The sequence below is a fragment of the Clostridium sediminicola genome (genome assembly GCF_050402865.1).
Lineage (GTDB): Bacteria > Bacillota > Clostridia > Clostridiales > Clostridiaceae > Clostridium_AF > Clostridium_AF sediminicola.
The window spans coordinates 1-47,000 of the sequence record NZ_BAABMF010000027.1 but is presented as its reverse complement, the minus strand read 5'-3'; the positions used below and the strand labels follow the sequence as shown (position 1 = coordinate 47,000).

The 47,000-nt window shown below is 30.4% G+C and carries 36 protein-coding genes, 3 tRNA genes, 1 riboswitch and 1 other annotated feature; of the genes, 1 reads left to right on the top strand and 38 read right to left on the bottom strand.

Annotated elements, in window-relative coordinates:
• Positions 1–484: 484 nt before the first annotated feature.
• The 7 genes from ilvB to ACQ3F0_RS24395 form a co-directional block, all read right to left on the bottom strand.
• The gene (ilvB, locus tag ACQ3F0_RS24425; protein WP_428868410.1) at positions 485–2,179 is read right to left on the bottom strand and encodes a biosynthetic-type acetolactate synthase large subunit; all 1,695 of its coding nucleotides are present in this window, start codon (positions 2,177–2,179) and stop codon (positions 485–487) included.
• Positions 2,180–2,694: 515 nt separating this feature from the next.
• Complete coding sequence (ilvC, locus tag ACQ3F0_RS24420) at positions 2,695–3,687, bottom strand: ketol-acid reductoisomerase (RefSeq protein WP_428868409.1); 993 nt, start codon at positions 3,685–3,687, stop codon at positions 2,695–2,697.
• A 2-nt stretch (positions 3,688–3,689) separates the two neighbouring features.
• A complete protein-coding gene (locus tag ACQ3F0_RS24415) occupies positions 3,690–3,839 on the bottom strand; it encodes a hypothetical protein (RefSeq protein WP_428868408.1) in 150 nt (49 codons plus the stop codon).
• Positions 3,836–4,053 (bottom strand) — a binding site (T-box leader). Its footprint overlaps the gene before it by 4 nt.
• A gap of 455 nt (positions 4,054–4,508) precedes the next feature.
• Complete coding sequence (locus ACQ3F0_RS24410) at positions 4,509–5,396, bottom strand: ROK family protein (protein WP_428868407.1); 888 nt, start codon at positions 5,394–5,396, stop codon at positions 4,509–4,511.
• Positions 5,397–5,447: 51 nt separating this feature from the next.
• Entirely contained in the window at positions 5,448–7,097 is a 1,650-nt protein-coding gene (locus tag ACQ3F0_RS24405; protein ID WP_428868406.1) for a DUF5050 domain-containing protein, read from the bottom strand.
• A gap of 578 nt (positions 7,098–7,675) precedes the next feature.
• On the bottom strand, positions 7,676–9,247 hold the full coding sequence (locus ACQ3F0_RS24400; RefSeq protein WP_428868405.1) for a putative ABC exporter domain-containing protein: 1,572 nt from the start codon (positions 9,245–9,247) through the stop codon (positions 7,676–7,678).
• 2 nt (positions 9,248–9,249) lie between these two features.
• Complete coding sequence (locus ACQ3F0_RS24395) at positions 9,250–9,954, bottom strand: ABC transporter ATP-binding protein (protein WP_428868404.1); 705 nt, start codon at positions 9,952–9,954, stop codon at positions 9,250–9,252.
• Positions 9,955–10,283: 329 nt separating this feature from the next.
• Positions 10,284–10,391, top strand: a riboswitch (TPP riboswitch).
• 339 nt (positions 10,392–10,730) lie between these two features.
• Here ACQ3F0_RS24395 and thiC point away from each other — a divergent pair.
• Positions 10,731–12,041: a phosphomethylpyrimidine synthase ThiC gene (gene thiC, locus ACQ3F0_RS24390; protein WP_428868403.1), complete on the top strand. Its 1,311-nt coding sequence runs from the start codon at positions 10,731–10,733 to the stop codon at positions 12,039–12,041.
• Positions 12,042–12,149: 108 nt separating this feature from the next.
• Here the strand turns inward: thiC and clpB are convergent, their stop codons facing one another.
• From clpB to ACQ3F0_RS24235, 31 genes are all read right to left on the bottom strand, one after another.
• Positions 12,150–14,750 (bottom strand): ATP-dependent chaperone ClpB, encoded by a 2,601-nt coding sequence (clpB, locus tag ACQ3F0_RS24385; protein WP_428868402.1) that lies wholly within the window; start codon positions 14,748–14,750, stop codon positions 12,150–12,152.
• A gap of 349 nt (positions 14,751–15,099) precedes the next feature.
• On the bottom strand, positions 15,100–16,797 hold the full coding sequence (locus ACQ3F0_RS24380; RefSeq protein ID WP_428868401.1) for a methyl-accepting chemotaxis protein: 1,698 nt from the start codon (positions 16,795–16,797) through the stop codon (positions 15,100–15,102).
• A 206-nt stretch (positions 16,798–17,003) separates the two neighbouring features.
• Positions 17,004–17,666 carry a GntR family transcriptional regulator gene (locus tag ACQ3F0_RS24375; protein WP_428868400.1) on the bottom strand — a complete coding sequence of 221 codons (663 nt, stop codon included), beginning with the start codon at positions 17,664–17,666 and terminating at the stop codon, positions 17,004–17,006.
• A 32-nt stretch (positions 17,667–17,698) separates the two neighbouring features.
• Positions 17,699–18,538 (bottom strand): carbohydrate ABC transporter permease, encoded by an 840-nt coding sequence (locus tag ACQ3F0_RS24370; protein ID WP_428868399.1) that lies wholly within the window; start codon positions 18,536–18,538, stop codon positions 17,699–17,701.
• 13 nt (positions 18,539–18,551) lie between these two features.
• Positions 18,552–19,427 (bottom strand): carbohydrate ABC transporter permease, encoded by an 876-nt coding sequence (locus ACQ3F0_RS24365; protein WP_428868398.1) that lies wholly within the window; start codon positions 19,425–19,427, stop codon positions 18,552–18,554.
• An 87-nt stretch (positions 19,428–19,514) separates the two neighbouring features.
• Positions 19,515–20,906: an ABC transporter substrate-binding protein gene (locus tag ACQ3F0_RS24360; RefSeq protein WP_428868397.1), complete on the bottom strand. Its 1,392-nt coding sequence runs from the start codon at positions 20,904–20,906 to the stop codon at positions 19,515–19,517.
• A 21-nt stretch (positions 20,907–20,927) separates the two neighbouring features.
• On the bottom strand, positions 20,928–21,881 hold the full coding sequence (locus tag ACQ3F0_RS24355) for a uroporphyrinogen decarboxylase family protein (protein WP_428868396.1): 954 nt from the start codon (positions 21,879–21,881) through the stop codon (positions 20,928–20,930).
• 232 nt (positions 21,882–22,113) lie between these two features.
• Positions 22,114–23,013, bottom strand: coding sequence for an LCP family protein (locus ACQ3F0_RS24350; protein ID WP_428868395.1), 900 nt, complete (start codon positions 23,011–23,013; stop codon positions 22,114–22,116).
• 178 nt (positions 23,014–23,191) lie between these two features.
• A complete protein-coding gene (locus tag ACQ3F0_RS24345; protein ID WP_428868394.1) occupies positions 23,192–23,587 on the bottom strand; it encodes a CAP domain-containing protein in 396 nt (131 codons plus the stop codon).
• Positions 23,588–23,841: 254 nt separating this feature from the next.
• On the bottom strand, positions 23,842–24,867 hold the full coding sequence (locus ACQ3F0_RS24340) for a GDP-mannose 4,6-dehydratase (protein ID WP_428868393.1): 1,026 nt from the start codon (positions 24,865–24,867) through the stop codon (positions 23,842–23,844).
• Between the two features lie 40 nt (positions 24,868–24,907).
• Positions 24,908–26,272: a UDP-glucose dehydrogenase family protein gene (locus tag ACQ3F0_RS24335; protein WP_428868392.1), complete on the bottom strand. Its 1,365-nt coding sequence runs from the start codon at positions 26,270–26,272 to the stop codon at positions 24,908–24,910.
• Positions 26,273–26,481: 209 nt separating this feature from the next.
• Entirely contained in the window at positions 26,482–27,582 is a 1,101-nt protein-coding gene (gene wecB / locus ACQ3F0_RS24330; protein ID WP_428868391.1) for a non-hydrolyzing UDP-N-acetylglucosamine 2-epimerase, read from the bottom strand.
• Positions 27,583–27,741: 159 nt separating this feature from the next.
• Positions 27,742–29,121 (bottom strand): mannose-1-phosphate guanylyltransferase/mannose-6-phosphate isomerase, encoded by a 1,380-nt coding sequence (locus ACQ3F0_RS24325; protein WP_428868390.1) that lies wholly within the window; start codon positions 29,119–29,121, stop codon positions 27,742–27,744.
• A 157-nt stretch (positions 29,122–29,278) separates the two neighbouring features.
• Positions 29,279–30,715 (bottom strand): O-unit flippase-like protein, encoded by a 1,437-nt coding sequence (gene wzx, locus ACQ3F0_RS24320; protein WP_428868389.1) that lies wholly within the window; start codon positions 30,713–30,715, stop codon positions 29,279–29,281.
• Positions 30,696–31,760 carry a glycosyltransferase family protein gene (locus tag ACQ3F0_RS24315; protein WP_428868388.1) on the bottom strand — a complete coding sequence of 355 codons (1,065 nt, stop codon included), beginning with the start codon at positions 31,758–31,760 and terminating at the stop codon, positions 30,696–30,698. Before ACQ3F0_RS24315 ends, wzx begins: the two co-directional genes overlap by 20 nt.
• Before the next feature lie 18 nt (positions 31,761–31,778).
• Positions 31,779–33,293, bottom strand: a complete 1,515-nt coding sequence (locus ACQ3F0_RS24310) for a hypothetical protein (RefSeq protein ID WP_428868387.1) — start codon at positions 33,291–33,293, stop codon at positions 31,779–31,781.
• Between the two features lie 31 nt (positions 33,294–33,324).
• Positions 33,325–34,506, bottom strand: coding sequence for a glycosyltransferase (locus ACQ3F0_RS24305; RefSeq protein ID WP_428868386.1), 1,182 nt, complete (start codon positions 34,504–34,506; stop codon positions 33,325–33,327).
• A 282-nt stretch (positions 34,507–34,788) separates the two neighbouring features.
• Positions 34,789–35,337 (bottom strand): acyltransferase, encoded by a 549-nt coding sequence (locus tag ACQ3F0_RS24300; RefSeq protein ID WP_428868385.1) that lies wholly within the window; start codon positions 35,335–35,337, stop codon positions 34,789–34,791.
• A gap of 129 nt (positions 35,338–35,466) precedes the next feature.
• Positions 35,467–36,573, bottom strand: a complete 1,107-nt coding sequence (locus tag ACQ3F0_RS24295) for a glycosyltransferase family 4 protein (protein ID WP_428868384.1) — start codon at positions 36,571–36,573, stop codon at positions 35,467–35,469.
• A gap of 34 nt (positions 36,574–36,607) precedes the next feature.
• Positions 36,608–37,510, bottom strand: coding sequence for an NAD(P)-dependent oxidoreductase (locus ACQ3F0_RS24290; RefSeq protein ID WP_428868383.1), 903 nt, complete (start codon positions 37,508–37,510; stop codon positions 36,608–36,610).
• Positions 37,507–38,352 carry an aldolase/citrate lyase family protein gene (locus ACQ3F0_RS24285; protein ID WP_428868382.1) on the bottom strand — a complete coding sequence of 282 codons (846 nt, stop codon included), beginning with the start codon at positions 38,350–38,352 and terminating at the stop codon, positions 37,507–37,509. The genes ACQ3F0_RS24290 and ACQ3F0_RS24285 overlap by 4 nt, the downstream gene beginning before the upstream one ends.
• 57 nt (positions 38,353–38,409) lie before the next feature.
• Complete coding sequence (locus ACQ3F0_RS24280; protein ID WP_428868381.1) at positions 38,410–39,036, bottom strand: sugar transferase; 627 nt, start codon at positions 39,034–39,036, stop codon at positions 38,410–38,412.
• 413 nt (positions 39,037–39,449) lie between these two features.
• Positions 39,450–39,800: a four helix bundle protein gene (locus ACQ3F0_RS24275; protein WP_428868380.1), complete on the bottom strand. Its 351-nt coding sequence runs from the start codon at positions 39,798–39,800 to the stop codon at positions 39,450–39,452.
• 80 nt (positions 39,801–39,880) lie between these two features.
• The gene (locus ACQ3F0_RS24270; protein ID WP_428868411.1) at positions 39,881–41,779 is read right to left on the bottom strand and encodes a polysaccharide biosynthesis protein; all 1,899 of its coding nucleotides are present in this window, start codon (positions 41,777–41,779) and stop codon (positions 39,881–39,883) included.
• 256 nt (positions 41,780–42,035) lie between these two features.
• Positions 42,036–42,803 carry a tyrosine-protein phosphatase gene (locus tag ACQ3F0_RS24265; RefSeq protein WP_428868379.1) on the bottom strand — a complete coding sequence of 256 codons (768 nt, stop codon included), beginning with the start codon at positions 42,801–42,803 and terminating at the stop codon, positions 42,036–42,038.
• A 553-nt stretch (positions 42,804–43,356) separates the two neighbouring features.
• Positions 43,357–44,082 carry a CpsD/CapB family tyrosine-protein kinase gene (locus ACQ3F0_RS24260; RefSeq protein WP_428868378.1) on the bottom strand — a complete coding sequence of 242 codons (726 nt, stop codon included), beginning with the start codon at positions 44,080–44,082 and terminating at the stop codon, positions 43,357–43,359.
• A 95-nt stretch (positions 44,083–44,177) separates the two neighbouring features.
• Entirely contained in the window at positions 44,178–44,864 is a 687-nt protein-coding gene (locus tag ACQ3F0_RS24255) for a YveK family protein (protein WP_428868377.1), read from the bottom strand.
• A 334-nt stretch (positions 44,865–45,198) separates the two neighbouring features.
• On the bottom strand, positions 45,199–46,257 hold the full coding sequence (locus ACQ3F0_RS24250; protein ID WP_428868376.1) for a mannose-1-phosphate guanylyltransferase: 1,059 nt from the start codon (positions 46,255–46,257) through the stop codon (positions 45,199–45,201).
• A 133-nt stretch (positions 46,258–46,390) separates the two neighbouring features.
• Positions 46,391–46,466 (bottom strand) — tRNA-Ala (locus tag ACQ3F0_RS24245).
• 5 nt (positions 46,467–46,471) lie between these two features.
• Positions 46,472–46,548: transfer RNA gene (locus ACQ3F0_RS24240), tRNA-Ile, on the bottom strand.
• Positions 46,549–46,891: 343 nt separating this feature from the next.
• Positions 46,892–46,966, bottom strand: a tRNA-Asn gene (locus ACQ3F0_RS24235).
• Positions 46,967–47,000 lie beyond the last annotated feature (34 nt).

Here is a 47,000-nt window from a genome sequence, read left to right as displayed (position 1 = left end):
ACGCCGCCAGCGTTCGTCCTGAGCCAGGATCAAACTCTCAATTTGAAAAGTTCAATCATTTACTCATTACTTAAATTCATTGACTGGCATTTATTATCATTCTCTGTTTAATTTTCAAAGATCAAATTTTTTATTTCGTGTGTCGCTCTTGACGACAGAATTTATTATATTACTATTTTTGATATTTGTCAACAACCTTTTTTGTTTTTTTTTATATTTTTTTATTTTATCTAATATTTCTATATATAAGCTACTCAGAACCTTTTACTATAATACATAATTTTCAATACATTATGCATACTTTTAGATACAATAAAAAGTTCATTCACACAATTATACGATACAAATGAACTTTTAATTTTAATAGACAATTTATTTATTAGTTTTCAGTTTACGATTGACAGTCAATAATAACACGTAATTACCATTAATCTAAATTTCAACTTAATTGTTAGCTAAAGTATAGATACAGTACATCTATATACTATCCTTCAATCATATTTTCTATGCCTTCTCCTGGTGGTACCATTGGATAAACTTTGTGTTCTGGTGGAATCAAACATTCAACTAGCACTGGACCATCAACAGCTAGAGCTTTATTTAATACTTCTTCTGTTTCTTCCTTATTAACTATTCTAAAATAAGGAATATTATAAGCTGCTGAAAGTTTTTCAAAACTTACATCATTTCCGAATTCCGTATAAGAATATCTTCCATCATAAAATAAATCTTGCCACTGATACACCATACCCAATACAGAATTATTCAATACTAATTGCACCATAGGGATTTTGTATCTAGATACTGTAGCTAATTCATGAGAATTCATCTTGAAACTTCCATCTCCTGCTACATTGATAATTTGCTTACTTGTATTTGTAAAATTAGCACCTATAGCTGCACCAAGTCCATATCCCATAGTTCCTATTCCACCTGAGGATATAAAACTCTTAGAATCATCATACTTATAAAATTGAGCTGCCCATACTTGATTTTGACCAACTTCTGTGCAAATCACAGCATCACCATTTGTAGCTTCATATAGCTTTTCAACTACATATTGACCTGATAAATCCCCATTATCAGTGTATTTCAACGGATGATTATTTTTCCAGTTTTCAATTTGTTGATTCCAACTAGATTCCTCTTTCTCATCCACCATTTTTATTAATTCTTGTAATACATTTTTTACATCTCCATTAAGAGGTATATCTGTTCCAACGTTTTTACCAAGTTCTTTTTCATCTATATCAATATGAATTATAGTTGCATCCTTTGCAAAAGCACTAGTCTTTCCAGTAACTCTATCTGAAAATCTTGATCCTACAGCAATAAGAACGTCACTCTTTGTAATCCCCATGTTAGATGCTTTAGAACCGTGCATACCTGCAAGTCCTGTGAAATATTTATGAGTTCCAGGGAAAGCACCTAACCCCATTAGTGAAAGCGTTACAGGAGATTTTATCTTTTCAGCAAATTCCAGCAATTCTTTTTCACCTTCTGATTTTATTACGCCGCCCCCAGCATAAATCATAGGTCTCTTTCCATTATTTATAGCCATAGCTGCCTTTTCTAATAATCCACCTAAATTAGTAAGACACTCTTTATTTTCATCTTTATCATTTTCAAATCTTTCGCTTCTCAATTCTTTAGCATATCCTTCTTTATATTCTGTCATTGTATTTTGAATATCTTTAGGGAAATCTATTAATACTGGACCTGGTCTTCCATCTTGAGCTAAGAAAAAAGCTTCTTCCATAATTTTCGGTATTTCATTTACATTATTAATCAAATAAGTTTTTTTCGTAATAGGTTCTGCTATTGCACAAATATCTATCTCTTGAAAAGCAGCTTTACCTATTAATGCTGTCGGCACCTGACCTGTCACCACTACTAATGGAACTGAATCACTATACGCTGTTGCAATCCCTGTTATAGTATTCGTGGCTCCCGGCCCTGAAGTTGTCAAAACAACACCAACTTCACCTGATACTCTAGCATATCCATCTGCTGCATGAGTAGCCCCCTGCTCATGAGCTGTCATTACATGTTTTATATCTTTTTCTTTATAAAAACAATCATATATTGGTAAAACTGCCCCTCCCGGATAACCAAAGATTGTATCCACTGCTAATTCTTTTAGACATTGTAAGAATAATTGCGCCCCACTTAGTTTCAAAATAAAGCCCCCTTTTTTTTAGTTTACTGTTGTCAGTTCTCAGTTTTCAGTTAATGTTGATTTTCTTTGAGAAAATCCTTCAATTAAGCCTCTACTATAGACTTTAACTGTAAACCTTACTCACCACTATTGTTTGAATATTTCGAATTATCTGATAATTCAAGTTGTAGCTGTTCCTTTTTTTATTGTTTTTTATCTTTACAAAAGTATTTTATAATTGCAATTTCAATTTTCTTTCTAATATAAATAATCTTTCTAACTTAACATACATAGTGAGCCCCATCACCATGTTAAATTCATATTTACAATGCACAATTGACAATTAAAATGTGTCAACAATTGTGAATTGCTAAAAGTCCCCTTTTTATTTTCCCAAAAGCCATTTTACAGGCTTTTGGGCTTTTTTAAAAACAATTTTGCTACCACGCTTTTTTAGTTGACAATTTTCAGTTGACAGTAACTGTTGACTGTCAATTGTAAACCGTCCACTGATAAAACTTGCTCAGCAAGTTCTATTACTTCTTGCTCCATGAGAACATTGATCTAAGTTCTTTACCTACTTTTTCAACTCCAGTTTCTGTACCAATTCTCTTCATGCTGTTGAAGTATGGTCTTCCAACTTGGTTCTCAGCTAACCAGTTTCTAGCAAATGTTCCTTCTTGGATTTCTTTAAGAATTTGTTTCATTTCTTTTTTAGTTTCATCAGTGATGATTCTGCTTCCTGTTACATAATCCCCATATTCAGCAGTGTCACTGATTGAGTATCTCATATATTCAAATCCGCCTTGGAAAATAAGGTCTACTATTAATTTCATCTCATGTACACACTCGAAGTATGCATTTTCTGGAGCGTATCCAGCTTCTACTAATGTATCGAATCCAGCTTGCATCAATGCAGTAACCCCACCACATAATACAGCTTGCTCTCCGAATAAATCAGTTTCTGTTTCATCTTTAAAAGTAGTTTCTAAAACTCCACCTCTAGTACCACCTACACCTTTAGCATAAGCAAGTGCCATGTCTTTAGCGTTTCCAGTGTAATCTTGCTCAATAGCTATTAAACAAGGTACTCCGTGTCCAATTTGAAATTGACTTCTTACTGTATGTCCTGGACCTTTTGGTGCTACCATGAATACATCAACAAATGCTGGTGGAACTATTTGTTTGTAAAGAATGTTAAATCCATGAGCAAATATAAGTGCATTTCCTTCTTCTAAATATGGTTTAATTTTTTCGTTATAAACTGAACCTTGTAATTCGTCTGGTATTAACATCATGATAATATCTGCTACTTTTGCAGCTTCTGAAGTTTCTAAAACAGTTAAACCTGCTTCTTCTGCAACTTTTTTTGATTTACTACCCTCATATAAACCAATTACTACTTCTACTCCACTTTCTTTTAAGTTAAGTGCATGTGCATGGCCTTGACTTCCGTAACCTATAATAGCTACTTTTTTCCCCTGTAATAAATTCAAATTTGCATCCTGATCATAATATACTTTTGCCATTTTTAAGCCCCCTTGGTTTCTGTGATGCTTTTCTTTCGAAAAGCTTTGATTTTTATATTTATTAGATTTTCTTTTAGAAAATCTTCCATAATTCTTAATTTTTTATTCTTTATCTCTCCATTTTTGGGTAAAAAAATAAGAACCCATGCCATGAGGCGATTCTCCGCGGTTCCACTCAATTTTATAACTTAATTAAATAACGGCTCATCACCGGCACAGCTTACTTTTAGCAGTTGACAATTTTCAACTATATTTCAGCTTGCAGCTCATGGGTGATTTTCATATGATAATTATCTGTGGGCTTTCACCTTACCCCACTCTCTGAAAGACATTTTTCACATTACTCTTCCCAATCTTTGCTTCAAATCAATATTCAGTATTTGATTAATAGAATACAATCATTTAGGAATTTTTGCAACTAAATATTTTGCCAATAATTATGAATATTTTGTTACTATTATTTTTTTTTGCAAAAATAGTATAATTCATATAGATGTAAAGCATTTCAGCCTCAATTATTTGCAGTTGCTTTTTATAATTTTTTTTATGTTGGAAAGTTTTTTTTTGAAATATAATAACTTTTTTTGACTTATAAGGTGTAAGTTGTAGGTTATAAGTTGAGGATACCTTTCACTATGTGAAAGCTTTTAATTATATAGATGATAAAAACTAAGCTCACATAAGTAAACTTAGTTTTATCATTTATTATATCTTTCCTTTTGCGTAGCAAAAGTACAATATTCCAGTTAGCCAAGCTAACAAAAGCTTAGTTCAATGGATTTTTCCAAAAAAAATCTTCATTAACTTACCACTTACAACTTTCAACTTACAACTGTTTCCCTATTGGCTTTAATTGCTAACGCTATCGCTCCACAAGTTCCCGCTGCTTGTCCTAGTTTTGGATAAACAATGTATTCATCTATACTTTTGGATATTTCATCTTTTTGAACATAGCCATTTAATAGTTCTATAACATATTTTCTGATTTTAGGGAAAAGTTGTTCTTGTTGCATTACTCCTCCACCCATTATAATTTTTTGTGGAGATAAAATTAGTATATAATTAACTAGCGCTTGCGCTAAATAGTAAGCTTCAAAATCCCAAGCTTTGTGATCATTTGGAAGTTCATGACCTTTGACTCCCCATCTCTCTTCAATAGCTGGTCCTGCCGCCATGCCTTCAAAACAATCTTTATGATAAGGGCATTTACCTTCATAATTATCATCTTTATGTCTTCTTATAAGTATATGTCCCATTTCAGGATGAAGTAAGCCGTGTACTAGATTATTTTCTACAACCGCTCCTGCACCTATACCTGTTCCTACCGTTATATATAGGCAAGAATGAAGACCTTTAGCAGCTCCCCAAGTAAGTTCACCTAAAGCAGCCCCATTAACATCAGTATCAAAAGACATTGGTACATCAAAGTGTCTCTTTAATTCATTAATGATATTATAGTTTGTCCATGCTACTTTTGGTGTTGTTGTTATAGCACCATAAGTTTTACTGTTCTCGTCTGGATCTATTGGTCCAAAAGATCCCACTCCCATTGCAACAAAGTCCTTACCTTCAAAAAAACCTATTACCTTTGCCATAGTTTCATCTGGAGTTGTAGTTGGAAAAGATTCTTTTTCTAGAATTTCACCTTTTTCATTTCCAATTGCACAAACAAATTTAGTACCTCCTGCTTCAATACCTGCAAATAACATAAAATACCCCCAATTCTTTTAGTTGTAAATTGTAACTTATAACTATCGTTTTTATCTAGCTCGATAGTTATAAACTTTCCATTCTTCATCAACTTTCCTTATCAAATAAGTCCATTGATAATCAATAATTTTCTCTTCTCCACGAGTAATTTTCTTTAATTTTTCATCCACATCTATTTCTGCACCATCGCCATCTATTCTTATATCAATGACTGAAATATCTAAAAACTCTTCTGTTATATTATTTCTATCAAATCTTGTAATATACCTAGTTACAGGACTTTGTGGCACGATATAATTCATTATATGTTCGTTTACTTCATTTACATAATCTTCCCAAGCTTTATCAAAATCATTAATCAAACTAATTAATTGTGTTTCATCAATATTTTTAATGGTTTCAACATTAATACTATTCAAATATAATGTGTCAACAAGTAAACTACCATAACATATGGCTCCTCTTATTCGCTGCAGTTGTGATACATTGTTTGCAATTTCCTTTACACTTCCTGTGCTAACATTATATCTACATAGAGTTCCATTCTTTAATATATAATAGACATATCCTATAGCAGCCTTCATCTCACTAATATATTCGTTTTGGTCTAGTAATATAAGTTGCTCTTCTCCAAGAATATTGGTTTCAATATCAAGATTGCTTTTATAAATTCCCCACTTAGACTCCTCATTTATTTTTATATAAAATATCTGACCCTCCACTACATCATAACTAACAACTTCATCATCTATTAACTTTGTTTTTCCATCAGTATAAGATACAAACAAGTTATTAATGGCACCTTCTGAACCATCTAAAACATAAACGAAATCATTCTCAACTGTAAACATTTTAATATCATAACCTGTAAAAACATTCTTTTTATCGCCTTTTTTATTCATCCTGATTAACCTACTTACACTATCCGTATTAATGTAATATACGTAATCACCATAAATTTTGAATATTTCTGACAAGTTTTTCGTTTCTTCTTTATAATGAGTTATTATTCTAAGATTTTCTCCAGTAGTATCCATAGTATAAACTAATAATTTATCCCCTTGAGTCGCACTAAAATAGAGTTTATCATTTTTTATATCAATAAGTTCCTTAACAATAAATTTATTTTCTTCAAGTAAGCTCTTTATTGTCCCTTTTGAAATACTCGCTATACGAATATCATTATCTTTTATATAACAAATATCATCATCATTAATAAGAATTTTATCTAAAAGTGATTCTTCTTCTGAAAGTTCGCTATTTATATTTTCAATAGATTTTTTTATATTCCCTCCATTTATATCAATAAAATAGAGTCTATTTACTGAATCTTCATTTACATAATAAAAAATTCTATCATTATTTATAGTAAAATCTTGAATCTTCTCATTAGACCTTAGAACCTTGTCCACTTTACCCGTGTCCTCGTTTATTTTGGAAATATGGTTTTCTTTGTCAATATAATATAAGTATTCATTATAGAGCTGCTCCTGATAATTATCTCTGTATGAATGTACTTTAGTAGCTTTTAATGTGGTACCAACCTTTTCTTCCTCAATTTTAGCGGAATCCTTTAAATCATTATCCATTTCTGCATGGCTAACTCCATTTTTATTTTCTATATTATAATCATTAGTTTTTTTTCCACAGCCTGATATTGCTAGCGCCAAAGTTATTAACAGTATTGCTGTTCTTTTCACAATAGTCCTCCTCTGTTAGTTCCAGTTACTCATATAAACAACCACTTTATGTTTACATCCTCTTCTATTTCTATTTTTCTATCTTCTCTTATTATATCATGATTAAGCCACAAATCTATCTTTCAACATAAGATAATAATTCAAAAGAATGAAATTTATAACTGATTCAATCAATAAAATATAACACAAAAATAAAACCTGAGCATATGCTCAGGTCTCATTTTTATATGTGATTAGAATAGAAGTTTCAAGTTTATACCTTTTTACTTCTAGGCTATCTTTGCCAAATAATTAAATCATATACTATATTCTATCCAATTCCCATTCATCTTAGTACCAACTGATAACTCATTCAAGAATATTATATCACTTTTTTTAATATTTATCATGTAAATTCCTAAACTTTTTACAATAAACACAATATTTTTTTAGTTTATTTTTCTACAAACTATTAAAAAAAACACATGGGAAGTTTGTCCCGAATACATTAACAACTTTTCTGCATTCGGGAAGTTTGTCCCACGCACTAAGAATATTTTACCACATTTCCATATTTTTTCAATTAACTATTTGTAAATTTACTTCATTTCTAGTTTTTCAAATACACTTCTTGAAACCATCAACAATACTCCTGAAAGTAAAATATTATATGCGATCATAGCAAGATATCCAAGGTATTTAGCTGTAGCTAAATCTCTTAAAAAAACTAAGATCAATATATTCGCAGCCAATCCTGGAATAGTTATGACTATTACAAGTAAGAATTTAAAAAATACTTCTAAATTTTTACTGTGTACAGAGCCAAAAATGCTTCTTGCCCAAACATCTCCATAAATAAACACTGACCCATAGGTTGTAAAAACTATTATACATAACAAAATAGTTATTGGATCCGCTCCTTTAATTATCCCCGCTACTAAAAATAATGCTATACCATCAATAAAGTGTTTTATATTATCAGCTAGTGTTGCATAGAAAACTTTACTAGCTGAGCTTGCAGGTATCAAAAAAATATACGGCTTAGTATTTTCATATATCCATTTTCCTTGGAATGAAAATATAAATAGCATGTATACAGAAAAATAAAGTATAGTGTCAATACCCTGAACACTTCTTAAAAAGAATGAATACACAATTGATGAAACCAAAAATACTATAGTACTTGTATCTATAAATAAAAATCCCGCTTTTCTATATTCAAGCATATGTCTTTGGAATATAGCTTTTGCGCCTGTACCTGTAAATTTAGAATTTACTTTTCTAAGCTTTTTATTCTTCATTCCAGCATACATGGACTTTCCTTCTTTTTTTAATTTTATAACTTCCTCATAGTTTTCAGTAGCACCTAACACATCTTCATAGTAATCTGTATTAACCATAACTAAAATAGCAACAACTACGGCATAAAATCCAATTAGTAAAACCATATTAATCCATACTGTAGCATTTCCAACTCCGATAGCACTTAGAAGTAGTGCTTTAATCCACCCAAAGAAAGGTAAATACATAAACAATTGTGAATTAAACAATACATTGGCTGCTGCAAACATGTCTCTTGTCTTGTAAAGGTAAAATAGATATGCTATTACAATAGCTGCTAATAATATATTAATACCTTTTTCAATAATGTACTTTGTCATTTTACTATTTGAACTTAATGAGTAAATTAATATTGATAAAACAGATGTAGTTAACAAATATATAAATACTGCAAATAATGCTATTAAAATACCTTCATTAGACAATGCAAAATTGTTCTTTATATTTGGGATTTGAAAAACAAATATAAACAAGAAAAATATTGTTCTATATAATTGTTTTATAAATCCATATATCAATACTTTTTTTTGAGACACAGGGGATGTAAACACTAAGTTAACATCAGACTGTCTAAAAAACGTTCCACCATTTTTCACAGCAGCCTTTATAAGTAATAATGTTCCTATTACTAAAAGACCTGTTACAATCATCCCAAAAATTTCAGGTGATGCCTTTGAGACTAAATTTGATGGCATGATAAAACTTATTACTATCATACCTATAAAAAAGGCAGCTCCTAAAATATATCCTATTAATGCCAATGGTTTTTTCTTTAAATCTAATAAATGATTTTTAAAACTTTTCCTCATTATATAAAACAAAGAAGACAATACTATCCCTCCTTACCTTCTGTCACTTCAAAAAATCTTTCTTCCAAAGATTCCCCTGATTTTTCAATTTCAAGTCTAGTTCTTGAAAGCACAATATTACCTTTATTCATTATTAATGCCTTATCCCAAATTTCCTCTATTGAATCTATGATATGCGTACTTATTAAAATAGAACATCCTTGTTCTCTAAGTTCCACAAAGACTTTCTTCAATTCTTTGATTGCTTTAGGGTCTAGTCCAATCATAGGTTCATCAAATAAAATAACTTTTGGCCTCACAATAAGTCCACAACATATACTCACCTTTTGTTGCATACCTTTAGAAAGCTCTTTTCCTAATTTTTTTCTTTTATCTGTTAAATCAAATCTCTCCAATAATTCTTCAGCATATTCTTTATATTCCCCAACTTTATAAGCATGGGCAATGTACTCCATATGTTCTTCCACAGTTAACATATCAAAAAGAGCAGGTGTCTCCGGAATATATGCAAATATTTTTTTTGCTTCTACTGTTTTATTTTCAAAATCACCTATCTTAATATTTCCATCATACTTCAAAAGTCCTGTAATGCACTTAATAGTTGTACTTTTACCTGCTCCATTAGGCCCAAGTAAAACTGCAATTTCTCCAGGATCGACTTCAAAACTTATATTATCAACAGCTGTAAAATCATCGTATTTTTTAGTTAAATCATTAACAAATAACAAATATAATCCCCCATTCCTTTTCAATTCACAATGCACAATTAATGTTGATTTTCTTGCAGAAAATCTTCAACTAAGCCTTTATCTGCTTCGCAGATTGGAAATCTGTACTTTTGCTATCGCAAAAGGAATCCTTAATTATGAATCATGCATTGATATAGATAAATCTACGCAGTAGTTTATCTATCATTATACACTATTCTATGTTAAAAAGGTTTCAAATTTGTTACAAATTAGAAATTGTTTATTAACAATTTGTCTATAAATTTGATATTATTTTCTTTATATGTTATAATTCTTCATGTAAATTAGATTTTATAAAATTGAATACAATTTGTTACTAGGGGAGCTTGTTTAACAAGCTGAGACTGAGATATTTTCTCTTACCCTCATAACCTGATTTAGATAATTCTAACGTAGGGAAGTAAAGTTCGTAATATATAGTTAGCAATGTACAGCACAGAATTAAATAAATATTCTTCATTTTTATGAATTATTTAATTAATTTGGGTGCAGTATTTCTACAAAAACTATAACGCGCAAACTTTAGTTTGGGTGTTTTTTTTATTTCATTGTAGACTATTTAGTTTACGTAAGAATTATCTATAGACAGACAACTACAACTATTAATTTGTGTAATGTTTGTCTCTGTATTATGAGGAAGCTGAAAATGCTTCCTCTTTTTTAATTACAAAAGCTTTAAATCAAAATCTTTCACGTTAGTGAAAGGTATCCACAATTGTGCATTACGCATTAGAAAAAAAGGGGGTTTTTTAATAATGAATTATTCAACACAAATGGATGCCGCTAAGAAGGGCATTATTACAAAGGAAATGGAAATTGTAGCAAAGAAAGAGAACATGGACATTGAAGTATTAAGAGAATTAATTGCAAAGGGACAAGTAGCAATACCTTCTAACAAAAATCATAAAAGCATAAAACCTGAGGGGGTAGGTAACGGACTCAAAACAAAAGTCAATGTAAATTTGGGTATCTCTAAAGATTGTTGTAACATTGATAAAGAACTTGAAAAGGTTGATAAAGCCATAGAAATGAAAGTTGAATCTATTATGGATTTGAGTTGCTATGGAAAAACTGAGGAATTTAGAAATAAATTAATCCAAAGATCCTCTGCAATGATTGGAACTGTTCCAATGTATGATGCTGTAGGCTTCTATGATAAAGAACTAAAAGATTTGACTGTAGATGAATTATTAAGAGTTATTGAAAAACATGCAGAAGATGGTGTTGATTTCATGACTATTCATGCAGGTATAACTCGTGAAACAGCTGCTGTTTTCAAAAGAAACAAGCGAAAACTAAATATTGTCTCTAGAGGAGGTTCTTTAATTTATGCATGGATGGAATTAAATAATAAAGAAAATCCTTTTTATGAACATTTTGATAAAATCCTAGATATATGTGAAAAATACGATGTTACCATCAGCCTAGGTGATGCTTGTCGTCCTGGTTGTATTGCTGATTCTACAGATGCTGCTCAAATAAAAGAGTTAATGGTTTTAGGTGAGCTTACTTTAAAAGCATGGGAAAGAAATGTCCAAATTATAATAGAAGGACCTGGTCACATGTCAATTGATGAAATCGCAGCAAATGTTGTTTTAGAAAAAAAATTATGCCATGGTGCTCCATTTTATGTTCTAGGGCCTTTAGTTACTGATGTTACTCCTGGATATGATCACATTACTAATGCAATTGGTGGTGCAGTTGCCGCTGCTGCTGGTGTAGATTTCCTTTGTTATGTAACTCCAGCAGAGCACTTAAGACTCCCAACATTAGATGATATGAAAGAAGGTATCGTTGCAACAAAAATTGCAGCACACGCTGGTGATATTGGAAAAGGCATAAAAGGTGCTAGAGATTGGGACAATAAAATGGCTGATGCTAGAAGAGATTTGGATTGGGAAAAAATGTTCGATCTTGCTCTTGAATCAGAAAGGCCAAGAAAATATAGAGAAGAATCTATACCTCATGATGAAAAAACCTGTACAATGTGCGGCAAAATGTGTGCCGTTAGAAATATGAATAAGGTTATTGATGGAGAGAATATTAATATTTTGAGAGAAGACTAGCAAAAAACTAAGTTTACTTTGTAAGCTTAGTTTTTTTATATTTTATTTAGTTTTAAGCTTTCACATAGTGAAAGGTATCAATAATTGTGCACTGTGCATGATTAAAGACTACTCTTCAACTTTATATACCAATTGTCCATTATTGTCCTGAACCACGATATTGCTCCCACTATAAACTTCACCTTTTATAATCATTTTAGCTATTGATGTTTCAAGGGCATTTTGGATATATCTTTTTAACGGTCTTGCTCCATAAACGGGGTCATACCCTTCTTTTGCCAATAGCACTTTTGCTTTTTCGGAGACGTTTAGGGAAATATCTCTTTCTGATAGTCTTTCTTTTATTTCTTCTAAGAAAATATCAATTATTTTTTCTATTTGTGTAATGGAGAGAGGTTTAAACATTATTATATCGTCAAGTCTATTAAGGAATTCTGGTTTGAACCTTCTTTTTAGCGTATCCATTACTTGTGATTTAATATTTTCTTCGATATCATTTTCTTCTTTGTTTTCTAATAAATAGGAAGAACCAATGTTAGAAGTCATTATGATTATAGTATTTTTGAAATCAACGGTTTTTCCTTTATTATCAGTTAACCTTCCATCATCTAGAATTTGTAAAAATATGTTGAATACATCATCGTGTGCTTTTTCTATTTCGTCAAATAGAATTACACTGTAAGGTTTTCTTCTTACTGCTTCTGTCAATTGACCACCTTCGTCGTAACCTACATACCCAGGAGGAGCTCCTATTAATCTTGAAACTGAGTATTTTTCCATGTATTCAGACATATCTACTCTGATGATATTCTCTTCACTATCAAATAATGTTCTTGCAAGGGTTTTTGCAAGTTCTGTTTTACCTACACCTGTTGGTCCTAAGAATATAAATGAACCTATTGGTCTTTTTATATCTTTAAGTCCTGCTCTTGCACGAATTACAGCATTGGCAGTTGAGATTACTGCTCCTTCTTGACCGATTACTCTTTTATGTAATTCATCTTCCAGTCTAAGGAGTTTATCTCTTTCGCCTTCTATTAATCTTGAAACAGGAATTCCAGTCCACTTAGAAACTATTTGAGAAATTTCATTTTCAGTTACTTCTTCTTTTAGTAATGAATTTTCTCCCTTTTCTTTTATTCTCTTTTCCTTTTGCTGAATTTCCTCTTCGATTTGTGGAATTACACCATACTTCAGTTCAGCGACCTTATTTAAGTCATATTCTCTTTCCGCCTTCTCAAGCTGACCTCTAGCTCTGTCTAATTCCTCTTTTGAATCTCTTATTCCAGTAATATCCCCTTTTTCATTTTCATATTTAGCAGTCATTTCATCATCTCTATTTCTTAGATCTGAAAGTTCCTGCAGCAGAGATATTAGTCTTTCTTTTGATGCCTTATCTTTCTCATGAGATAGAGCTTCATTTTCAATTTCTAATTGAAATATTCTTCGCCTTACCTCATCAAGCTCTGCAGGCAAGCTATCTATTTCAGTTCTAATCATTGCACCCGCTTCATCAATTAAGTCAATTGCCTTATCTGGTAGAAATCTATCATTTATATATCTATCAGACATTTTTGCTGCTGCGATTATAGCAGAGTCATGTATTCTAATTCCGTGATGAATTTCAAATCTTTCTTTTAGTCCTCTTAGTATAGAAATACTATCCTCTACTGATGGTTCATTGATTATAACTGGTTGGAACCTTCTCTCAAGGGCTTTATCTTTCTCAATATATTTCCTGTATTCATCAAATGTCGTCGCCCCAATACAGTGAAGTTCTCCTCTTGCAAGCATTGGCTTTATAAGATTTCCAGCATCCATAGCACCTTCTGTTTTTCCTGCACCAACAATAGTATGAATCTCGTCAATAAAGAGGATTATTTGACCTTCGCTGCTTTGAACTTCTTTGAGAACTGCCTTTAACCTTTCTTCAAATTCTCCTCTATATTTAGCACCAGCAATTAAAGCACCCATGTCTAGTGAAAAAATTGTTTTATTCTTCAAACCTTCAGGTATATCCCCTCGAACAATTCTTTCTGCTAGACCTTCAACAATAGCAGTTTTCCCAACACCTGGTTCCCCTATCAATACAGGGTTATTCTTTGTTCTTCTTGAAAGTATTCTAACGACCCTTCGGATTTCATCATCTCTTCCTATTACAGGATCAAGTTTATGCTTCTTAGCCTCAGCCACTAAATTTCTGCCGTATTTAGAAAGAGCTTCATAAGTACCTTCTGGGTCCTGGGTCTCAACTCTTTGATTACCTCTCACTGAGTGTAATGCACTTAAAAAATCATCCTTTTGTATATCAAATTTTTTCAGAATATTTCCTACAACACCTTTACTATCAACTTCCATCATTGATAATAAAATGTGTTCAACACTTACATATGAATCCTTGAATCTTGTAGAAATTTCATCTGCTCTTAGAAAAACTTCTTCTAGTCTTCTAGAGGCGTATACGCCAGAATTACCCGTTTCTCCTAAAATCTTTGGCATTTTATTTAGCTCATCTTTTGTCTCTTCTTTTATAGCCCTTACGTCTCTTCCCATTTTTTCAAAAATATTAGGAATTAGACCTTCATTATCTTCTATTAATGCTGCAAACCAGTGAATTATATCCAATTGTTGGTGGCTATATCTAATTGCAATGTCTTGAGCATCTGATAGTGATTTTTGTACTCTTTTTGTCATTCGATCAATATTCATTGATTAACCTCCATTTTGTAAATTTTCCATTGTGAAATTCTATAAACTATAATTATATTCTATAATTACAGTTATATACTCTGGTTATTCCATAAAAAGTAATTTAGTTGAACTTCAACCACAATATATAGCGTCAGAACGCGTCAATCTGCGGTAGATATTATGATTGATTTTAGTTCAACTTACTTTTTGTGGTTTAACCATACTCTAATTATAATAATTTTTTCAGTTATTTGCAAATATTTCTATTTTTTTATAACGTTTATTAAATTGAACTTAGTTTTGAAAATGAAAAACACCAGTTTTCACTGATGTTTTTGTTCTTTATTAAATAATTAAAATCATAGTTCTAATATTTATCAAATTCTAGATTACTCAATTCAATTTTTGGTTGCTGCATGCTCTCATTATTTTTACTTCCAAATTTCAGTGGAATATTATTATTTTTCTTTAACTTAAATGTACTAACTTGTTCTTTCAACATCACTGCTTGACTTGAAAGTTCTTCACTTGCAGAAGCTGTTTCTTCTGATGTGGCTGAAGTAGTTTGTACTACATTTGCTATTTGATTAATTCCTACGTTTACTTGACTAACACCAATGGCTTGTTCATTGGAAGCTACAGCAATCTCACCTACTAAATTTGCAGCTTTTGAAATACCTTCAACTATTTCACTTAGAGCATCTGCTGTATTATTTGCGATCTTAGTACCATCTTGGACTTTATTAATGGATCCTTCTATCAATGCTGTTGTTTCTTTTGCAGCGTTTGCAGAACGTGCTGCAAGATTCCTTACTTCCTCAGCAACTACTGCAAATCCTTTACCATGCTCTCCTGCTCTTGCTGCTTCAACTGCAGCATTTAGAGCCAATATATTTGTTTGGAATGCAATTTCATCAATAACTTTAATGATTTTAGAAATATTTTTTGAAGAATCATTAATTTCGGCCATTGATCCTAACATTTTTTCCATTTCTACATTACCTTTTGCTGCATTTAATTTAGCTTCTTCTGCTATTTCTTTTGCTTCGTTTGCATTTTGCGCATTGTGTTTTGTCTGTGATGCAATTTCTTCTATAGAAGCTGTTAATTGTTCTATTGAGCTTGCTTGTTCAGTAGCCCCTTGTGATAGTGCTATACTAGAATCAGATACTTGTCTAGAACCTGAAGCAACTTGTTCTGAAGCTTCATTAATATTAGACATTACTTCATTTATATTATTTGACATTCTTATAAATGCCGCTCCTAATGCACCAACTTCATCTGATGTATTTATATCCAATGATACATCCAAATTCCCATCAGCTATTGAATTAGCTGAATTTAAAAGTTTTTGAATTGGTTTACTTATGTGATTACTAAAGAACAATGAAACTAAATATCCTATACCAATAGAAATTGATAAGATTATTAGAAGTATAATAATTGTACCTCTGTATTGACCTCCAATTATAGCTTTTTCATTTTCAATATAAGTATCAATATCATCAGTATAATTGCCTGTTGCTATCATCCAATCAAAAGGTTCATATAGTTTTAGAAAAGCTCTTTTAGGAAGTGGTGTATCATCACCTGGTTTTGGATAATAAAAATCAGAGTATCCCTCACCGTTCTCTTCTAACAATTTGATAAAATTTTGCATAATTTTGTTTCCTTTTTTATCTATAAGGTCAATTCTATTTGTCCCTTCAAGATCCGTATTGACGGGAAGAACTACAGTATCAGCATCCATAGTATAAACAAAAAAATACCCATTTTCTCCATACTTTGCATTTCTAATAGTATTAGCAGCAATAACCTTTCCTTCTTCTTCTGTAATAGTTCCATTTTTTATATCATCATAAATTCCGTCCAGTTGGGATACAACGATTTCAACCTGCTCTTTGATTCTTGTATCATAATTTGACCTTAATTCTTTCTCAATTTGGGTTAATCTATATTCATTATTTTTATGTATTAAATATAATGAAGCTGAACCAATAAAAACAGAAATAAATAAAACGATTAAAATTACATTTAGTACTAATTTCCCTTTGATGCTTTTCATTTGTAAAACCCCCTCAGTAAATACCTAGGAAAACTTTATCATCTCATGTTTTTCTAAGAAATTGTTTACATTTAATAGTGTATTAAATTATATCAAAATTTTTATTTAATTTCAACGTACACAATTATTTAGTTGCATATAAAAGCGCCAGCCGTCGTAAAAATACGACAGCTGGTTCCTTGGAAATATTATATTCAATTAACATGCTATGTATAGTCTCTTTGTAGAAAAATATCTTTCATTGAAGATACATCCTCAGTTAATATTTGCTCACACAAAGTGTAATCTTTTGCCTTTATTGCTTTTAATAATTTGATATGCATTGCTGCATTAGCTCTATTCATGTCTTCACTCTTGTCCCAAGTGTCACAATAATATTGTATAGCTCCTCTTGAACAACATTTTAAAACAGATTCAAGTGTATTATACATCCATTGATTATTTGAAAAACTACACAATAAAAGATGAAATTCCATATTTTTTGTCCAATGTTCAATAACATCATGCTTATCAATCATCTGCATAGTCTGATTTATATGATCTTCCAACTTATTAATAATATCATCATTAATCCATTTTACAGTTTTCCTAAAAGCAGCCAATTCAATAACTAGTCTAAGTTCTAGAACATCATGGACCTCTTTAGGGGTAATCTGAACAACTTGATATCCTAAACGTGGAATACTATTTAGAATATTTTCTTTGCATAGCTCTACTAATGCCTCTCGTATTGGTGATTTACTTACTTGGTATTTTTCAATTAGCATTCTTTCACTAATTATTGTATTAACAGCATATTCACCTCTAATAATATCTTGAAAAATAAGTTCATATACTTTATCCTTAATACTCTTTAAATCTTTCGCCATATCAATTCACCCCCTTACTATTTTAATATTTGTTATCCTTTAACTGCACCAGTAGATAACCCAGCTTTTTGGAATCTCTGTAATACTAAATACAAAATTATAATTGGAATAACAGCAAAAGTTGTTCCTGCCATTATAACAGGCCACGGTGTGGATAACCCATCGCTTACTGGTAATAACGATATAGACACCATCAAAGTATATTTCTTCGCAGAACGCAAATATAATAATGGCCAGAAAAAATCGTTCCATCGAGCAATAATCGTTAAAACTCCCCACGAAGCCAATGCTGGTTTAATAATTGGTACAATTATTTTTGAATAGATAGCAAAATCTCCACATCCATCTATTCGTGCCGCTTCCATAATTTCCGTAGGAACATCTATAATATATTGACGCATATAAAATATTCCTACTGCAGTAGCAATCCTAGGAATGATTAATGACCATAAACTATTTATTAAGTTAAATTTACGCATTATGATAAATAATGGTACTGCGCCAACTTCTGGTGGAATAAGCATCGTTGCTATTACAAAATAGAATAAAAACTTTTTTCCCGGAAACTCGTACTTAGCAAATGCAAATCCTGCCAAAGAACAAAAAAATAGCGTTGTAATTGTTCCTAATAATGTTGTAAAAAAACTATTAAACAGATTGCGCCAAACTGGAATTACATTAAACACATTTTTAAAGTTTTGTAATGTTGGACTATTAACCCATAATGAATTAAATCCACTTATACTTTCGTTAGGTCCTTTTAAGGAGATAATAAACATCCAAATAATAGGAAATAAGCAGACAAATACAACTATGCCCAATATAATATATATTAATGCAGGAGCTAGGCTTTTTTTTAATTTGTATGTCATAATTTATACCCTCCTATAGATTCCCTTGTTTTCTCATAATACGAAATTGAATAAGAGATACAATTAGCAAAATTAAAGTTAGCATACATCCAATTGCAGATGCGTATCCCATTTTAAATATATTAAATCCTGAATCATACATATATTGAAAAAGAGACATATTAGATGTTCCTGGACCCTTTAAAATGTACGGTTCATTGAAAATTTTCCATGAATCTACTGTTAATGTAATAAAACAAAAGAATAATATATTATATAAACTAGGTAACGTAATTCTAAAAAATTGTTGGAATGCATTTGCACCATCTACCGTTGCAGCTTCATAATATTCACGTGGTATATTTAACAATCCAGATAGTACTATAATTGTAAACCATGGTGTATTACGCCAAATATTCAATACAACGACTGGAACTTTTGACATACTTGTACTCGTAAGCCATGGAACAGCATTGATGCCAAATAAACTTATAAACTCATTTATTAAACCAACATTTTCATCAAAAAGCATCCCAAAAATAATTCCCATTGCAATAGCAGCACAAACATTAGGTAAGAATGTTACACTTTTAAAGAAACTTCGTCCTCTAAGATGATTATAATTTAAAAACGTTGCAATTACTATAGACAATAATAGTATAAAAACTACGCCAGTTACCCAATAAATCGTTGTATTCTTTATCGCATCCCAAAACATATAATCATTAAATAATTGTTTGTAATTTTGCAAACCTACAAACTTAGGTTTCCCAATACCCTTCCATTTTGTAAAGCTAATACCAATAGTCCATAGGGTTGGTATTAATTGAAACACCAAAAACAATAGAAAAAATGGAAGAATAAACAAATATGGATACTTATGTTTTTTTAATGTTTTCATAATTGTCATCTTTTAACCCTACCAATCTACTTTAATTTTAGTTTAAGGATTTTAACTCTTAGTCAAAATCCTTAAACTCTTATAAATTAATAATATTTAATTAATCAATTCAGCTTTACCTATCTTATTTCTCAAATTTTCACCCATATTTTTGATTGCTTCGTCCATTGTTTGGTCACCAGCTACATATTTTTCTAGTTCTACGCTAATTATTTTATCAGCTTCTCCATCTTGCGGTGTAACAACTAAATTTGTTGCACCATTCTGTAATGCCGTTCCTTCCATTTCTCTAAATGATTGTCCACCATAGAACTCAGAAGGCTCTTTCCAGAAATCGTCAGCTAACAAATCTTTTGTTATTGGGTTTGCATAAGGCGCATTTTGTTCTTCCATTGCATTAACCCACTTTTCTCTAGCTTCTGCATCGAAGTGGAAGTCATGCCATAATTTCTGACAAAGTTCTGCGTATTCTCCATCTGGTTTATTCATAATTGCAAAATACCCTGAAACAGGAGCCCCTGCAACACCTACACTCTCAAATTTTGGTGCGCTTGCTACTTTCCAATCTCCAGATGTTTCAGTTACATTTTTTCTTAAAAACTCATCCCAGAAGGCTCCAATATAAAATGTTGCCACTTGACCATCTTTTACAGCATCATATAAAGCTGGTTCAAAAATAGCAGTTTTTAATAATAAACCTTCTGAATACATTGTATCAAGAGCATCAAATGCTAATTTTGCGCCTGGGTCTGTATCAATAACAACTTCACCATCATCACCCCAAATCTTTGCATTTGCTTGTGGCAGCAAACCTCTTCTACCATAATATCTCCAAGTCCTACTACCTGGATCAATATATGATAGATATACTTTGCCATTACTTTTTTCTTTCAATTCTCTACCTACTTCTATATAACCTTCAATTGTACTTAATCTTGATGGATCAATATCATACTCTTTAAATATTTTTTCATTATAAAAAACCACTTGAGGTCTTACTGATTCTGGTAAACCATATATTTTACCATCAACTGTTGCATCATTTGTAGCTCCATCGACAAGTTTGTCTTTTAAAGGCGCTATAAATTCTGTTACATCTTTCACCATATCACCTTGTGATAAATCTATTAAATTTACTGGATCAATAAAAAATGCATCTGGTAAATCTTCATAAGCACCTGCAGCATATGTCATTGTTATTTTTTCTCTTGAATCGGCTGCACCCTCTGTTTGAACAATCTCAATACTTACTTCTGGTGCTATATCTCTATTTCTTTCTAACCATGCATCAAAATATTGTTGAAGGTATTGTGGTTGTCCATAACCATAAATAACCATCTTGCCGGCTGGAAATACTTTTTTAGTCTCTTCCCCTTCTGTTGTATTAGTAGTTGTACTGTCTGTTTTTGAGCTATCATTTGCACATCCAGCAAATACTCCCATTAACAAAGTTACTACCATTAACACTGCAAAAATCTTTTTTTTCATTGCTTATCCCCCCATAATTTATTATTTAGTAGCCTCTACAGCTACATTTACACGTTTGTAAGAAATTTCTGTAGGCAATGTACAATCAGCACCTAAAATAAATTTTTCTTTTCCAAAAGAGTCAATTATAGATTTAACTTCCTGCTCTATTTCTTCATTTGTACCATCAACTAAAACGCCAGCTCTGTTTCTTAATCCACCCATTATTGTAATATCACCAAATAACTTTCTTCCTTCTTCTAAAGAAATGTTATCTTCATAAACGCCCCAGTTTACTACATCTGCTAAATCTATGTAAGATTTATATCTTTCTAGATTTAACTTGTCTTTACACATATGCAAAATATTATATCCATTATTTTGTTTAGATGCTTGTAATATCAATTTATCCAATGGTGCTATATGATTTTCAAACTCCTCATCAGTAAAATAATACTTTTCTCCACCTAATGCCGCATAGTACATACCATCTAATCCTATTTCAATATACTTTTCTGCTAATTGACACATACCTTCTGTTATACGTTTACAAGCATCCAATACAGGAGTTTTATTTTCTCTGATATGTGTACATAATAACTCTCTAACAGGTTCGTAACCATACATAGCTTCAATAGGATGTATGGCTGAAGCAACTATTCCATGTAGTGTTCCAACTTTAAAGGTATCTGCCTCACATTTATCCAAGATTCTTTCAACCATATCTATTTGAGATATCATAAAATCATCTTTAAGTGAAATATTTTTTATTTTATTCCAATCATCTGGTCTCTTTATATCTCCCATATAAGGGACAAGATTTTCATTCATTATTTTTATGATATCTGTATCTGTTTCTTTAAAAAATTCTAGATGAGAGTTAACACCTACTTGTCCAAATGCTTCATCTTTTGAAAAATGTAATGAAAAACAAGAAGGTACTCTATCTACTTCTTTACCCTTAATCGCTGCAATTACTCTTTCTTTCTTATTCATAATTATCAACCTTTCATTTAGTTATTGAAAATACAAAATTAATATTATCAAACACACTGGTATTATCAGTAGTATTATTAGTGATATTATTAATGATAACATTTACATTTTGAAAAGTCAACATATTTAGGTTTAATTTAGCAATATAACGTTTGATAGTAAACCAAAATCAGAGTAATTTAAATTTTCAGCAAAAAAGCAGCGAAAAAAATCACTGCTTTATTATTTCTATTTAATTATATATAAACGCCTGAAGTTCACCTTTCAATTGTTCTAGATCTGCTACTAAGTAATAGACTCCTTTAATCTTTTGACCTTTTCCTTCTGTAGGATATCTTTTATCTTCAATATTTGAAATATCATTTGTTATAACTGAAGTTGCTAATTTAAGTATGTATTCGTCTGTCATGCTTGTCTCTATATTTGAAGCAATCATAGGAATTAAATCGTATTTTTGTTTATTAGATAAACTCATAATTTTCTTAAACATGGAAGTAAGGACTGTACGCTGCCTATCTGTTCTCACATAGTCTCCACCTGCTTCATAACGAATTCTTGAATAAGCTAAAGCTTGTGTACCTGTCAAATTATATATACCAGGTGAATCTACTCCACTAATATGCTTCACTTCATCATCATGCACATCAATAGAAATCCCACCTATCAAATCAATAATTTCTATAGCATCCCAAAAGTTTACTGCTACATAATCTTTTATATCTAAATCAAAATTACTGTTTAGAGTACCAAGAGCAAGTTCCGCTCCACCATATGCATAAGCATGATTTATCTTAGTTTTACCATGAGCCTCTATTGGAACATATGTATCTCTCATAATAGAACTTAATTTAATAGTGTTTGTTTTTTCATTTACAGTTACTATGATAATACAATCTGAACGGGCTGGGTCACTTTCATTTCTTCTATCTAAACCGTACAAAGCAAAATTATATATTTTTTTCTCTATAGCCTCAACCTCTTTTTCAGGTGAAATCTTCAAAGTTTCATTAGACTTATCAATTTCAACATTTTCAATCTTATCAGCTACAGATTTATATTTATAAACAAAATAACCAACTAATAATAATATAGGGACGATAATGACAATAATAATTTTGTGTTTCTTCTTCATTTTGATTGCTCCTTGTATAATAAATTACCATATTTTACATCATTCTTATTATATATCCATTTAATGTTATTGTAAACTAATTTTATAATTAATTGCATAAAAGAACTATGTTACTCCAATTTATTATGAAAGAAATAACATAGTTCATAATTGTTCTTATATTAAAAGTGCTACTTTATTAATTTCCAATAAACATTTGAGTCCAATAATACCTTCCATGTTCATCAACAACAACACCTACACCTATTTCCGTAAATGATGAGTTTAGAATATTACTTCTATGCCCCTTAGATTTCATCCACGCTTTCATAACCTCAGATGGTGTGATTTGTCCAAATGCAATATTCTCACCTGCTATACTATAAGTTATGCCAAAATTACTAATCATATCAAAGGGTGATCCATAAGTTGGAGACCTATGTGAAAAATAATTATTATCAACCAAATCTTGTGATTTCAATCTTGCTATCTTAGCTAATTCATAATTTCTTACTAAGGGTTTTAAATCCATTTTAGCTCTTTTACAATTAACTAACTTAATTACTTTATTTTCAAATCTACATATAACACTCATATCAACATCCCTTTCTTCTACCTTAACTTCTTGGTTTATTTCATCCTTAAGTCATGGCTAGTATGCTGATGGTTTGATTCAATTAAATCATATTTAATTCCCTCCTTCAGTATAATCTATAAGTTTTGAATTAAGTTTATGATTTAGTTTTACAACATTTATAGATTATTGTTATAAAATTTTTGATTTAAACAATGCTAATTAAAAAAGTTCAATTAAAACAAGGTACTGTTTTAATTGAACTTTGGTTTTATCTACTTTACCCCAAAATAATCAACATACCAATCAGCAAAATTCTGTAGCCCTTCTTCTATACTTGTAGAAGGTTTAAATCTTACTGCTTCTTGAAGTTTATCTGTTGAAGCATAGGTTGCAGAAACATCTCCTGCTTTTAAAGGTTCAAATATTTTCTTGAATTCTACTTCTTTTCCTAATGCTTTACTTAAACATTTCTCTAATGTTGTTATAAATGTCATTAGTTTTTCAGGACTATTGTTCCCTATGTTAAATACTTTATGGGGAACTGCTTCTACTGATGGGTTAATTAGTAATCTTTCAATTCCTTCTACTATATCATCTACGTATGTAAAGTCTCTGTATAAGTCATTTTGAAAATCACCATTGTTAAATATCTTAATAGGTTCTCCTTTAAAGTACTTATCAGTAAACCCAAAGTATGCCATGTCTGGTCTTCCCATAGGGCCGTATACTGTGAAGAATCTTAAACCTGTAGCTGGTATTTTGTAAAGATAGCTATACGTATGGGCCATTAATTCATTTGATTTCTTTGTAGCTGCATATAATGATACTGGATTATCTACAAAATCCGTTTCTTCAAAAGGTACTTTTTTATTAGAACCATATACTGAACTTGATGATGCATAAACTAGGTGATCTACTGGATTATATCTACAAGCTTCAAGGATATTAAAAAATCCTACTATATTACTTCCTATATACACATCTGGATTTTCAATAGAATATCTTACACCTGCTTGTGCTGCTAAGTTTACTACAATATTAGGTTTATACTCTTCAAAGGTTTCCATTATCATAGACTTATCTGAGATATCTCCTTTGATAAATGTAAAATTCTCAAAAGGTTTAAGTTTTTCTAATCTTGTATACTTAAGATTCACATCATAATAATCATTTACATTATCAATACCAATTACTCTACATCCTTTTTCTAAAAGTTTCTTTGATAAATAAAATCCAATAAAACCTATAGCTCCAGTAACTAAATATGTTTTTGTTATATCTAATGTTTTGTAACTCAATTTTATGCCTCCTTAAAAATAGAAGTTTTATGTTTTTTGATTAATTGTTAGTTGCAGCAGCTTCAGTCATTGCATCAAGAATTCTTATGTATGGTCTTCCTATTGAATAATATTCTACTCCTACTTCTTTCATCTTTTCATTATTATATAAGTTTCTTCCGTCATATACTAAAGGTGTTTTCATAAGCTTCTTATAATCCTCTGGAAGTATCGCTTTAATTTCACCCCACTCTGTAAAGATAAAACAAATATTAGCATCTTCTAAAGCTACTTCAACATTATCAACATACTTTATAGTGCCTTGTCCAATTTTTCCTTCTGGATATACTCTATTAAAGTTATCCTCACCAACAGGATCATAGGCATAAATCTCTGCTCCAGCTTCTAATAGTAATGGTACATTTGCAAGTGATGGTGCTTCTCTTAAATCATCTGTTCCTGGTTTAAATGTAAGTCCAAGTACTGCTACTTTTAAGCCACTAAAAGTGATTAGACGTCTACAAGCTTTCTTATATAACATAGTCTTTTGGTCTTTATTTACATCTATAGCTGCTTTGATAGTTCTAAGCTCATATCCATTTTGTCTTGCTAAATAATCAAGTGCCTTTGTATCTTTTGGAAAACATGAACCACCATAACCTATACCAGCATTTAAAAACTTACTTCCAATACGCTCATCATAACTCATACCTTTAGCTACATCTTGAACATTAGCCCCTACCAGCTCACTAAGATTAGCAATGTCATTCATATAAGATATTTTAAGGGCTAGAAAATCATTTGAAGCATACTTAATCATCTCTGCTGATCTTCTATTTACAGATACTATAGGCAGATTAAAAGGTTCATATATTTTCATAAGCATCTCTTCTGCCCATTTACTTTCAGTTCCAATGATAATTCTTGCAGCCTGAAGTGTATCATGAACTGCTGTGCCTTGAGCTAAGAATTCTGGATTTGATGCTACTTCTACTTTAACATCATTAACTAAAAAGTCTTTTATGAACTGCTCCACCTTATCATTTGTACCAACTGGAACTGTAGATTTTACTACTACAAGACAATCCTTTTCTACGTTTTCAGCTATCTGTCTTGCAACTGTTGCTATATAACTTAGGTTTGCAGAACCATCTGGCTGCTCTGGAGTACCGACTCCAATGAATATAGCATCTGCTTCTCTGTAAGCTGTTTTGTAATCAGTAGTATAATGAAGTCTACCTTCTTCATAATTTTTCTGCATTAATCCTTCCAAATCTGCTTCATAAATTGGAGAAACTCCACTCTCCATTAACTTTACTTTATTTTCATCAATATCTACACAGGTAACTTGATGTCCTCTTTCTGCAAAGCAAACCCCTGCCACAAGACCTACATACCCTGTTCCTGCTACTGCTATTTTATACATTTCTTTTTCCCCCTAACTCCAATACCATATTTAAAATTCTAATACTTCTATATCACTCTATAAATTTGCTTAACCTTATTGGCTATCGCTTATTTTTATTCTCTACTTTACCTAATTTTCTATTTTTTCAATTTATTCTCTTATCTAAACTTTTCCACAGTTAATTCACTCCCACATAGTGATTGAGTTAATTAGGGTTCAACTCCGTGCTACAATTTCTCAACTAAAATATCAGCAATCTTCTTGCAAGCTGTACCATCTCCATAAGGATTACTTGCCTTACTCATCTTCTCGTATTCTTCTTTATTATTTAATAATTCTTTAAAAGTAGAATAAATAGTTTCTTCTTCTGTTCCAACAAGCTTCAGTGTACCAGCTTTTATTCCTTCTGGTCTTTCTGTCGTATCTCTCATAACAAGTACCGGCTTGCCTAATGATGGAGCTTCTTCTTGAATCCCTCCACTATCTGTTAATATCATATATGAACGATTTAAGAAGTTATGAAAATCCAATACTTCAAGTGGATCAATAATATTAATTCTGTCATGATTACCGAATACTTCTGCTGCAGCTTCTCTAACTAAAGGATTCATATGTATTGGATAAATCACTTTAATATCTTCATGCTCATCAACAATTCTTTTAATTGCTCTAAACATGTTTCTTAAAGGTTGTCCTAGATTTTCTCTTCTATGAGCTGTTAACATAATCAATCTATCATTCCCAAGCCAATCAAATAATTCATGATGATAATCTTCTCTTACAGTTGTGTTCAAAGCATCAATTGCTGTATTACCTGTAACATAAATTGACTCTGGATTTTTACCTTCATTTAATAAGTTTCCTTTAGATACTTCTGTTGGAGCAAAGTTAAAAGTAGCTACAATACCAGTAGCTTGTCTATTAAACTCTTCAGGAAATGGAGAATATATATTGTAAGTTCTTAACCCCGCTTCCACATGTCCTACTGGTATTTGCATATAGAAACACGAAAGAGCTGTAACAAATGTAGTAGAAGTATCTCCATGAACTAAAACTACATGTGGTTTTACTTTTTCTAAAACTTCTTTCATTTTATTCATTATATTAACTGTTACATCAAATAAAGTTTGTTTAGCTTTCATAATTGAAAGATCATAATCTGGTGTAATATTGAAAGCATCTAATACTTGATCTAACATTTCTCTATGCTGTCCTGTAACACATACAACAGTCTCCAATTCAGCTCGTGTTTTTAGTTCTTTTACTAAAGGACACATCTTAATTGCTTCTGGTCTTGTTCCAAATACTACCATAACTTTTTTCTTCATTTATACCCACCTACTTTTTCTATAGCTTAATTTAAGGATTTCTTTATCTTTAATTTCCCATTTCAAATCTAGAAATTTGACATACATAAAATACCTTTCTATGATATACATATGGTCTATTTACAAATTTTGAAACATAATATATCATTAGATAAACTTTCACTTTCTTCCATACTCATCATTAAATCTTATTATGTCATCTTCCTCCAAATATTCACCCATCTGCACTTCAATGATTTCTAAAGGTGTTTTACCGGGATTCTCAAGTCTATGTTTCTGTCCTGGTTTTATAAAAATACTTTCTCCAGCAGGAACTAGTCTCTCCACATTATATATAGTTACTTTAGCCATTCCTTTGACAACAATCCAATGTTCACTTCTATGGTGATGCATTTGATAGCTTAACTTCTTACCTTGACTTACTTTAATTCTCTTAATCTTAAATGAATTTTCTTCTTCCTCAAGTACTTTATAATTACCCCAAGGTCTGTAATCTTGTACATGATATTCAGATCTAATATCATTTCTTGATTTTAAAGTTTCTACTATATTTTTTACTTTTTGTGATTGATCTTTTTTACAGATTAACAAAGCATCTCTATTATCTACAATAATTAAATCATCAACACCTACTGTAGATACTAACTTACCCTTTTCTGAATGTATGTAATTATTCTTTGAATCAATAACTATATTATCAGAATCAACGATATTATTATTTTCATCTTTGTCAAAAACATCATAAAAAGCATCAAAGCTACCAAGATCATTCCATCCAATGTCTACAGGAGCTACAGCAACATTTTTGCTCTTTTCCATAATGCCGTAGTCAATTGAAATCTTTTCATCTATCTTACTAAATGCTTCTTTAATACTATTACTTGTTTTAAAGGCATTATATATATTTTTTGCATATTGTTTTACTTCATTAATAAAAAACTCAGTATTAAACATGAATATTCCAGCATTCCAATAATAACCGTTGCCAACATATGTAACTGCAACTTCATGCTCAGGTTTTTCTTTAAATTCTTTTACCTGATAACCATTTAGCTTCTCAATACCCGGTGCAATATATCCATATCCTGTGTTTGGTCCGTCTGGTTTAATACCAAAAGTTATGATTGAATCCTCAGTTAAAGGTTCTGACTCTTTTATAATATTAGCAAACTCTTTTCCCTTTAATATCATATGATCTGAAGGGAAAACCACTACTGAGTCATTTCCTTTTTTAGCTATTTCATGAACGCCTGCATAAATTGCTGGTAAAGTATTTTTTGCTTCAGGTTCAACAAGAATATTTGATTCATTATACTCATAACCCAATTCTTCTACTGCTCCCATAACTAAAAATTTATATTTCTCATTAGTTACAACATATATATCATCCAAATCTGCTAATAATAAACTTCTCTCAATTGTTTCCTGAAACAAAGAAGGTTTATTTCCTTGTAACTTAATAAATTGTTTTGGATATCTATCACGGCTTAGTGGCCATAATCTTGTCCCACTTCCGCCTGCTAATATAATTACTTTCATTTGTTTATGCCTCCTAACATACTAAGTTATTTTTGATTAGTACTTTAAAATACAATATAGGGTGCAACTAGAGTATTTTTAATATTTAACCAAATTATTAAAAATACTCTAGTTGCTTTAATCACAAATACTAGTATGTGTATTTTAGAAACTTACTTTATTCTCTCTGCTTACATATAGTTTCTTTATATCTAATTTTTTCATCTGACAATCTTTTAATTTCTTGTAAACTTAATTTAAACATATCTACAGGATCTGTATTTAATGACTTCATTACTTTATAGGGCCACATCCAGTTATTATATACACCTTGAACAATAATCTGTGCAAAAATCAATCCCCAAACCCCCATATTAGTTAATCTAATTAACAATATAGAAATTATAATGCCTATAAAACTTGAAAGAATAAATGACTTCATATATGGTACATTATTAGTGTTAGATATATATGAAGCATAATATGAATGATGTTTTAGCAAAAATTGATATAGCGAAATTACCAATAAAATAGGGATACTAAAAACTACATCAGGTTTTATTACTTCAAGAATAGGTATACCAATAAATATTAAAGCAACTACTCCAATCCAAAATAATGTACAATAAACTGTCATAGCAATTGACATTAATTTTTTTAACTTTTCAATGTTGTTATTAATATAAGCCGATTGAAGAGATGGCTGAAATGTTGTATATAACGCTCCTGAGATAGTTGCAATTGCCGTTATTAACTGTATTGATATAGAATATATTCCTGTTTCCGTTAAACTCAAGTACATCGAACAAATAATAACGCTTGCTTGATTTGAAAGATACCTAGATAAAGAAACCATGCCATCTCGCCAGGCATTGTGCCAAACTAAGAAAAAGGTTTCTTTAATATCATCTGAAACTATTATCGTTCTATCATTCTTAATACGTTCACCAATATTCTCATATTTATAAAATGCATTCTTAGATATTAGTCTGAATAAAAGACCATATCCCAAATATGCTAAAGATACAGCTACCAATCCGAATCCTAAATGCAATAAAACAATAGAAAGAATAATTTGAAACGTCCTTGATAATACAGTAGCTATATTGATTTTTGAAATCGCACCAACTCCACGTAAAAAAGTAGTATAATATCCATAGTATATATTTAAAAACACTGCGAAACTATATATAATCCATGCAGCTATATGAGTGTATCCAATCATATTGTTTGATAAATGAAGTATATACACTGTTCCTATCGTTAGCAATATAGTTAATGCCAATACCGAAATAATAAGATATATTCTCTTACAAGTTAAAATCACTTTTTTTAACAAACCGATATTCGGCTCACAATTAGCAACAAAAATTGCATCCGTTTTACTTAACGCTACAGCTCCACTCCAACTGTATGCAACATTTCGTGCAAGTGTTGGATTAAAACCAAAATCAAATAAATTAACTATTCCCCCAATACTTAGAAATACATACCACAAACCTAATGCTTCTCCATTAAGATAATGCATCATGAATGGCAGCAACAAAAAATTACTTCCTAACGACATGAAAGTCCCTATGTAGTTCCATATAACATCATTTTTTCTCACTTTCATTAATATCTCCACCCTTAAATGCATCTTTGAACTTCTGAATTATTATATCTTTATCATGAAACTTAATAAATTGATCAAAATCTTTTTTGGTTGTTATGCAATATTTTAGTTCATCAACTTTAGCAAAAAACTCCTCTACATTATTAACCCCTATACATAAAAGTGGATATTTTTCCTCATAACTCTTAATAATAGGAACATTATTTGCTATAACTACCTTATAGTTTGAGATAGCATCATAAATAACACCACTAACCCGATATTCGAAAGTGCTTGGTAAAGGTATAAAGACTCCTTTACATTTTTTAATGTAATTGTCATAATCTTTTTTTGATAAGTATCCTGTTATGACTTTTAAATATCCATTATCGAATTGGTATTTTTTTGAACGTAATATCACCTGCTGTTTAGCCATCTTCAAACGACCGTTTTTTCTTTCATCATCTATTATTTCTTTTATAAAGTTTTCATCATTACTATTGCTCAATCCAATACAATCATATATGTCTTCTTCATTTGAAGTTACAGATTTAAAAGTTGGGTGAGGGATTACATGTATACGTTTCTCATCCACTCCTATTTTTTGTACTAAATATTCTTTAAAATAGTCTTCAAAAACAATATGATTTACTTTATTCATATAAGTTTTAAAAAAGAACTTTTTAACAGGGTTCTTCAGTTCATCTATATTTTTGTGATGTAATATAAAAAAGTTATCCAGTTTTAAAAATAACCTCCCAATAGCAAAAGCTATTGTATCAAACGTAAAAACAACTTTAGCACTATTTATATTACCTGCAACTACTTTTCTAGTCTTTAACATCGAAACAATTGATTGAAGTTTTCTAATTATCATATTTCTCCCATCCATATCTACTCGGATTTCTTCTAACTCAACATCTTTCCAATCGTTTTTATGTTTACTGTAATAACCGTTTCTTGCTATAACTTTGACATCCCCTACATTGGTAAGGTAATTAATGATTTTGTAATATAAAGGTGCATGATTTTTGGGGAAAAGATAATCCAGTATTATAATCTTCAATTTAATTCTCCTTACTTTTTATATACTTAATTCATTTTTTACTAATTTATCTCCGTTTTTGTAATTCAAATAATTTATTTCTTTGTAATCAATATCCATAAAAGCAATAATCAAAGCAGTTACCCCAAATATTGATATAGTTAATGAATATGCATAAAATAATACAAACCAAAAACCACCTATCACCATCCAAGGTGATTTATGAATTTTACTAACAATATTTTTCAATACCCATAGAAAGAAAATTATGCCGATCATGCCGTTCGCTAAATAAAAAGTATTTAAGGTTTCATGCATTTTATGATACAAAGCATTCTCAATTTGCCATTTTGAGTATGCAAATTCATCTACATAACCAAATAAAGACAAATTATCTTCTATTGTTCCTAAATAACCTTTTCCTGTAAAAATAAACCAAGGCTTTTCAATGTATTCACTCGTAATATTTAAGAACTGTGAGATTCTCATCTTTGGAGAACTAGGCATATTTTTAAACCACTCATTATCTACTGATAACATTCCTGAGACTTGTTCCAACTTTGTTGAAAGTAAAAGACTATTATTACACATAGATGGCAAAATATTATTAAATGTAAAATAAATAATAAATATACCTGATAGTAATGTTAATATTACAGTCCTATACATTTTTCTTTTTAATAAGATAGTGATAATAATAACTGGTATAATGGCCATTATAATAATCATTTTGCCATTAGTATTATACATTAAGCCTAAAACTAAAATTATCATCGTAGATATTACTAAAATTATTTTCTCATTTTTATGGTAGTCTTGATAGAATGGTATAATTATAGCGCAGCCTAACAACATAATAATGTTACTTACCTGTAACGAATTTAAGCCGCCTCGGTTACCATAGTTTTCCAGTAACATACAGGTTACAAGAGTAATCGCAAGACTAATGATAATTGCAACTAATGATTGTTTTATTTCATTTATATCTTTTATATTACATCTAATTACTGTATAGATAACAATTACTTCTATAGATACAAATATAAAAATATAACTAGCATCTATAAACATGCCTATGCTTGTCATCTTAATAAGTATATCATTATCATTCATTAGTAAATTAAATAATCCCATGAAAATACCAATAGGAGTTAATATAAATACACCTTTCATAAACTTCCCAGCATAACCCTTCGATTTGTAAGGGTGTTGTATTTCTCCATTTAAAACAAATTTTATTAGTAATATTAAAAGAAATATAACGCCTAGATTTACACCTGCTATCCTAAATTCTTTAAAACCGTAGAAAACGTCAGCACCTACATATGAAGCTGACTCCATACTAGTGCTTAGAAATATAATATAGTAGCTTATATATTTAACATCTTGATTATGTATCAAACACCTAATGAGTATCAAACTTTGTATTACAACTAATAATAGCATTATTATAAAGCTGTCATAAAAAAAACTATTAAGCAAAGTGACTATTATTGCAACAGATATATATTTAAAATTAAATACGTTATTATGATTCTCTTTTAGTTTGTCCATTCTTTAAGCTCTTCCTTTCCACACAAGCTACTTATAATTCAAAATCTTCAACGAAATTTTTCAAAGTATAGTCAAAATTCACTTTTTTTAAAAGAACTTCTCTTTTATTATCTACTTTTGGGTGATTTTTATTAATATATTCTAATATTTTCTCTTCATTTTTAGATTTAAAATCTACAACAACTCCAAGATCATATTGTTCTACATAATTTGCTACATCAAATACGTATGGTGTAGTTATAATTTTCATCCCACTCTGTACATACTCAAGGAATTTGTTGGGAAATGCAACATGATTAGTAACAATATTCTCACGAATTAAAAATGCATAATCTCCCGCCAATAATACCTTATTTACTTCACTTGGATCTAGGCTATCTGTAATTATATCTTCATAACTCTTAATCATAGGCAGTATTTCTTGTATTTTATGAGACAAAATTAACATTTTATAATTTTTATTAGAATCTTTTAACTTATTAAAAATTTCAATGGATTTATCAATGCATTGCCATGGGGAAACACCACCAGAGTATATAAATAATTTTTCATTAGCCTCTATACCATATTTTTTTCTATAATATTCGCGATTTGCTTTTCTGTCCACTTGCACATTTTTATTATTTTCAATCGAACAAGGAACAACATAATAATTGGAATCTGATAACCCATATTCTTTGTTTAAATATTGTGTTAATGCATCAGACACAACAAAAATTCCATCCATATGTTGAAGATTTTTTGATTCACTATATCTAGAATAATGATATGCTAGATTAAGATAAATTCTTTTAGTAATGCTTTTTCCTTTTGCAAATTCTTTTATATCTTCGACTGATCCATGAATATCAGCAATTACAGGTATATCTCTATTTATTTTTTTTACAAAACTATGAAGATGTAGTGTTCCAATCCCAGAAAGAACAACGCAATTATAATTATCAGATTTAATTCGCTTAGCTATAATACTCTTAAGTTTATTGGTTTTTAAAATAATATCTACTGGATTATATTTGTTAACCATTAATACAGTAGTATTAATGGCATTTGGCTTTTCTCTTTTTTTAGCTAAATGTTTATTACGAGCTAACACTATATATTCTGTTTCTATTCCCCATTTTGAACTTAATGCATGTGCTCGGTTCATTATCAAACGTAATTCTCCACTTGTATTTAGAATGTTCTTTGTAGTAATGAATAATATTTTTTTCATAATACCCTCCAAATTGATCCGCATCGTATAAAAAGGTTTTAGATACTTTTTTCTTAACTGTAAAAATCACTTATATCATAAATTAAAAGTGTAATTTAAAATAAAATCTAACCGTTTGAGTATGCAATTACTTTTATCGTTACACACTTATATGATAAAAAATAAATATATAACAATGAATACAACTAAAAAAACTTCATTTCATAAAAGAAACTGAATAGGTATAAATAAATTAATATAGTTACAATTATATTTAATTAAAGTGTATTAAAAATAACAATATTAATACTTTTTTATAATCGTTTCTTTTTTTTGTACTATGATTGAATCATTAGGGAAATCTCCTCTAATAACACTTCCAGCTCCAATAACACAGTTATCCCCAATCTTTGTTCCTCTTAAAATCACTGTATTTGCACCAATCCAAACATTATTTCCAATTTCAACTGGGGAAGTTTTATATTTTAACTTTAAACCATCTTCCGCTCTGAAATCATGATCATGATCATAAATTAAAACATTTGGACCTAAAATTGAGTTTTCTCCAATTTTTATGCTTTGATGACTAGTAACCATGCACCCATAATTAAAAGCAGTATTTTTACCGACAATTAACTTAGCAGTTTCTCTAACTCGTAGCTTAACTCCACTATGTGCTCTTACTTTTTCACCTAAATATAACCTTGATCCTTTACCAATATCGACTTCTGTATTTGGCGAAAACCTTTCGATACAATAAAACTTAAAATCGGATCCGTGAATTAGCTTTAAAATTGAAAATTTAAGTAAAGTATAGATTACACTAATAAAATTTTTTAGCTTTCTCTTCATAAATGTTCTCCTTATATTTTCACTGAAAAAATTTATGTAGCTTTTAAAAACGTTTCTGCTCAAATTTAACCGTTACTTGATGCCAAAACTCTGTATCATATATATATATTGATTAAAAGAACTAGCCTATTATTCGATTCCCATAATCTCAAGCATATGTCTATTAACAATATTAACATCGTACTTTTCTTTACAAAATCTTAAACTATTCTGAGACATCTCCTTTACTCTGTCAGGATTCTCAATCATATATTTCATTTTTTCAACTAAGCTTGTACTATCTTTAGGCTGTATTAAAAATCCATTAACCCCTTCTGATACCGCATCACGACAACCAGGCCAGTCAGTTGTAATAATAGGACGTGCCATCGCCATAGCTTCCAATATTGTTCTAGGAAGTCCCTCTCGATAGTACGTAGGTAAAACAAAAACTTTTGATTTCTCTAAATATGGAACAACATTTTTGGTTTCTCCCGGAAACTCAATAGAACCATCTGATATATACGGTTCTAATTCTTCTGGTTTAATTGCACCAATTGAACTGTCATATCCACCAAGTAAAATAAATCTGGATTCTGGATACTCTTTCTTCACCGTACGAGCTGCTTCTGCAAATTCAAATACCCCTTTTTCTTTTATAACTCTAGCTATCATTAAAAATATAGGTTGTTCAGCCAATTCATTTACATTAAACCTTTCCATATTTACTCCAGAACCATCCACTCGTACCGCCTTCTCTTCAGCTAAGTATCCTAAATCAACTAATTGTTTTAAATCATCGCTATTTTGAAAAATTATTTTGTTACATCCTTTAAACGCTTGTTTATAAAGTATACCTGTAATTTTTCTTAATACCTTCGCTTTAAAACTATTTGATGCATATATTCGACCTAAACCAGTCACCATTGGATATATCCTCTTAATACTAACGTGTCGTGCTGCCAGGCTACCATATACAACTGGCTTAATTGTGTAACTAAATACCAAATCAGGTTTTTCTGATTTCATAACTTTTTTAAGTTTTTTATAATAATTAACATCACCAAGGATACTAATATTATCTTTAGAAAATGGTACTTCAATAAATTTAGCTCCCAATGCTAATACATCATCTATATAATCCTTATTCGGTCCTATAGCAACAACTTCATGACCATTAGAAATAATTTTCTTAATCAAATCTCCTCTAAAATTAAATAACGTCTTATTTTTTGGTGATATCACCATTACTTTCATTTAATTCACCTCTCAGTAATACAAATAATTTAGCCTATATAATTTCTTTCAAATTCTCACATATTAACTCAAACATTCTTTCATTAACCTTATCTGAAACAAACGAGTTATGTGGCGTAACAATAACTCTCTCTAAATCCCATAATATACTTTCCTCTGATAAGGGTTCCTCCTCAAATACATCAAGAGCTATGCCTAGAAATTTTCCAGCTTGAATTGCTTCTATCAACGCCCTTTCATCTATAACTCCACCTCTAGAAACATTAACAAGAACACTATTATCTTTCATGTATGATAACTTCTTTGCATCTATTAAGCAACGAGTTTCTTCTGTAAGTGGTAATGTTAAAATAACAATGTCACTTTTCATTAAAACTTTATCCAAATCATCAATTGTATAACTTTCATCGATTAATTCTGATTCTATCTTTCGTCTACCAACACCTATTATATTTACACCAAATACCTTTAGTCTCTTTGCAACCTCTGTTCCAACACTACCAAATCCAATAATAGCAGCACTCTTATCTGTAAGTTCTAGTAAATCACGCTTCTTTTCCCATTTATGCTTAAGTTGAATTTCATAAAAATGTCTGCTATTTTTATAAATCTCTAGAATTTTTAGTACAACAAACTCAGTCATTGGAATACTATATACTCCTCTAGCATTATATATCTCTATACCAAGCTGTTTAATATAGTCAATCGGTACTCTATCCATACCAGCACTGGTAAGTTGAATAAATTTTAGGCTCTTAAATTTTGCAATGTCATTATATAAAAAAAGCCCGTTGCAAACCACTGCTTCTACATCAGTAACATCTATCTCCAAAGGAAGTCGCTCATCTTTGACAAATATAATCTCATAACCAAGCGACTGTATAGTATTCAATTGTTCTTCACTGTACTTGAAAACTCCAGTAAGTAGTAATTTCATATAGCCTTCCTCATCATTTTCTTAGATATCTCACATTTTATTTTCATTATCTTGTCTTTAACCACTTCATGATTGTGTTGAAAAAAATCCATGTCCTCATTCAATAATCCATCTTCATATTTTCTTATCTTATCAACACCAGTTTTAAAAACACTTTTAACCTCACTAACATCATCCACCTTATTTGCATTACAAAAACTCCTAGATAAAATAGCCATACTAGAACCTAGTCTATAGTGTTCTCCAATAATATATTCTGCTGGCAAATCACCTTGTCCAAGTCGTGCTATTCCCCCAAAACCATATGGGATGCCTTTATCTCTAAACTTATTGCATAGCATTTCAACTGTGCCATCAGCCAAAAGTTCAAACATAAATTTCATTTTATAAGATAGATGTAAATCATTTAGACCAATATGAATTAAATCTATACCTTCTAGATTCAAAATATCATCAATATTCTCTACTGCCTCTGCGGTTTCGCATAACAAACAAGTTTTTGCTCTACCATCTACATAACTAATGAATTTTTCAACTTCATCTTTTGTCTTAAAAAATGGAAGCATGACTATATCAGCTCCGTCCTCAATAACTTTATTTATTTCATTTCTAGAACCATCATAAATAGGATTAACTCTAACCAGTAACTCTGCCTTCGTTAGTACTTTCTTTATTTTTTTTACATCTTCTATATTATGTCGTGAGATTACAGTATCAAGATGACCTTGTCTTTCATCTTTCCCATTAATCTCAAGATCAATAAAAATCCAATCCACTCCACTATCTTCAGCTATTTTTACAATACTCTCTTTGTTTGTTATATACATTAAGTTTAACGACATTTCATATGCACCCCTTTTTTCCCTTTTAGATTCTACTCCCATTATTAATAGCTTTATTCACATCTTGAATGTCGTTTCTGTAGTTTGAGTTTTAACTGTCTCACCAACATTCACGTTATCCTGCATACATAAAACCTTAATAATAGTTTTAAAAAATATCTTTACATCAAAACTAAAAGAAAGGTTATTAACATACTCAACATCGTACTCAATTCTTATGTCCCAAGTGATATCTTTTCTTCCATTAATTTGTGCCCATCCTGTAACACCTGGTCTTATACTGAATCTCTTTTTTTGTTCCTCAGTATATTCTTCAAATGGCCATGGATGATATGTTAATGTTGGACGAGGTCCAATGATAGACATATCCCCTTTTATGATGTTTACAAATTGCGCAAGTTCATCAATGCTTGTCTTACGAATAAACTTACCAATCTTAGTTACTCTTGTGTCACCTTTAGTTTCATAAACTCCACCTTTTTCTGCACCAACACACATTGAACGAAATTTATAAATTTCAAACACTTTTCCATTTAACCCAAGACGTTTCTGTTTAAAAATTATAGGCCCTTTAGACTCAATTTTAATAGCTATAGCTACAATTACTAAAAGTGGTGTAAGGATTATTAATCCAAATAATGAAAACAATATATCAAATAATCTTTTAAAACTTTTATAAAACATAATAATTACACAGCTCCTATCCCTCTAATTGATTCACTCCATTCCATCCGCTCATCTTTTCAATCAATTTCCTTTCTATAATCCATATACAAATTAAATAAATATAAATCTAATCTTATTCTTATTCCCCTTTTCCCTAACCCAATTGCTACTCCAATGGTTAACCTAACATCTTCTTATCCTGTAAACATGCTCACCTCTCCCTTACCATTCAATAATACATGAATTTATAAGAAAGGAACTTCCCCACTGTCATCCTCTATCTCCTTACTTTCATCTTTAGTATGAACACTACATTCAATTTTCCCATCCACATAAATAATATCTCCATATTCAGGACAAATTTCACCTATGTACTCAGAACAATAGTTTAACTATCGTTTAGCAATTGTTAAACAATCGTTAAACAATCGTTAAACCATCGTTCTAAGAAAATTACTCATCTTAACCAACAAATTCTTAACCATCCTAACAAATTCATCATACTCACCCTGCTCTATATACCCCAACTCCAATGAAATCTCCATTTGACAAACCAACTCCATCAAAGATCCATAAGATATATTAATAAAATGAGCTTTATCTTTATTACTTTTTCTACTTGTTCCTTCAGCAATATTACTTGGTATTGAAACAGCTGCTCTATTCATCTGCTGAACTAAAGCAAACCTCTCTTCACTAGGAAACATCTTAGTCAATTTATAATTATATTTCACAATTTCCTTCGCCAACTGATATATCTGCAACTTCTGAAATCCAAACATCTTTTTAACTCCTTTTGAACAGTTGTGGAACCATTGTTTAACAATCGTTAAACGATGGTTAAACCATCGTTCAACCATCGTTAATCCATAGCCACCGCAACTCTCTCATCTTCAACACCACTACCATCTTTCCAACTGCCCGTCTCTCCTACTTTATCTTCCGCCTTATAAGTCGGCACCAAATCCTTAATACAAGCAAAAATAAGGTCATTATCTTCACTTTCTATCATTATCCTAGTACCAGCAAGCTTATCTCTCAACTTGTAAAAATCAATATGACTTGGCTTACCAATATAAATTTTCTCATGATTGGTTTGTCCATTAAGTTCTCCACCCATCAAAAGCTCTTCATAAAGTTTTTCACCAGGTCTAAGCCCAGTAATTTTTATTTCAATGTCTTTATTTGGCTCAAAACCAGAAAGCTTTATAAGGTCAGAAGCCAAATCATATATTTTAACTGCCGCACCCATATCCAAAACAAAGATTTCTCCCCCTTTAGCATAACCACCAGCTTGAAGAACTAATTGAGATGCTTCAGGAATAGTCATAAAAAATCTAATAATATCTTTATGAGTTAATGTAACAGGTCCTCCTTCAGCGATTTGTTTTTTGAACAATGGTATTACTGAACCATTAGAACCAAGAACATTCCCAAATCTAACAGCCACAAATTTAGTTTTACTTACCTTATCAATAGACTGTATAATCATCTCACAAACACGCTTTGTAGCTCCCATAATATTAGTAGGATTAACTGCTTTATCTGTAGAAATCTGTACAAATCTCTTAACTCCATAAGTATCAGCACATTCAGCTGTGTTCAATGTACCAAATATATTGTTTTTTATAGCTTCTCCTGGACTGTCTTCCATTAAAGGAACATGTTTATGAGCTGCTGCATGGAATACTACATCAGGTTTGTACTTTGCAAAAATACTGATCAACCTCTTTTTATCCCTTACAGAAGCAATAAGAACAGACAAATTAAGATTAGGATAATTTCTTTTCAATTCGTTTTGCAGGTCATATGCATTATTCTCATATATATCTACAATGATAAGTCTCTTTGGTTTAAATCTAGATACTTGTCTACATATTTCAGATCCAATAGAACCACCACCGCCTGTAACTAATACAGTTTGATTTTCTAAATAATCACTAATACCTTTCATATCTAGTTTCACTGGTTCTCTACCCAACAAATCTTCTACATTAACATCACGAATCTTACTAAGAAAAACTTTCTCACCTAAGATTTCATTATATGCAGGAATAATTTTTAGTTCGCATCCTGTTTCTTTACAAATGTTTATAATTTCAGTTTTCTGTTTTATAGTAACTCTTGCCATAGCAATAATAATCACATCAATATTTTCGGTTTTTGCATAACGTATAATTTTCTTTCTACCACCAATAACCTTAACTTTATTTATATAACTTCCCCACTTACTCTTATCATCATCAATTACCACCACAGGTTCATACCCTATATTTACATTGGACAACATTTCTTTAATAATCAAACTACCTGTATAACCAGCTCCAATTATCATAACTTTTTTGGGTTTCATACAATTGTTAATAGATTTAGTTTGAAGAAACACCACATATCTTCTCAAAAATCTATAAGACATTCTAATTGCCACAGTAAAAACTAAAGTAATCATAAAAAAAATAAGTTTCAACGAAAAATCATAATTAAAATTAGTAAACAAAGAACTAAGTAAAACAACCCCCGACCACGATACTACATTTGCCAATATAATATTCAAAAACTCATAAGATCCTGCAAATCTCCAAAGGCTGTCATATAATTTAAATAAAGTAAATACCAAAATATAAATTACTGAAATCATAAGAAAACTCATTAACTTTACTTCGCCATATTGGTTCATCAATAACAGTGCAAAGAAATAAGAAAAATTTATTAGAACGATATCTAAAAGAACTAGAAATAATTTCTTATGACGAAGTTTCATTTTTTCAAATAAACCTTTCAACGCTTCCCCAACTCCCACATAAAATAATAACTAATATAATACTAATTTGATAATTTTTATACTATGTTTTTTTTAATAACATATTATACATATTATTACATTTAAATTCTAAAAAAATTTACATTTTTTTAATAATTTACATAGTATGTACAGTATAGCAAAATATTGTTTCCTAATCATGTTTATATTTAACCATATTTAATATTATCGTAATCTATATTGTGATTTGAGTTAATTATTTTTTATTTAACCAAAAATATCTCTTATTTTCTATAATTAGCTCTCTATTACAAATTATAGTACTATCGTTTAACAATAGTCGACAATTTCTTTCAACAATCTCTCCTATATGTCGATAACTTTTTAATGAGTTCATTAAAATTTTATTCATTTGGGGTTTTCTCACACCTATTGAGTGGGCATCAGTGGCTATAAAATCACATATATTCTTATCCAAAAGCTTTTTAGTTATTCTTTTTAATTTCTTACCATAAATCCCTGCTATAGAACCTGTATTTATTTGAAATAAGCATCCTTCCCTTATAAAATCATTAAGACTTGATAAATTATTATGAACAAACACATACCTTTCAGGGTGAGCAATAATAGGAGTAATCCCTTTAACTCTAAGCTCATAGATAATATCAAGTATATGAGGTTCAAGTTTACTAGGCTGCAACTCCACAAGCATATATTGAGAATTGTTTAAAGTACCGATATTACCGTTATTATATAGATCAAGAGTAAACTTATCAAGATACACTTCTTGCCCAGGTAAAATTTCTATATCAATATTCTTATCTTTAGCTCTTTCACTAACTTTTTTTATCAACTCTACCACATCTGAATAACTATTTTCATAATTAAACTTGTAAAAATGAGGCGTAGCGATAATCTTATCTATACCATCACTTTTTGCTATTCGTAACATTTCTAGTGTAGTATCTATATCTTTGGAACCATCATCGATTCCAGGAAGTATATGTGAATGTATGTCAAGCATTAGTTTTCTCCTTTTCTTTAGTGTAGGACTTTTTAGTGCACAGTTCACAGTGCACAGTTAAATAATTAAAAAATTTAAGTGATTTCTTTTGCTAAAGCAAAAGTTTTACTTAGTGAATTTCCTCATAGAAAATTATCCTATGCAATTTGTTGTACTATTATATTAAAAACTTTATGTACAAATATGCTTTTAGCGCAGCTGTACGATTTTTTTCAATCTATTTCATTTTTCAAAATAGATTTATTAGTGCAAACGTATTAACAATACTTGCATAGCAATTAATTCACAGTCTTTTTTAGTGAAACCCTCACTTAGAACACTAAAAAACTAAAAATCCAAATGTTTTCTTTTGCATCATCAAAAGAACCTTCCCCCTGTCATCGAAGATGACAAAGGCTTAGTTCAAAAGATTTTCTGCAAGAGAATCATCTTAAGAATCGGCTTATGAATTAGTTCTACTTTTCAATGAAAAATATCGAATCTTTAACAATTTTTTGATTGAAATTAGTAGCACTTATTCTTAAACAATCTCTTTCCTTAACTGTGAACACATTTAAGAAGCGTTCTTCTTCTTAAATATCCCTTTCTTATTTTTCTTATGTTTTTCATTTTCCCCATAGTAGTAATAATATTGATAACTATATCCGTATCCTTTTCCAGATCGTAACTCCGTTTTATTCAGAACTACTCCTAGTATATTCGCGTTAACCTTATTTAATAACTCTTTTGCTCTAACTACTGCATCTTTGTCCGCTTCTTTTGATGCTACTACTAAAACAACTCCATCAACTTCACTTGCTAATACTTGAGCATCAGTAACTGCTATAACTGGGGGAGTATCTAAAAGTATATAATCATATTGTTGTTTTAAATCTTCCATAAAATCTTTCATCTTTTTTGAAGACAACATTTCCGCTGGATTTGGAGGTACTGGTCCTGAAGTTATGATATCTAATTTACTCTCTACTTTATGTATAGCATCTACCAAATCAACTTCACCAGTTAAATAATCTGATAAACCTGTAGCATTTGATAATCTGAATTTTTTATGTATACTTGGCTTTCTCATATCACAATCTATAATAAGAACTTTTTTATCAGTACCAGCTAATGTAAGCGCCAAATTCCCTATAGTAGAAGATTTTCCTTCAGCTGGACCTGCGCTTGTACACATTATTGTTCTAATTTCTTTATCTATTGATGAATACTGTATATTTGTTCTAAGAGTACGGAAGGCCTCAGCGGCTACACTCTTTGAGTCTCTTTTAACTATTAACAACTTGTTTCACTCCCTTTTTCTTGTTGCAATCTTAAGGTTAGCTTTGGCTAGTTAACAATTGACAGTGTTCAATTGAAAACTGTCAACTAGAATAATTATTCTGCTACGTGTTCTGGTATTATACCTATAACCGGTAGTCCAACGTATTTTTCTATGTCTTCTTTAGTTTTTACTGTGTTGTCCATATATTCTAAAATAAAAACTATCCCCACTGAAACCATAAGACCTAAGATAAATGTAATTGCTACATTTAAAGTTTTATTTGGTTTTATAGGATTCTTTGGTAATTCTGCTTTGTCCAATACCTCTATATTTCCATTTGGAATTAGTTTTTCTGCTCTATTTATAAAAGCTATAGTTATTTTAGAAACAATTTCTTTAGCTTCTTCTGGATCCTTTGATTGAACTTTTAAATCCACTATCTGAGTATTATTTTGAGGTGTAACAGCTAGCATTTCTCTAACTTTATCAGCGGTTAAATCTGTATCCATTAAATTTACTGCTTTTTCAGAAACTACTTTCGATTTAGCTATAACAGCATATGTACTTACTAACTTCTGATACATATTTACATCATTTAGATTGTAACTTAGTTCCTCATTTATATCTGTAGCTTTTCCAATAACTACACTCATCTTCGCTTCATAAATTGGTGTAAGTACAAACACACTTACTAATGCCGATATAACTGTTGCTAATAAGGTAATAGACACTATAAGAGTTATTCTTTTTCTTAAAATAAAAAAAAGTTCCCTCAAATCTAAACTTATTTCTTCTTCCATTTTTATCCCCCTCTTAATTAAGTTCCTGTTTCATCTGATAACTTTTAATATTTAATATTTTTTATTTAAATTTAATTTACAATTAAATTACAATGAATATCTTTTATTCCATAAGTGTTAACCATTATCCTTTTGTATATTTTATTGCATAGTTTTACTTTTTTTACCTTTAAACTGCTACCAATTATTATAGCATACATTAGTACTTTTTTTAATATATTTTTCCGATTATTTTATCAAAGAATTCTAGATAAAACCTATACTAATAAACAACCTTTACCAGTGCACTAAAAAAGAGTTGATTCCCGTAAAAAATAGGAATCAACTCTTTTTTCTATCCTTTTGCTTCATGACTCGCTCTTATTTCTTTTATAATTTCCATTTGTCCTTTATGGCCAATAAAAATCACATCATCACTTTCAACAATCAATACGTCATCTACTTCATCTAGTATTATTGGTTTTCCTTTTGTTAAAACTACATTGTTCTTGCCACTTATATTTGTAACATCTCCAACAAATATATTATTCGATGTATCTTTGCTTCTATATCTTTCTATTGCTTTCCATGTGCCAACATCATCCCAACCAAATTGGGATGGTATTACAAAAATAGATTCTGCATTTTCCATAATTCCGTAATCTACAGAAATAGAATGAACTTCATTATATCTGTTATCTAGCATATTCTGAAATTTTGCTTCTGAAGAAGCTGTAACTTCTTTTAGTATATTAAATGTATTGTTTAAAAACTTTTGTGATAAATTCAATATTGTACTTGTTTTCCATATAAACATACCAGCATTCCATAAATAGTTCCCTCTAGCTAAATATTTTTCTGCAGTTTCTTTATTTGGTTTTTCGACAAATTTATTAACTTCATGAATATTGAATTTTCCGATACTCTCACTCTCTTTATCATAGCTTATGTAACCGTAACCTATCTCAGCTCTGTTTGGTTTCATACCTAGTGTTACTATAGATTCATCTTTTCCTTTTATAAATTCATCAGCCACTTTTAAAGTTTCTAAAAATTTATCTTCGTCTTTTATTAAATGATCTGATGGCAGTACCGCTAAAGTTGCATCTTTATAGTACTTGTTTATTATAAAAGCTGATAATATAATACAAGGAGCCGTATTTTTACCAACAGGTTCTTTAATTATGTTTCTATCGGGCAAATCTGGAATTTGTTCTTTTACTAAATCACAATATCTTTTACCTGTTACCACAAAAATTCTTTCTATAGGTATTAACTTTTTCAATCTATTTACAGTCATTTGAATCATCGTTTCATTTCCTAATAGCTTTAAAAACTGTTTTGGTTTCTCTTCAGTTGATAAAGGCAACAATCTAGTTCCTTTTCCTCCTGCCATAACTAGAGCACATATCATAACATTTCCCTACCTCTCTTTGGCAAATTTCATTTATGAAATATTTTCTTTTGCCCTGCAAAATTACTAAGGAAATAATTTTTTAGCAAAAGTATAAAAAAAATTATAAAAAAAACAGCCTACTAGGCTGTTTTGGTGGAGATAAAGAGATTCGAACTCTTGACCCCCTGCGTGCAAGGCAGGTGCTCTCCCAACTGAGCTATACCCCCAAAAATGGTGGACCTTCAGGGACTCGAACCCCGGACCTACCGGTTATGAGCCGGTTGCTCTAACCAGCTGAGCTAAAGATCCGTAACGAAATTGTGAAAACTTTATTTCTCACATATGCTATTTTATCAACCTTAAAAGGTTTTGTCAAGCTTTTTTTATTTAATTTTATATAATTTATTTATAGTCTTATTTTGCAATCATATCTATATAAATAATCCACATATAGATAATCTTAAATTAACTTTTATCCACAATCCTATATAAATACTATGATATTTGTGGATTAAAAAAGGGATATGCTGAAATATCTTCATCATATCCCTTTTTCATTTTGGTTTTGGATAGTATACAATCTTTATTGTATTTTTTAACAAATATAAAAACTCACATCTATAGACATGAGACTTTATTCAAAAAATAAAAATGGCTCCGCGGAGAGGACTCGAACCTCCAACCTATCGGTTAACAGCCGAGTGCTCCACCATTGAGCTACCGCGGACCATGACCTGGCAACGTCCTACTCTCCCACACAG

Bases quoted from the DNA above. Each gene is read 5' to 3' on its own strand.
- ilvC (WP_428868409.1), bottom strand. From the start codon at position 3,687: ATGGCAAAAGTATATTATGATCAGGATGCAAATTTGAATTTATTACAG.
- ACQ3F0_RS24415 (WP_428868408.1), bottom strand. From the start codon at position 3,839: ATGGCATGGGTTCTTATTTTTTTACCCAAAAATGGAGAGATAAAGAAT.
- ACQ3F0_RS24410 (WP_428868407.1), bottom strand. From the start codon at position 5,396: ATGTTATTTGCAGGTATTGAAGCAGGAGGTACTAAATTTGTTTGTGCA.
- thiC (WP_428868403.1), top strand. From the start codon at position 10,731: ATGAATTATTCAACACAAATGGATGCCGCTAAGAAGGGCATTATTACA.
- clpB (WP_428868402.1), bottom strand. From the start codon at position 14,750: ATGAATATTGATCGAATGACAAAAAGAGTACAAAAATCACTATCAGAT.
- ACQ3F0_RS24380 (WP_428868401.1), bottom strand. From the start codon at position 16,797: ATGAAAAGCATCAAAGGGAAATTAGTACTAAATGTAATTTTAATCGTT.
- ACQ3F0_RS24375 (WP_428868400.1), bottom strand. From the start codon at position 17,666: ATGGCGAAAGATTTAAAGAGTATTAAGGATAAAGTATATGAACTTATT.
- ACQ3F0_RS24370 (WP_428868399.1), bottom strand. From the start codon at position 18,538: ATGACATACAAATTAAAAAAAAGCCTAGCTCCTGCATTAATATATATT.
- ACQ3F0_RS24365 (WP_428868398.1), bottom strand. From the start codon at position 19,427: ATGACAATTATGAAAACATTAAAAAAACATAAGTATCCATATTTGTTT.
- ACQ3F0_RS24360 (WP_428868397.1), bottom strand. From the start codon at position 20,906: ATGAAAAAAAAGATTTTTGCAGTGTTAATGGTAGTAACTTTGTTAATG.
- ACQ3F0_RS24355 (WP_428868396.1), bottom strand. From the start codon at position 21,881: ATGAATAAGAAAGAAAGAGTAATTGCAGCGATTAAGGGTAAAGAAGTA.
- ACQ3F0_RS24350 (WP_428868395.1), bottom strand. From the start codon at position 23,013: ATGAAGAAGAAACACAAAATTATTATTGTCATTATCGTCCCTATATTA.
- ACQ3F0_RS24345 (WP_428868394.1), bottom strand. From the start codon at position 23,587: ATGAGTGTTATATGTAGATTTGAAAATAAAGTAATTAAGTTAGTTAAT.
- ACQ3F0_RS24335 (WP_428868392.1), bottom strand. From the start codon at position 26,272: ATGTATAAAATAGCAGTAGCAGGAACAGGGTATGTAGGTCTTGTGGCA.
- wecB (WP_428868391.1), bottom strand. From the start codon at position 27,582: ATGAAGAAAAAAGTTATGGTAGTATTTGGAACAAGACCAGAAGCAATT.
- ACQ3F0_RS24325 (WP_428868390.1), bottom strand. From the start codon at position 29,121: ATGAAAGTAATTATATTAGCAGGCGGAAGTGGGACAAGATTATGGCCA.
- wzx (WP_428868389.1), bottom strand. From the start codon at position 30,715: ATGAAAGTGAGAAAAAATGATGTTATATGGAACTACATAGGGACTTTC.
- ACQ3F0_RS24310 (WP_428868387.1), bottom strand. From the start codon at position 33,293: ATGGACAAACTAAAAGAGAATCATAATAACGTATTTAATTTTAAATAT.
- ACQ3F0_RS24305 (WP_428868386.1), bottom strand. From the start codon at position 34,506: ATGAAAAAAATATTATTCATTACTACAAAGAACATTCTAAATACAAGT.
- ACQ3F0_RS24300 (WP_428868385.1), bottom strand. From the start codon at position 35,337: ATGAAGAGAAAGCTAAAAAATTTTATTAGTGTAATCTATACTTTACTT.
- ACQ3F0_RS24295 (WP_428868384.1), bottom strand. From the start codon at position 36,573: ATGAAAGTAATGGTGATATCACCAAAAAATAAGACGTTATTTAATTTT.
- ACQ3F0_RS24290 (WP_428868383.1), bottom strand. From the start codon at position 37,510: ATGAAATTACTACTTACTGGAGTTTTCAAGTACAGTGAAGAACAATTG.
- ACQ3F0_RS24285 (WP_428868382.1), bottom strand. From the start codon at position 38,352: ATGTCGTTAAACTTAATGTATATAACAAACAAAGAGAGTATTGTAAAA.
- ACQ3F0_RS24280 (WP_428868381.1), bottom strand. From the start codon at position 39,036: ATGTTTTATAAAAGTTTTAAAAGATTATTTGATATATTGTTTTCATTA.
- ACQ3F0_RS24275 (WP_428868380.1), bottom strand. From the start codon at position 39,800: ATGTTTGGATTTCAGAAGTTGCAGATATATCAGTTGGCGAAGGAAATT.
- ACQ3F0_RS24270 (WP_428868411.1), bottom strand. From the start codon at position 41,779: ATGAAACTTCGTCATAAGAAATTATTTCTAGTTCTTTTAGATATCGTT.
- ACQ3F0_RS24265 (WP_428868379.1), bottom strand. From the start codon at position 42,803: ATGCTTGACATACATTCACATATACTTCCTGGAATCGATGATGGTTCC.
- ACQ3F0_RS24255 (WP_428868377.1), bottom strand. From the start codon at position 44,864: ATGGAAGAAGAAATAAGTTTAGATTTGAGGGAACTTTTTTTTATTTTA.
- ACQ3F0_RS24250 (WP_428868376.1), bottom strand. From the start codon at position 46,257: ATGATATGTGCTCTAGTTATGGCAGGAGGAAAAGGAACTAGATTGTTG.